Source organism: Dactylosporangium sp. CS-033363 (assembly GCF_050942475.1).
Lineage (GTDB): Bacteria > Actinomycetota > Actinomycetes > Mycobacteriales > Micromonosporaceae > Dactylosporangium.
In genome coordinates, this window is record NZ_CP192032.1 from 9,729,388 (window position 1) to 9,786,134 (window position 56,747).

Here is a 56,747-nt window from a genome sequence, read left to right on the forward strand (position 1 = left end):
TGATGGCCAGGCCGAGCCCGGCGCCCTGGACCGCCTCGCGCACCGCGAACGCGCCCCGGAAGAAGCGCGTGAACAGCTGCGGCTGCTCCTCGGGGGCGATGCCGACGCCGTTGTCGCGGACCTTGATCTCCACGTGCTCGCCCTCGACCCGCGCGGTCAGCTCGACCAGCCCGCCGTCGGGGGTGAAGTTGACGCCGTTGACGAGCAGGTTGGACAGCGCGCGCTGCAGCTGCTCGGGGTCGGCCTCGACCGCGCCCAGCTGCCCCTCGACGGCCAGCACGAGCCGGTGGCCGCGGCGCTTGGCCCGGGGCTCCACGGCGGCGCACGCGGCCGCGAGCACCTCGTGCAGGTCGGTCTCGCGCAGTTCCAGGTCGAAGACGCCGGCCTCCACCTTGGAGATGGTGAGCAGGTCCTCGACGAGCGCGCGCAGCCGGTCGGAGTTGCGGCCGATGACGCCGAGCATGCGCGTCTGCGCGGAAGTGAGCGGTCCGGCGTCGCCCGACGTGAGCACCTCGAGATGGCCGATCACGTTCGTCAGCGGCGTGCGGAACTCGTGCGACACGGTGGCCACGAAGTCGCTCTTGGCCACGTCGAGCTCGCGCAGGCGGGAGACGGCCTCGCGCTCGTGCTCGTACGCGTGGCGCAGCGCGTCCTCGGTGCGCTTGCGGTCGGTGATGTCGTGCACGAACGCGTTGAACGTCCAGCCCATCATCGGGTCCTGCACCGCCCACACGGCGAGCTCGACGGGGAACTCGTAGCCGTTGGCGTGCCACGCGGTGATCTCGATGCGGTTGTCGAGGACCCGCTTCTCCCCCGTGGTCAGGAAGCGCCCGACGCCCATGTGGTGCGCCTCGCGGTACTGCGGCGGCACGATCGTGTCGGCCAGCCGCCGGCCGATCGCCTCCTCGCGGGACAGCCCGAACACCTTCTCGGCGGTCGTGTTCCAGGAGGTGATCATGCCGCCCTCGTCCATGGCGACGAACGCCTCGACGCAGCTGTCGAGGATGCGCTCCAGCCGCTGCGCGCCGAACAGCAGCGCCTGGCGCGCGGCCATGCGGTCGGCGACCCGACCGAGCTGGATGCCGACGTCGGACATGATCTCCAGCAGGCCGTGGTCGGGCGCAACCGGCTCGCGGGTGAAGAACTCGAGCACCGCGGCGACGATCCCGCGCCCGGTGATCGGGAAGGCGATGGCCGAGCCGACGCAGTCGACGGCCGGTCGCACCAGCGCGGGCTCGGTGGTCACGTCCGCGATCCACTGCGGGCGGCCGGTCTTGGCGGCCCGCCCGACGATCCCGGCACCCAGCGGGAAGCGCACGTCCTCGCTGGCCTTGCGCAGCTCGGCGAACTCCCCCGGCACGTCCTCGTGCCACACGTCGGTGGAGACGAAGACCCGGCGGTCGCGCTCGTCCGGCAGGCACAGGTGGCCCACGGGCCAGCCGGTCGCCGCGCAGACCGCGTTGATCACCGGGAGCCCGGCGTCACGGATGTCGTCGGCTTCGTTCGCGATCCGCGTCGCCTCCTGCAGGAGTGAGACGAGGACGAGTTCGCGATCCTTCGGCACACCTTGATCCTAAATGCCGGACCCGCCGCCATTAGCCCGTTTCAGGCGAACGACGGCGGGTCGGAAAGCGAACCCCGGCAGCTCAGACGGCCGCGGCGGCCCCCACGACGCCGGCCGCGATCTCCCGGACGTACCGGTACGCGCCGACCTCGCTCGCCCGCACCGCGTCGCTGGCCGCCACGAGCCGCACGCCCGCGTCCGCGCACGCTTGCACCAGGCGCAGCCCGGGCAGCCGGTGCCGCTCGCTGAGCTCGACCACGGTGCCGTTGGCGCGCAGGGACTCGACCAGCTCGGCGAGCGCGGCGTCGGGCACCGCGGCCTCGTCGATGCCGGCCCGGATCAGGAAGTCCAGCGGGCGGGCCAGCCGCGTCGGCGCGTAGCGGGACACCCGCTCGACGGCCAGCCCGGTGACGGTGACGACCTGGTCGATGACGTCCAGCGCGCGCATGGCGCCGGACTCGATCTGCGTCCGTACCGCGTCAGGGCTCAGCAGCCCGGCCGCCAGCGGCAGGCGGTTCAGCCCGACCGAGATGACCTCCAGGCCGCTCAGGTCGGACGGGAACGCGAGCCAGCCGTCGATGCCGATCGCCTCGACCTCGACGCCGCGGCGCAGCACGACGTCGGTGCGCTGCTGGGCGCGCTGGATCGACGACAGGTACGGGGGCAGCCAGCTCGTGTCCGGGCCCACGCGGTCGGCGAAGACGAGCTCCGTCAGCCCGGCCTGCTCGGCCGCGGCGACGAGCACCGAGACGCTGTCGCGCCCGGACGAGAACGCGGTGTGGACGTGTCCGTCGGCGGAGAGGTCGATCATGTGGGCGACTCATTTCGTGGTCGTCGTGGCGGGACCTTCTCAGATTCGCCACCACGGGTCGCGACGACCGTTCCCGCCTGGGTGCGGCTCGGTTGAGCGGCGACATGTCGGGCTCGTCCCTCGCCGCGACATGTCGGATTTATACCCGGTCAGGCGATAAATCCGACATGTACGCTGAGAGGTCGGCTATTCGGCGCGATCCATGACCGGCCGGCGGTACCGGTAGCCGAAGCCTCTGACGGACTCGATCGGCGAGGCGTCGGGGTCCGTCCAGCCCAGCTTGCGCCGCAGCCGCAGCACCGCGAACTTGACGCGCTCCGGCCCGATCCCCGTCGGGTCGTCCCACGCCTGCGCGAGCAGCTGGTTGGGCGACAGCACCGCCCCGGCGTGCCGGACGAGCACGTTCAGCAGGCGGAACTCCGTCGGCGTCAGGCGCACCTCGTCGCCCGCCACGAAGGTGCGGCGAGCGGCGGGGTCGATGCGCAGGACCCCGTCGTCGTACACCTCGTCGGCCCACGACGCCGGCCCGGCGCTGCGCCGCAGCAGCGCCTCGACGCGGGCCACCAGCTCGGCGTTGGTGAACGGCTTGGTCAGGTAGTCGTCGGCCCCGCCGCGCAGGCCGCGGACCTTGTCGGACTCCTGCCCGTGCGCCGTCAGCAGCAGCACCGGTACGTCACTGACGTCCCGCAGCCGCTCCAGCACCTGCCAGCCGTCCATCCCGGGCAGCCCGATGTCGAGGATCACGAGCTCCGGGCGCTCGGTGTAGGCGTCCCTCAGCCCGGTCCGGCCGTCCTTGGCGTGCGCGACCTGATGGCCCGCTCGCGTCAGGAGCAGGCGTAGCGCCATGGCGATATCCGGATCGTCCTCGACGACGAGAAGTCGGCTCACGATCATCCCCCATTTCGTGCCGGTCGCGTGGGCAACGACAGCGTGACCGTCGTGCCGACCCCTTCAGTGCTGGCGACGCTGATGCTGCCGCCGTGTAACTCGACGATGGCCCGGCTGACGACCAGCCCGAGTCCCGTGCCGGGCATGACCTGCCGCCCGACCGCCGCGGTCACGTTGGAACCGCGGAAGAACGCGCTGAACAACCGCGGCAGGTCCGCGGCCGGGATGCCCACCCCGGAGTCGGCGACGGCGACGCTCCAGCCCTCGCCGTCGGGGCCGGGCCAGGCCTTCACCGTGACCCGCCCGCCGCTGGGCGTGAACTTCACCGCGTTGCTCACCAGGTTGTCCACGACCTGGTGCACGCGGGTGTCGTCGCAGACGATGTCCGGGCCCTCGGCGCACTCGAGGACCAGGTCGATGCCGGCCGCACCGGCGGCCGGGATGCGCTCGGTCACCGCGACCGTGAGCAGCTCCGGCAGCCGGGTGGGCGTCGGCTTGAGCTGCAGGGTGCGCGCCTCCAGGCGGGACAGCAGGAGCAGGTCCTCGATGAGGCGCAGGAGGCGGTTGGCGTTGCGGTCGATGACGGAGAGGTACGTCTGCTGATCCTCGGAAAGCTCGCCGCTCGTACTGTCGCCGAGCAGGTGCGAGAACGCGACCACCGACGACAGCGGCCCGCGCAGCTCGTGGGAGACGCTCGCGATGAACTCGTTGTTGAGCGCGGTCGCCTCGACGAGGGCCTGATTGCGCTCTTCGAGGCCCCGGCTGCGCTCCTCCAGGCCGCGGCGCACGGCCACCCGCGCGGTGACGTCACGCAGATGGATGAGCGTGCCGCCGTCCGTGCCGCCCGGGCCGGCCGGACCGGTGACGGGCACCAGGTCCAGCTCCAGCACCCGGCCGTCCTCGAAGGCGAGCTCCTCGCCGATGACGGCCCGGCGGGTCCGGAACCCGATCCGCAGGCGGTCGACGTGCGCGGACGCGTGGCCGAGCCGCGCGATGGTGCGCTCGATGACCTGGGCCCAGTCGAGGGGCTCGGCGTCGTCGGGGTCGTGCTCGGGGCTCACGTCGAGCATGCCGGTGTCCAGCAGCTTGTGCGCGGCGCGGTTGGCCAGGCACACGTGGCCGCCCTCGTCGAGCATCAGCAGCCCGTCGTCCATCGTCTCGACCAGCCGGGCCAGGCGCTGCTGCTCGACCCGCGCGGCCCGCTCGGCGTCGCGCTGGGCGGTGACGTCCAGGCCGAAGAAGACCACGGCGCCGACCTCGTCGTCGTCGACGAAGCTGCGCGCGCCGACCTCGACGATGCGCCAGCGGCCGTTGACCGTGCAGACGCGCAGATCCACCGCGTGGTCGGGCACCCGGCCCGCGCAGCACGCCAGGAACAGCGCCACCGCGGCCGGGCGGTCGTCCGGGTGCACGATGTCGAGCAGCCGGAAGTCGGCCGGGCAGAGCCGGTCGTAGCCGAGCACCTTGGTGAACGAGTCGGACAGCGCGCTCCAGCCCCGGGCCGGGTCGACCAGCACGATCATCGCGCGGGCGCCGGTGGTGATCGCCCAGGCGACCGGCGAGCCGTGCATCGGCGGGGGCGGCACCGCGCGGCACGGCTGCGCGAGGGCGCGGTCGGCCGCGGCGGCGATCTCGGAGGCGGCCGGCAGCAGCTCGGCCCGCGCGGGCGCGGCGCTGAACTCGACCCGCAGCTCCTGGCCCCACTGCGCCGGCCCGACGGGCAGCCGGTCGAGCAGGTCGAGCTCCCCGACGGCCGGCAGCACCGCGGGGACGATGTCGGCCGTGCGCACGCCGGAGAAGCACCGCAGCTCGGCCACGAGCCGCTGCGCGTCCACCACGGTGGCCGCGTTCGCCGCACGGACGACCAGGTCGACCACGGCGCCCTCGATCAGGCCCGTGTCGACCAGGCGGTCGGTCTCTCCTCGCAAAGCACTCCTCGCCGGCAGCGAACGCGGCATTCGTCGCTTACTGTCGGTACACACATATCCTACGCAATGTAATGACATGTCCTGTAACGTTTCCGGAGGACCGAGCGGGTGCTGATGGACGACGAAACGGCTGACAGTCCGGCCGCCACCGACCTGGCCCAGCTGCGCACGGAGTTCATCCGCGTCGCCTCGCACGAGCTGCGCACGCCGCTCACATCGATCATCACGTTCGCGACGATGCTCGAGTCGGTGGACGAGACGCTGCCGCTCACGGCCGCGGACCGGCAGGCGGCGATCGGCGTGATCCGGCGCAACGCCGAGCACATGCAGGTCATCGTGGCCGACCTGCTGCTGCTGTCCAGCCTGGAGACGGCCGAGACGCCGCTGGACGTCGCCCCGCTGCGCGTCTCCGAGCTGCTGGAGTTTCCCGGTGTACCGCTGCGTTGCGGCGACGGACCGGACCTCATGGGCGATCGGGTGCTGCTGCACGAGCTCCTGCACACCGCCGTGCAGATCGTCGCGCTCACGGGAGCGGCCGAGGCCGAGGCGCACTACGCCGACGAGCGCTGGCACGTCACGATTTCCTGCGCCACCGGTACCGCACTGACGGCCGAACGGCTGCTCTCCATGCGCATTCCACACCCCGAGCGGACCGGCGAGCACCGCACCGGAGCGCTCGCCCTGATGCTCGGCCGCGAGATCGCCGCCCGGCACGGCGGCACCATGGTCACGTCGGTCGACCGGCCAGGTGTGACCGTCCGGATCGCCCTTCCCCTGCGTTTCCCGTGACCTGCAACTTTGCGCGCCTATGGTCGGCCGCATGAGCACGTCGTCGTTCATCAAGCCGCGCACGTTCCCGGTCCCGGAGAACGAGCCGGAGCGGCTCAGAACCCTGGCCGAGTACGGCATCGTGGGCGGTCCCCCGCTGCCGGACCTGCCGTCGGTGGTGGAGCTCGCGGCGTACGTGTGCGGCGTGCCCAACGCCGTGGTGAACCTCATCTCGGCGTCGCAGCAGATCCAGATGGCCGCGTTCGGGTTCGAGGGCAACGTGTGCGACCGCGGGGACTCGATGTGCGCGATCAGCATGGTCGAGCCGGAGACCGTCGTCGTGCGCGACGCCACCCAGGACCCGCGCTTCGCCGACAACCCGTTCGTCACCGGCGTGATCCACGACGTGCGCTTCTACGCCTCCTCGCAGCTGCGCAACCGGGACGGCCACGTGCTGGGCACGCTGTGCGTCTTCGACACCGAGCCGCACGACCTGAGCCCGGACCAGCGCGAGGGCCTGGACAAGCTGGCCCGCATGGTCATGGACGTGATGGACCTGCACCGGCACGGCCAGCTGCTGGAGGTGGCGCTGGACAAGGTCCACCGCACCAGCCGCGAGCTGCAGCGCTCCAACTCATCGCTGCAGCACTTCGCCGGCCAGGTCAGCCACGACCTCAAGAACCCGCTGACCGGCGTGCTCGGCTTCGTGGCCATGCTCTCCGAGATCCCGGCGGTCGCGGCCGACCCGGACGGCAAGCGCTGCGTGGATCGCGCGCTGTCCTCGGCCACCCGCATGTGGCGCATGATCGAGGACGTCCTCTCGCACGCCTCCCTCGGCGGCCGGCCCACGTTCACCGAGGTCTCCCTGGATTCGATCGCCCGCCAGGTGGTCGAGGACGTCGGCACCGCGATCGCCGCCTCCCAGGCCGTGGTCGAGATCGGCCGGCTGCCCACCGTCGTCGGCGACGCCACCCAGCTGCGCGTGCTGATCCAGAACATGGTGAGCAACTCGCTCAAGTTCCGCGACCGCGGCCGCGAGTCGCACATCGCGCTCACCGCCGATGAGTCCACGACCGGCTGGACGCTGAACATCGCCGACAACGGCATCGGCATCGCACCCGAGGACCGCCCGCGCGTGCTGGAGATGTTCACCCGGCTGCGCACCGACGTCGAGGGCTCCGGCATCGGCCTGGCGACGTGTCAGCGCATCGTCGAGGCCCACGACGCCACCCTCGTCATAGACGAAACACCAGGCGGCGGTACCACCATGCGCATCACACTGCCGAAGCCCGCCGATCAGGTTCGGCTGGCGCTCGTCTCCTGAGCGCCGCCGATGCGCGCCGCCACGTCCGCCCCGGCGGGCGCGGTCAGGCGCGGCCGGCGCTCGTCTCGTAGGCGGTTTCGATTCGCTCTTCGACGTCGTCCCAGTCCGGGGCGGTCAGCCGCATGCCGATCCAGCCTCGGTGTCCGACGTAGGGCGGCCGGAAGTACACCTGCGGATCTTGCTCGATGAGCAGCTCCTGCACGCCCTCCGGCGCGGCGGCCCACAGGTGCGGGAAGTCGTTCTGGTGGTGCCCGTCCGGCCACAGCTGCACGAACGCCTTCTTCCGGCGCTTGAACAGCGGCGTGCCGTGGCTGACGTGCTCGGTCACCTCCGGCAGCGCGAGGCAGATCGCGCGCACCCGTGTCACCAGGTCCGACATGCGCTTCAGCCTAAATGAGGACGAGTGTCGGCCGGTGTCCGATTGTCCTCCGGTGCAGCACGGGTGCCGACGAGCGCAGGTCCATTGCAGCCTCTAGCTGCCTCCCTTCTCCCGCTGCGACGCTGGTCGGGCAACAGCATTTGCCCAGGCCACACCCCAGTTTAGGGAGACCCAAGATGACGATCCGCCTGGTCGCCGTCGACGAACACGTCCTTCTCCGCCTCGGTCTCAACCGGGTCGTGGCCACGGTTCCCGACATCACCCTCGTCGGCGAGGCCGGCAGCGCGGCCGAGGCCGAGCGCGTCGTCGCCGAGACGCACGCCGAGGTCGTGACGATCGACGCCTCGCTCGCCGACACCGACGGCATCTCGCTGGCCCGCAAGCTGCGCGCCACGAGCCCGGACCTGGGCGTCGTGCTGCTGAGCGCGGTGAGCGACGACAACCTGCTGTACCGGGCGCTGGACGCGGGCCTGTCCGCGTACGTCACGAAGGCCGCCCCGATCTCGTCCGTCCTGGCCGCGATCCGCCACGCCGCGGTCGCCCCGCACTCGTTCACCGCGCCGGGCCTGTCCTCCGCCCTGCAGCGCCGCCGCGGGCAGACCGGCCTGCTGAGCCAGCGGGAGCAGGAGGTGCTGTCGCTCATGCGGGACGGCCTGTCGCTGCCCACGATCGCACAGCGGCTGGCGGTGTCGGAGGCGACGGTCAAGACGTACGTGTCGCGGCTGTACTCCAAGCTGCGCGTCAACAACCGCTCGCAGGCGCTCATGGCCGCGGTCAACCAGGGGCTGCTGGTGTCGGCCGACGCCGCTTGAAGGGAATGAAAAGCTTCGGCCCGGCTCCTTCCCCCCGGAGCCGGGCCGAACTCTTTCCTGCGCGTTTTGTTACGCCGGCATCGTCACCCGTTGCGCGTTCGTGGCGTTGCCGTTTTTGCGCTCACGCCGGCATCGTCACCCGTTGCGCGATTGTGGCGTTGCCGTTTTGCACTCACGCCGGGATCGTGACCCGTTGCGCGTTCGTGGCGTTGCAGTCCCAGATCTGGAACTGGGTGCCGTCGGTGGTGCTGCTGTTCGGGTCGTCCAGGCAGCGCCCGGACGCCGGGTTGCGCAGCGCCTGCGTGCCGGACGCGTACGTCCACTGCTGCGCGCCCGTGCCGTTGCAGTCCCACAGCTGCAGCTTCGTGCCGTTGGCGGTGCCGGCCGACGTGACGTCGAGACACTTGCCGAGCGCCCGCACCGTGCCGTCACCCGGGAACGTCCAGTTCTGCGCACCGGTGCCGTTGCACGTCCACACCTGGATCTTCGTGCCGTTGGCCGTACCGGAGGCGTTCACATCGACGCACTTGTTCAGTTGCGCGAGTTTCACGGGCCCGGTCTTCGAGCCGCCGCTTGACCCGCCGCTGGTGAGCAGGAACCGGTTGTTGGCCGTGTTCCAGTGCGTCGCGAGGTACGACCCCGCGGGCGGGTTGGTGTTGAAGTAGTCGTCCTTGTTGCAGTCCAGCCGGTTGTCCTGGGCCTGGTCGCCGCAGACGATGCGCATGACGGTGCCGGGCCCGTCGTTGTAGCACATGATGTCGTAGTCGTCGGTGCAGTGGCCGTACGCCGTGTGGTTCGGCGAACTGCTCATCACCGCACCCATCGCATGCGTCAGCTCGTGCGCCGCCGGCCCGGAGCTCCAGCAGCCCGAGTCCACGCGGCTGAAACTGGCCCCCGAGTTGTTGTAGTTCTCCTGCCCCGGCCGGTCGTCAAGCGTCACGTACGCCACGCCGCACAGCGCGGTCGCGTCCACGTACATGAGGTACTTGCGATCGGTCCGGTTGTACCCGGCCGCCTTGATCGCGTTGACCGAGTTGCCGAAGTCGCTCAGCGCGCTGTTGGCGATGGCGACACTGGTGACCGAGATGTTGCACGAGCTGTCGGTCACGAACCGGATGTGCCGCACGCCCCCGGTCTGCGCGGCGCTGGCGTTGTAGATGTCGTCCACACCCTGGGTCCAGGTGCGGATGGAGCTGAGGTACTGCCCGAGCCGGTCGGCATTGCTGGACCCGCGCACGTACAGCACCTGCACCCGGTTGCCGGACTGCCCGTCCCCGTCACAGACGATGTTCGCGGCGGCCGCGGCCTGGGTGACACTCTTCGCCTCCGCGAGCGGCGCGACGGACTTGCTCACATCCATGCCGGCGAACGCCGCGTCGGGCCCGTGCGTACAGGCGCCGGGCACGTTCTTGACCTCGAACAGGCCCTTGCAGCGCCCGGTGCCGACCTTGAACCCGTCGTAGTTGAGCCCCCGCGCGTGATCGTTGGCCGGGATCGTGGGATCCGGCGGCCCCTGCTGCTGTTGCTGCGCCCACGCGGGCGCCGTACCGATACCGACGACGAGCAAGGCCCCCGCCACAATGGCAAGAACCTTGCGCCGCGGCCTGAACTGAAATCGAAACATGGGCATCTCCCGCTGGCGGACGGGTCAGGAGCGCCCAGTCTGTCCCACTTCGTTGCCATCGAACAATCTCCGACGGCGAATTGTTTAACTTTGTTCACTACTCGCAGCCGGAGGTTATCCACAGGCAGAAACCGACTCTGGACCGGCCGCTCTTGGAGGCCCAGGCTGGATGGCGAACACATCGGCGAGATCGGGGGCTGCGGATGGGTTCCGCAAAGCATGCCGCTCCGACCAGGCCACGCATGGCCACCGGAACCGGCCCACCACGACAACGCCTACGCTTCGGCTTGGGCGCACTACTGACAGTCCCACTAGGCCCGCTGCTCGCGATCGCCGTGATGAGTGTCCACAACGGACTCTCGCCGGCGACCCCTCGACTACCGGTGCTCATTGCCGGCGTCGTCCTGAGCGCGGCGGCACTGCTCCTACGCCACGGCCCGGCAAGGCGCTGGCTCACCGTCGCGGCGGTGGCGGTGCTGGCAGCCGCCGCGGCGCTGTACGAGTCCTGGCCTTGACACCCTTTCGCGGCGCCCGCCAGCTTCGTAGGCTGCGGCCCATGACCAGGGAGACCGAGCGCATTGCCGCGCTGCGCGAGCGGTTCAACCGCCACGTGCTCGACGGCATCCCAAAACTGCGCAAGCTCGGCTACAACCCGTTCCAGTTCCTGGAAATGGTGCAACGCCACAACGGCGTGGTCGGCGCGGCGAAACACCTGCTGGCCGACCCCCGCCACACGTCGTACGGCTTCCAGCGGCTGTACGAGCTCGACAAACTCGAGGACAGCGTCGAGTTCGCGGCCTGCCTGCCGTGGTTCGCCGAACTGTTCGAACCCCACGAGCTCGAGGAGGCACGGACCCGCCTGATCACGCACAGGTTCCCGCTGCAGCAACGACTCGCCGCCAAGGCCGCCCAGCCGCCATCCTGGCTCGGCGAGCACTAGGCACGTCGGCCGGCCGGTCAGCTCAACAGGTCGAGGAGCCGCTCGGCTTGCCGGTCGAGCGAGCCGGGCGGGTTGCGGCGTTCGGCTGGGCCACCGGGCCGGAGCAGGTGCAGCCAGAACGTCGCGAAGAGCCGGCGCGCGTCGAGCAGCCGGTCGCCGTCGAGGTCGAACCGGGCGAGAAAACCGGCCCAGTCCGCACCCCGGGCGCCGACGTGTTCGACCAGGTCGGCCATTTCGAACTCGGGGTCGGACCGGCCGGCGTCCTCGAAGTCGACGATGCGGATCCGCTGTCCGTCCCACAGGTAGTTGGCGAGGTTCGGATCGCCGTGGCCCAGCACGGTGGTGCGGGCGGGACCGAGGCGGAGCCCGGCCAGGAAGGACCGGGCGGCGTGAGCGGCCTCCCCCGCCCGGCCCGGCAGCTCCAGTCCGGCCATGCGCTCGGCCATCACCGCCGGGAGTTCCGCGGGGTGATCCCGGCGCGGGGGCAGGTCGCCGCACGGCGTTGACCACAACCGGCGCAGCGCATCGGACAGCGCGGCCTGCTGATGGACGCCGGGCCCGCTGTTCAGCGCGGCCCGCCGAGCGGCGTCCAGCCCGCCGGGCAGCGCGGCCTGCCGATCGACGCCCAGTCCGCCGTTCAAAGCCTCGTCCCGCCGACCGGCGTCCAGCCCATCGTTCAGCGCGGCCCGCCGATCGAGATCCAGCCCACCGTCCAGCGCGGCCCGCCGATCGGCGTCCGGCCCACCGTCCAGCGCGGCCCGTCGATCGACGTCCAGCCCACCGTGCAGCGCGGCCCGCCGATTGGCGTCCAGCGCAGTGGCCGGCGCGGTCTGCGGATCGGTGTCCGACCCGCCGGGCAGCGGCGTGCCGGGCAGCAGGCTCATGGCGATGGTGGGCGGGTCGGCGTCCAGGTCTGCGTCGAGCGGCTCGGGCACCAGGTCCGGATGCCGGTCGTGCACCCGGCGGAGCACGGCCCACTCGCGGCGGTGTTCTCCGCGTGACCACGACACGTACCGCTTGGTCAGCCGGCCGCCGTCGACCTGCAGCTGATGTGTCTGCGCCACCCGCCGAATCTAAGCCGCATCGTCCACGAGGAGTTGCTCGGTGCCCTGACGACGAAGGCGGCCGCAGAGCGACGAAGCCTGACGAACGAAAACGACGGCGGCCGCCTCCGGTGAAGGGAGACGGCCGCCGTGGGTGGAGAAGAGGTCAGACGTTCAGGTCGTACTGGTACAGGTTGTACTTCGCCATCAGGTTGACGACCTTCGTCGTGTACTGGGGGTCCGTGGCGTACCCGGCCTTGTGAACCTCGGCGATGAACTGGTTCGGGTTGTTCGTGTAGTTGAAGGCGGCCGCGTACCGCGACAGCGACTTCAAGTTTGCGCCATGGTCGCGGAAGGAGTCGACCGAGCCGCGGTACGTGCGGAACGTGGCGACCGTCGTGGTGCAGGCGCCCTGGGCGGTGCACTCCTGGGTCGAGTAGGACTTGCAGCCGGCGGCGTACGAGCCGGGGGCGTTGTTGAAGCATTTCATGCCGAAGAAGTTGTTGTCGTTCGCCGACAGGGAGCTGCGGCCCCAGCCGGACTCGAGGATGGCCTGGGCCAGGGTCACCGAGGCGGGGACCTTGGTGTCGCGCTGGCTCTGCTGGGCCGGGGCGATCGCGGCGGCCAGGAACTGCTCGTTCGTCATCGTGCCGGTCGGGCCCATCGGGACGGCGGCGACCGGGGCGGCGACAACCGGGGCGGGGGCCGGCGGGGCGCAGACCGGGAGCTTCGGGTTGCCCGAGACGTACGCGTGCGAGATGTAGTCGCCGACCAATGTGCGGTCCCACTGCGCGGTTCTGCGCACGTTGCCGCGGAGGTACTGGCCGCTCACGCGGCAGGTGACGGTGACCTTCTGCTTGTTCTTGATGGTGCGGGTCTTGCCGAACCAGTTGGCGGCGCCGGTACGAGCGGCGAGTGAGCCCTTGACGCGAACGCTGACAACGGCGGCGTCGGCCGGTGCAGCGGCCACGACGAGGGTCGTGGCGGTCGCGGCAAGGGCCAGCACCGGAGCGAAGACGTACTTCTTGAAACTGCGCAACATCGGTTGATCTCCCAAGAGGGGTGGGCAGGTCCCCTCAAAGGTCGTCAACCGGCGTTGCTGGCCTCGTTCCGCGCCGGGTGCCAGGTCGTTGCCAGGCCCACGCCGACGCCCTCCGCGCGGAGGCGGTCGAGCGCTCCGGTGCCCTGCGGCACGAGCGTGAGCGACGCCGGCGGCAGGGCGTGCCGGCGCAGGGTGGCGAGGACGGTGCCGAACAGTTGCGGGTCGCGCTGCTGCAGGACGGAGACCGGCACGGCGACGGTGAAGCCGCCGGCGGCCGCGTCCGCGCAGGCGCGGTCGAGCAGCCAGGCGCCGATCGGGACGACCAGGCCGGCGCTCTCGGCCGCGGCGAGCAACGCGAGCGAGTCGTGCGGGGGCCAGCTGATGCGCGCCGCGAACAAGCCGGGTTCGATCGGCTCGTACCGCACGAGCAACTCGCCGGCCGCGAACGCCAGGCGCAGCGCGTCGGAGTTGCGGTTCGCGTCGCGCATGCCCGGTTCGAACTGCACGACCTGGTTGCGGCCGGCCGCCTTGGCCGCATAGAGCGCGAGGTCGGCGTCGCGCAACGGGTCGGCCGAAGCGCGCAGCGGCAGCCGGCCGATGCTGGTCGTGACGGACAACTCGCGGCCGTCCTGCACATAGGGTTCGCGCAAGGACGCCAGAATCCGCGCCGGTACCGCCTGATCCTCCGTGATCACCGCGAACTCGTCGCCGCCCAGGCGGACCAGCACGTCGCCCGGGGGCACGACGGCGCGCAGCCGCTCGGCGACGGTCACGAGCAGGCGGTCGCCGGCCGGGTGTCCATAGGTGTCGTTGACCTGTTTGAAGCCGTCCAGGTCGAGCAGCAGCAGCTCCCCGTCCGGCGTATCGCGCAGCCGGTCGGCGAGCAGTGCGCGGTTGCCCAGGCCGGTGAGCGGATCGTGGGTCGCGCGGTACGCCAGCTCGTCCGCGCGGCGCTGCGCGAGGCGGTTGCTCAGTTGCATGCGCACGACGAGCAGCACGGCCAGCGCGGCGGCGAACCCGGGGACCACGACGTGCCGGCCGATCGCGCTCGCGCCGGACTCGAGCGCGAGCACCGCCGGGCCGACGAGGGAGAGCAGCAGGAGCAGGACGAAGCGTCCGGCGGTACCGCTGCGGCGCCTGGCTTTTTCGGCATCGCCGCCGATCCCGCGCATCGCGGGGTGCAGGGTGGCCGCCGCGCACAGGGCGAACCAGGCGAGCCACGCGGCCGCGGCGGGCCGGTCGAAGCCCGCGTCGGCCATGTCGCGCGTCTGCGACCAGAACCGGATGTCCGCCGCGAGCAGACAGAACTGCGCGAGGGTGAGCATCGCGGCGGCCGGTGAGCGCGTGCCGGCGGTGAACCAGACGCGGGTCGTCATGGCCACGATGACCAGGTCGCAGACCGGGAAGACGAGGCGGGTGGCGAGCTCGCCGGGGCCGAGCCCGTATTCGGCGACGCGCGGTTCGACCAGGAAGCTCCACACCGGAATGGCCACGCCGATGGTGACGATGCCGGCGTCGATGAGCGACTCCCACGGCGTGCGGCCGTTGCCGTGGCGGGCCAGGAGGAACAGCCCGGCGGTACCGCTGAGAAAGGCGAGATAGAAGGTCCAGTCGAGCAGCACCGGACTCGCGGGCGCGGGCAGGTGCAGCATGGACTGCGCGCCCCAGGCGATGTTGCCGGTGAACACCAGCGCGAGCGCGCCGAACAGCAGCAGCCAGGCGCGGCGGGCCTCGGGACGGTTGCGCCGGATGCCGGCGGCGGTGGCGGCGACCGCGCTCGCCTGCAGCGCGAGATTGGCCAGGCGCGCCGGCGGCCCCGCGTTCAGCAGGGCCACCGGGGACACGACGACCGCCGCCGCCAGGTATACGCGCCACACGTGCGCTCAGTTGGTCCCGTACTGCTGCTTGAGCGCCAGGTAGTCGCCGAGGCCGAGCCCGCGGTAGGCGGTGGAGCAGTCGGGCAGCCCGTCGGTCATGGTGAGCGCGGAGTGCTGCGCGAACGAGACGTGCCCGAGCCCGAAGGCGTGCCCGAACTCGTGCGTGACCGTGCCCTCCAGGTCCCAGCGGTTGCTGCACGACGGCGGGGTGCTGGTGAAGAACAGGCCCTCGGTGTCGTCGATGAGGATGTCCGTCTCGACGCTGCGGCCGTTGTCCTTGCCGCCGTACCACCAGATGCACGTCACGGCGAGCAGCCCCTGGTTGAGCGGGCCGAACGAGACCGCGTTGTGCCCGTCGCGCTCGCCGCAGCCGCCCGAGGGGGTGACGCCGGCGACGTGGTCGGTCTTGCCCTCGTACGACTCGGAGATGCCGAGGTTCTCGGGCAGGCCGCAGAAGTTGCGCCCGGTGTCCACGGTGTAGGCCGCGCTGCGCAGGGAGTTGACGACGGTGGCGCGGTCGCCGAGGTACGCGGGGATCGTCTTCTCGTTGACCCGCCACTTGAGCTCGTTGCGCCAGCGCATGCCCAGCCAGGTGCCGGCCGGGTCGGCGCAGCGCCCGCCGTCCATCGCCGCCTCGGCGGGCTGTCCGTGCGGGGGACCCGGGATCACGATGGCGAACTTCGCGGTCTGCAGGGTCATCGGCGGCTCGCCCACCAGCCAGGCCGCGCAGAGCACCAGCACGAGTGCCCGCAGTACCGCCGCCAGACCAGTGTCGATCTTCGGCACGTTTCCATTCTGATCCGCGCAAGCCCTCGCAGGGGTGACTTTCGGCAAATGCGCCCGTGACGCCATGGCCCGCTAGCTGCCCATCCGCGCCTGCTCGACACCCACCCCGCACCGCCGCGTCGGGTGATCGTCGGACAGACGAGCCGCTCACCTTCGGTCATGCTTTGACTACACCGAGTTGAGGGGGACGAACCATGAAGGTGCTCGTGAAGCTGCTCGACCGCTCCGCCCGCCATGGTCGCGACCGGGGCGCGGCCACGCTCGACATCGGCCTGGGCGCCATCCTGCTGGGCGTCACCCTGGTCGCGGTGATCACCCTGTTCGGCAACTCGCTGTAGCATCGACGCCGATGCCGCGGTGGGTCTGCCCGCAGTGCGAGCGGGAATTCGACAAGGCGGGCCAGGGCCACGTCTGCGTGCCCGGCTGCACCGTCGACGACACCTTCGCGGGCCGCCCCGAGTACCAGCGCGAAGCCTACGACGCGATCATCGCGTTCCTCGACGACCTGGGCCCGATCCACGAGGACGCGGTGCAGGTCGGGGTGTTCCTCAAGCGCGACCGCAAGCTCGCCGAGATCCGCCCCATGGCCCGCGCCCTCTCCGTCGAGCTCTACCTGCCCCGGAAGGTCGACGACGCGCGCGTGGTGCGGCACTACCCGATCGGCCGCGGCCGGTTCGTGAACGTGGTGCGCATCAAGGACGGCGACGCCGTCGACGAGCGCATGCTGGGCTGGATAGCAGAGGCCTACGCGGACGCACAGAACTAAGCCGACGCCACCAGCTGGGCGCGCGGCAGCAGGCACGTCACGACCGTGCCCTGCCCCGTGGCCGGCGTGGCCCAGATCCGCCCCCCGTGCCGCTCCACGATGGTCTTGGTGATTGCCAGCCCCAGCCCCGTCCCCTGGCTCTGCCGCTCGTGCGAGCGGCTGGACCGGAAGAACTGCTCGAAGATCTGGTCGATCTCGTCCTCCGGAATGCCCATCCCGGTGTCGGAGACGGTCAGCCGCACCTGCTCCCCGTCCAGGTCCGCGCTCAGCCGCGCGCTCCCGCCCGGCGGGGTGAACTTCAGGGCGTTGTCGAGCAGATTGATGATCACGCGCTCGAGCTGGTCGCGGTCGCCGTCGACGAGGATCGGCTCTTCGGGCAGGTCGATCTCCAGGTGTACGTCCCGTTGCCCGCGCACCGCCGCCAGCGCCTCGAGCGCGCCGGCGACCACCGCGGCGATCCGCACCGGGCTGGCGTTGATCTTCACCGCGCCGGCCTCGATGCGAGACAGCATCAGCAGGTCCTCGATCAGCGCGAGGAGGCGGCGCGCGTTGCGCTCGACGGCGGCCAGCAGCCGGGCCTGGGCCTGCGCGACCGGGCCGGCGTCGCCGTCGACGATCACCTCGACGTTGCCCAGGATGCTCGTCAGCGGCGTGCGCAGCTCGTGCGAGACGGTCGCCACCAGGTCGGCCCGCACCTTGTCCAGCTCGCGCAGGCGCGCGGTCGCGTCGCGCTCGCGGTCCAGGGCGTGCCGCATCGCCTCCACGGTGCGCCGCTCGCGGGTGATGTCGCGGGCCACGCTGAGGTACCCGCCGACGTCGCCCGACTCGTCCCGGATGACGCTCACCGTGCGCGCGACCGGCAGGTGGGTGCCGTCCCGGCGGCGGTAGACGCACTCGCGGGCCTCGGTGTCGCCGGCCCGCGCGGGCGCGAAGAGCGCCTCCAGGGAGTCGAGCTCGCCGGGGGCGTGGAAGACCGCGAGGTCAGCGGAGCCGACGACGTCCTGCGCGCGGTACCCCAGCATCCGCTCGGCCCCCGCGTTGAACACGGTCACCGTCCCGGCCCGGTCCACGCCGACGACGGCGAGCTCGGTCGCGGCCGCGAGCACGTCGGCGAAGAGCCGCTCGGTGCGCCGCTGGTCGGTGACGTCGATGCCGGTGCAGATCATGTGCGTGAGGCGGCCCTCGTCGTCGTGCAGGGCGGCGCTGCTCCACACGATGCGCCGCCGGCCGCCGGGGACGATCCAGTCGCGCTCGGCCGTGCCCGGGAACTGCTCCGCGGGCACCCCGGCGAGCTCCGCGGCCAGGCGCGCGTCGTCCAGAGCGGACAGACCCAGGCTGCGGTACGGCCGCCCGACCACCTCCGCCGCCGCCCGCCCGGTCAGCTCCTCGCAGCGCCGGTTGAACGCGGTCACGGTGCCGGTCGCGTCGACGGCGACCACGAGGAAGCCGGTCGAGTCGAGGATCGCCTGGTTGAAGTCGCGGTCCCGGCGGGCGGCGCGGGTGGCCCGCACGAGCTGGCGCGCGGACGCGCGGGCGCGGCGGGTCCAGCCCTGCGCGGCGGTGGCCACGATGACGCCGATGGCGACGATGAGCACGCCGCGGCGCCACTCCCCCGCCAGCACGTCCGGGTCGAGCGCGGCCGGCACCACGAACACGAGGGCCATGACGGTCACGCCGATCGCGGTGGCGAGCCGGCCCTGGTGCAGCCCCAGCCACAGCACGGGCAGCAGGGCGAGCGGCGCGTACCCGGCCGGCCCGCCGTCGCCGCCGACGTTGAGCAGGACCACGACGCCGAAGTACCCGAGCGGCGGGACGGCCTCCAGCAGCACCGGCAGCCGCCGCCACGGCACCAGCACGACCGTGGCCAGCAGGACCAGCACCACGCCCGCGGCGGCGGCCAGCGCGACGGGATGCACGCGCGGCGGGAACCCGGCGATGGCGAACGCGAGCGCCGTGACCGCCACGAACGGCAGGATCCGCGACCAGCGATCGGGGGCGGTCAGCGTCCGCAGCTCCGCCTCGCCGTTGGGCATTGCACCGTCCTCCGGGCCGATGGAAGCAAGCTAGAACTTGAACCGCGTGACCAGGCCGTTCATCTGCTCGGCCATGCCGGCGAGGGCGCGCGCGGCGGTGAGCGAGGTGCCGGCCTCCTCGCTGTTCTGCGCGGCCGCGCCCGCGACGTCGCCGATGGTCGCCGCGATCATGTTGGTCCGGCCGGCGACGTCGCTGATCGTGCGGGTGGTCTCCTGGGTCGTGGCGGTCTGCTCCTCCACGGCGCTGGCGATGGTGACCTGGAAGTCGTTGATCCGCTCGATGATCGAGCCGATCTCGGCGATGGCCGCGATCGCCTGCTGGGCGTCGGCCTGGATCGCCTCGACCCGCCCGCCGATGTCCTCGGTGGCCCGCGCCGTCTCCTGGGCCAGCTCCTTGACCTCGCCGGCCACCACCGCGAAGCCCTTGCCGGCGTCGCCCGCCCGCGCGGCCTCGATGGTGGCGTTGAGCGCGAGCAGGTTCGTCTGCTCGGCGATGGTGGTGATGAGCTTGACGACGTTGCCGATCTCGACGGACGACGCGCCGAGCCGCGACATGGTGGTGTTCGTCTGCGCGGCCATGCCGACGGCGTCGGACGCCACGCGCAGCGCCTCGTTGGCGTTGCGGGAGATCTCGGCGATCGAGCCGCTCATCTGCTCGCTGGCCGCGGCGAGGGTGTCGACGTTGAGCGAGACCTGTCCGGCCGCCTCGTTGGCCGACCCGACCCGGGCGCTGGCCTGCCCGGCCGAGGCGGCGATGCGCTGCGAGGACCCGGACAGCTCCTCGGCCGAGCCCGCGACGGTGCGGGCGGATTCGGCGAGCGACTGGACGGTACCGTGGACGCTTGCTATGGCTTGGTTGAGATCGCGGGCCATCCGGCCGACCTCGTCGGTGGAGTCGATGCCGGAGGTGCGCGACAGGTCGCCGCCGGCCATCCCGCGCAGGACGCCGGAGACCTCCCGCAGCGGCGCGATGATGCCGCGGGCGACGAGCCCGCTCACGGCCACGATGAGCAGCACGCCGATGCCCCCGGCGAGCGACAGCGCGGTGATCGCCTTGACCCGCTCGCTGTCCACGGCGGCGGCGGCGGCCCTGGCGTGCCCGGCGAGCGCGTCCCCGACCGCCGGGAGCTGCTGCTCGACCGTGGCGAACGCGGCCTGGAAGTCGGCGTAGGACTGGGTCGTGGGCTGCCCCGCGGCCGCGGCGCCGACGGTCTGCGTGGCCAGCTGGAGGTACTGCTCGACGGCCGGCTTGACCCGCTGCGCGGCCGCGCGCACGTCGGCCTCCATGTCCGCCCCGGTGAACAGCGCCATGGCGGCGGTGAGGATCTTCGCGTGCGCGGCCAGGTCGCCGTCGGCGGTGGCCGTGCCCTGGGTCGCGGCGAGCAGGACGCGCAGCACGTCGCCGCGCACGGCGTCGTGGGCCATGTCGGCCTCGAGGGTGCTGCGGGTCAGGCCGTTGATGCGCTGCAGCTGGTGCGCGCGGTCGCCGTCGGCGCTCAGCGCGCGGACGCCCACGACCAGCAGGGCCCCGACGGTGAGCACGGCGAGCACGATGACCGCGCCGAGTTTCGCGGCGATCGGGAGGTTGCGCGCGAACCGGCGTAGCCCAGCCATTGACATGCCCTTCTCGAAGCGTCCCCATCCGGCCTATCGGCCGCGTTTCGAGGCGCTTGAGAAGTCGGGATCGATCGTGTTGCTACTTGGGTTCGGTGCGCAGCATCCGGCTGAGGGCGCGCACGGCCACGTCGCTGGGCGATGCGGCTTCGCGGTTGGCCTTCTGCAGCTCGCGGTACACCTCTTCGCGGTGGACCTGGATGCTGCGGGGCGCCTTGATGCCCAGGCGCACCACGTCACCGCGCACGTCGAGCACGGTGACGACGACGTCGTCACCGACCATCACGCTTTCACCGGGCCGTCGGGTCAGGACGAGCACAAGCCGCTCCCTCCATGGGCGATAGGCGAACAGTACCCGATTTGCCGGGTCCGCCGGGCCGGAAAGCGCCGCGCAGCCCCGTTCAGGCGACCATCAGCTTCTGCCGGACCGGGAGCCCGGTGTGGCTGAGGATCAGCTGTACCGCGCGGCGCGTGCGCTGGTCGAGCACGATCGGCGCCATGAGGTTGGCCGTGGCGTCCTCGGCCCCCGCCTCCCCCGCGGTCACCACGAGCAGCACGACCAGGTCGGTCGGGTCGCTGACGCCGAGCGTGGCCAGCGTCTCGTCGTCGATCTCGGCCTCGTAGTCCGGGAAGAACTGCGTCGGCGGGACGACGAGGAAGCGCAGGCCGTCGGAGTCGACGGACTTGAGCGAGTACAGCACGCCGGCGTCGTCGAGGCGCACCAGCACGAAGCGGCGGTCCTCGGGGAAACCGGGAATCGGCGCGACAAAGTCGATCACCGGAAGCGTGGTCGTCTCCCCGGGGCTGTCAACGGTCGCGACGCTCATAGATTCCTCACGATGAACTGGAGCCGCCGTACGGGCTACCGCAGGAAATCCACCAGCGACGGCTGGATGACCTTCGCGGTCGCGGCCAGCGCCGCCTGGTATGCGGTCTGCTGCAGGGACAGCTCGGTGATGGTCTTCGGCAGGTCGATGTCCTCGACGTCGGACAGCTGGGTCCTCAGGTCGAGCACCCGGTTGTCCGCGGCCTGCTGCATTTGTGAAACCTGATTGTATCGGGATCCAACGCCCGAAAGCCCCGTCTGCACCCGTTTCTGCGCCGTGTCGATATCGGCGAGGTCGTCCTGCAGCGCGGCCGGGTTGTTGCGCAGATCGTCGGCGATCTTCTGCAGCGTGTTGAACACGTTGCCGGTGCCGGAGCCGAACACCGAGGAGGCGTCGGTGTCCACGCGCACACTGGCGTTCGCGCCGATCGTGCGGTTCACCGAGCCCGTGTCGCCGACGTAGTTGCCGTTGGTGTCGAAGGCGATGTCGCCGGAGGTGGTGCCCCCGAAGATCGGCCGGTCCAGGTACTGCGTGTTGGCCAGGTCGAGCATCGAGCCACGCAGGTTGTCGACCTCCAGCGCGATCGCCTCGCGGGCCTGCGAGCTGCCGGCGGAGCCGCTGGACAGGCCGGTCAGCACGAGCTCGCGGGCCCGGTTGAGCTGCGTCGAGGCGCTGGTGAGCGCCGTGTCGGCCTGGTTCAACCAGCCCATCCCGTCATCGCCGTTGCGTGAGTACTGGTTGAGCGTCGCCATGTCGCTGCGGGTCTGCATGGCGATGACCGCGCCGCCGGGCGAGTCCGACGCCTTGGTGATCTGCTTGCCGCTGGACAGCTGGTTCTGCAGGTCCTGGTTCTTCTGCAGGTTGAGCTGCAGGTTGGCCAGGGTGTTCGTGGCCACCGACCGCTCGGTGACGCGGAAGCCGGGCATCCGTTCCCTCCTCCTGTTACCTCTTCATGTTGATCAGCGTGTCGAGGGTGGTGTCGACGACGCTGATCACCTTGGCGGCGGCCTCGTACGCCCGCTGGAACTGCAGCATGTTGGTCATCTCCTCGTCGAGGCTGACGCCGGACTCCGCCTGCTCGGCGGACGTGACGTCGTCGGAGATGACCTGCTGGGCCTGGGCGCGGCGGTTGACCGTCTGCGCCTGGATCCCGATGTCGACCACGAAGTTGCGGTACTGCGTGTCCGCGCCCTGCGGGTCCTTGGCCAGCGCCGCCATGGCGTTGGCGTTGTCGCCCTGGTACGGCGTGGTCGCGGTGCTGGAGGCGGCGATCTTCGTCGGGTCGGTGATCGCGACCTGGATGTCCTTGGCGCTGCTGCCGGTGAAGAACGCGCCGCCGGCCTGCGGGCTCAGCGCGCCCGTGCCCGGGTCGGTGCTGATGTCGAAGCCCTGCGCGTGCTGCGCGTTCACCGTGGTGATGAGCGTGCTGGCCACGCTGTCCAGGCCGGCCACGGTGCCGGGGATGGTCGTGGTCAGCGCCTCCAGGCCCGAGGCGACCTTGCCCGAGGTGATCCCGGCCGCGCTGCCGTTGTCGGCGAACTGCACCTGCACCGGGGCGACCGCGATCCCGTCGACGGTCGTGCTGCCGACGGCCTGCAGGTTCCGCGCGGTGTCGCCCTGCACCAGCATGTTGCCGCCGAGCGAGACGTCCATGGTGCCGTTCTCGTTGAGCCGGCCCGTCGCCCCGGTCATCTCCGAGAGCTTCAGCACGAGCTGGTCGCGCTGGTCGGACAGCTCGTTGGTCGGCATGTTGGCGTTGCGGGCCAGCGCGATGCGGGCGTTGAGGTCGGCGATGCCGCCGGAGGTCTGATTCACCACGGCGATGTCGGCGTCCAGGGCCTCGCGGGTCTCGCCGAAGAGGTTGTCCAGGTTCTGCCGGGTGGTGCCCATCGTGTCGGCGACGGTGTTGGCCCGCGACAGCAGCTGGGTGCGGGCCGAGAGGTCGCCGGGCCGGTTGGCCACGTCGGACCACGCGTTCCAGTAGTCGGCCAGCTGCGACTGCAGGCCGGTGTCGCTGGGCTCGCCCAGGGTCTGCTCGACGTTGGCGAACACGGTGCCCTGCGCCTGCAGGTACTCGTTCAGCCCGCGCTCCGTGCGCGTGCGGTTCGACATGAACTCGTCGTGCAGCCGGGTGACGTCGGTGATGCGCACCCCGTCGCCGACGCCGTCGCTCTTGGACCAGAAGGCCGGCTTGGTGACCGCCTCGACGGGCGAGAGCTCCACGCGCTGGCGGGAGTACCCGTCGGTGTTGGCGTTGGCGATGTTCTGCCCGGTCAGGTCGAGGGCGCGGCGCTGGGCGTAGAGGGCGGACAGGGCCGTGTTCAGGCCGGAGAAGGTGCTCATCTACATCGCCTCGTCAATCAGCCGGGTACGGGCGGCGGCCGCGACGGTCTGGCCCTTGCGCCCGTACGTCTCCACGGATCCCACGACCGCGAGCATCGTCTCGCGCGCGGCCCGGGCCCCGGTGGTGAGCAGGTCGCGGTTGGCCTCGGCGAGCGCGTGCACCTCGGCGGTGACCGTCAGGAACGCCTTGCGGTGCTGGTTGAGCAGGTCGTTCCACGGGGGCGGGGCGGCCTCGGCCAGCGCGCTCAGGCTCGGGTTGGGGCCCAGCCCGAACTCCTGCCCGATCGCCTCGACCTCGGCGGCCCGCACGACCTCGGTGCGCCGGATCTCCTCCAGCACCACCTCGACCTCGCGGGTGGCATGGGCGAGCCAGCGCGTCCGGCCGGAGGCCAGCACGAGCTGCTCCTCCTCCAGCTTGAACAGCAGCAGCTCCAGCATCTCGCGCTCCCGCCACAGGATGCTCGCGAGATCCGCCAGCCCCATCCGCTCCGCCTCTCCTCATGCACACCGGTGCCGTGTTCGCCCCGTAGTTCGGCATTTCCATGTCCGGCTTGAGCACAACCGGTTCGCAACTTTGCGTCACCCGGGCGCGCACCCGTGGCTGGCGAATCTGGTTCTCGACCAACCAACTCCTGCCACGAAGAGGTTGCCGTGACCACCACCGCCGAAGCCCCCGCCGCCACCGCCCTGAGCCCCTCGGAGCTGGACGCCCAGGTGCGCGCCCATCTCCCGCTCGTGGGTCACCTGGTCCGCGAGATGCTCGGCCGGCTCCCGGCCCACGTGTCGCGCGAGGACCTCATCTCCGCGGGCATGGCGGCGCTCGCCGGCGCCGGGCGCTCCTTCGACCCGAGCCGCGGCATCCCCTTCGGCAGCTTCGCCACCAGCCGCATCCGCGGCGCCCTGCTCGACGAGCTGCGCGGCCTGGACTGGGCCAGCCGCTCGGTGCGGGCCCGGGCGCGCAAGGTCGAGACGGTGCAGCAGGAGCTGACCGGCCGGCTGGGCCGCACCCCGACCCAGCAGGAGCTGGCCGAGGCGATGGGCGTCGCGGTCGACGAGCTCAAGACCATCGACGAGGACGTGCAGCGCGCGGTCGTACTGTCGCTGCAGGGCTTCACCGCCGGCTCGGCCGAGGAACTGGTCCCCGAGCGGGCCGCCGGCCCCGAGGACCTCATCCTGCACCGGGAGCGCATCGGGTACCTCCACCAGGCCATCAACGCGCTCCCCGAGCGGCTGCGCACGGTCGTCACGGCGTACTTCTTCGAGGAGCGCCCGATGAACGACATCGCCGACGAGCTGGGCGTCACCGAGTCGCGGATCAGCCAGCTGCGCGCGGAGGCGCTGGTGCTGCTGCGCGACGGGCTGAACAACCACCTCGACCCGGAGATGCTGCACGGCCCGGCCGCCGGCGGCTGCGTCGCGCGCCGCCGCGAGGCGTACTACGCGAACATCGCCGCCCAGGGCGACCTCACCGCCCGCCTGTCGGTCACGACGCCGCTGGGGCTTCCGCGCGCGGCTTGATCGCGAAATGTCGGGCGCTGGCGCGCCGCGACATTTCGGACTTATACCCCGACAGGTGATCTATCCGGTATGCGGGCATTTTGCGGCCGGATTTTCATGAGCCCGCAGCGAGTCGCCACGGAAAGCCCGGAGGCGACGGACGAACTCGCTGCAAAGCCGCGACCCGAACGGACTCGGGGGCGGTAGGAGCACCACGGACCAGGCATGGACGCCCAGGCACGGACGCGCAGCACCACCGGTGACGGCACGGAGGCCGACGTACGGGCACGGACGCCGCAGTTGCAAGCACCAGGGCACGGATGCCAGCACACAGGCACGGACGCCGCAGTTGCAAGCACCAGGGCACGGACGCCCGCACACAGGCACGGACGCCGCAGTTGCGAGCACCAGGGCACGGATGCCGGCACACGGGCACGGACGCCCGAACGCGTGGCAGGGATGCCGGAACGACGCGGGACACGGAGGTCCAGGGACAAACCCGGAGGCGGGGCGCGCAGGGATGCCGCCCCGCCCTCGGGCGTCCCGGCAACGACAACCACTTCGCAACCGAGAGAGACCGGTTGTGTACCCAAAGTGACAGAGGCTGAGAGAGACCGGACTTCCTGCCACGAAGAAGGTTGCCGTGACCTCCACTGCCATCAAGACGACCAGCGCCGAGCGAGAGGAGCTCGTGCGCAGTCACCTTCCGCTCGTCGGCCACCTCGTACGCGAGATGCTCGGCCGCCTCCCCTCGCACGTCTCGCGGGAGGACCTCGTCTCGGCCGGCATGGCCGCCCTCGCCGGCGCGGCGCGCTCGTTCGACCCCGCACGCCTGATCCCGTTCGGCAGCTTCGCGACCACGCGGATCCGCGGCGCGCTGCTGGACGAGCTGCGCGGGCTGGACTGGGCGAGCCGATCCGTGCGTACCAGGGCCAGAAAGGTCGAGACCGCCCAGCAGGAGCTGACCGCGGCGCTCGGCCGCGCCCCGAGCCAGGCCGAGCTGGCCCAGTCGCTCGGGGTCGCCGTCGGCGAGCTCAAGAGCATCGACGAGGACGTGCAACGCGCGGTCGTACTGTCCCTGCAGGGCTTCACCGCCGGCACCGCCGAGGACCTCGTCCCCGAGCGCGCCGCCGGCCCCGAGGAGCTGATCCTGCACCGGGAGCGCATCGGGTACCTCCACCAGGCCGTCACCGCGCTGCCCGACCGGCTGCGCAAGGTGGTCCAGGCGTACTTCTTCGACGAGCGCCCGATGAGCGACATCGCCGCGGAGATCGGCGTCACCGAGTCCCGCGTCAGCCAGCTGCGCGCGGAGGCGCTGGTGCTGCTGCGCGACGGGCTCAACAACCACCTCGACCCGCACCTCGTGGCGGCCGCGCGCGACAAGGGGTGCGTGGCGCGCCGGCGCGAGGCGTTCTACGCGAACATCGCCGCGCAGGGCGACCTGAGCGCGCGCCTGGCCCTGACCAACCATCTCGGAGTACCGAAAAAGTTCTAGCAAACCCTTGAGTGACCGGCGGAAACGCCGATGTTCCAAGCGAGCGAGCCAAGGACGGCCCGCGGAGTTCGACCCAATTCATGGAGGAGTCATCATGGGTCTTCGCATCAACAACAACATCGCCGCCCAGAACGCCTACCGGAACCTGTCGATCACCGACAGCCAGCAGAGCAAGTCGCTGGAGAAGCTGTCGTCCGGCTACCGGATCAACCGCGCCGCCGATGACGCGGCCGGCCTGTCCATCTCCGAGGGCCTGCGTTCCCAGATCGGCGGCCTGAAGGTCGCGGTGCGCAACGCGCAGGACGGCATCTCGGTCGTGCAGACCGCTGAAGGCGCGCTGACCGAGACCCACTCGATCCTGCAGCGCATGCGCGACCTGTCCGTGCAGGCCGCCTCCACCGGTTCGCAGGACTCCGACGCGCGCGCCGCCGCGCAGACCGAGTTCTCCCAGCTGGGCCAGGAGCTCGACCGGATCGCCTCGACCACCGCGTTCGGCGGGCAGAAGCTGCTGCAGAGCGGCGCCTCGGCGTACACGGGCACCTTCCAGGTCGGCGCGAACGGGTCCTCGTCGGACCAGATCGCCGTTAACCTCGGTTCCGCGTTCGGCACCTCGAGCCTGTCCGGCTTCGACTCGACCGGCCTGGGCGTCGGCTCGCTCGACCTGACCACCTCCGGCACCGCCGCGATCGACGCGATCGACCAGGCCATCAAGGGCGTGTCGACCGCTCGGGCGACGCTCGGTGCGTACCAGAACCGCTTCGAGCACACCATCAACAACCTCAACGTCGCGGTGGAGAACCTGTCCGCGTCGGAGTCGCGCATCCGCGACACCGACATGGCCCAGGAGATGGTGTCCTTCACCCGCTCGCAGATCCTGACCCAGGCCGGCACCAGCATGCTGGCCCAGGCCAACCAGGCGCCGCAGAACGTCCTGTCCCTGCTGCGCTAGTCCCTGACCACCCGGGCCGGCCCCCGCCAACGGGGCCGGCCCTGATTTTTCGGCAAAACCCTTTAGTGGCACGGGATCGTGCCGATGTGATGAGCGACCGGACCACGGATGGACCGGCCTGACCCGACTCAAGGAGGAAGATCGTGGGTCTTCGCATTAACAACAACATCGCTGCTCAGAACGCCTACCGGAACCTGTCGGTGACGGACAGCCAGATGAGCAAGTCGCTGGAGAAGCTGTCGTCGGGTTACCGGATCAACCGTGCGGCCGACGACGCCGCGGGCCTCTCCATCAGCGAGGGTCTCCGGTCCCAGATCGGCGGCCTGAAGGTCGCGGTGCGCAACGCGCAGGACGGCATCTCGGTCGTGCAGACCGCTGAAGGTGCTCTCACCGAGACGCACTCCATCCTGCAGCGTATGCGTGACCTGTCCGTTCAGGCTGCCTCCACGGGTTCCCAGGACTCCGATGCGCGGTCGGCCGCCCAGACCGAGTTCTCGCAGCTCGGCCAGGAGCTCGACCGTATCGCCAACACCACCGCCTTCGGCGGCCAGAAGCTGCTCGACGTCGGTGGCAGTGCCTACACGGGCACGTTCCAGGTCGGCGCGAACGGTTCGTCGTCCGACCAGATCGCGGTCAACCTGAGCACCGCCGCGTTCGGCAGTGGCTCTTCGCTGACCGGGTTTGACTCGGCCGGCCTCGGGGTCGGTTCCCTCGACCTGACGAGCGCCGGAACCGCGGCGATCGACGCGATCGACACGGCCATCAAGGGTGTTTCGACCGCTCGTGCCACCCTGGGTGCGTACCAGAACCGGTTCGAGCACACCATCAACAACCTCAACGTCGCCGTGGAGAACCTCTCCGCGTCGGAGTCGCGGATCCGTGACACCGACATGGCGCAGGAGATGGTGTCGTTCACCCGCTCGCAGATCCTGACCCAGGCCGGCACCAGCATGCTGGCCCAGGCCAACCAGGCGCCGCAGAACGTCCTCTCGCTGCTGCGCTAGGACCTACGGGTTTGACCTGAACCAGGAGGACACCGGCAGGGCACGGCATCCAGCCAGGGCGCCGTGCCCTGCTACATCTCCCGGTGCCATCTCCCGGTGCCATCTCCCGGTGTGTTTCCTCTCAAGCGATGACCGCGCGATCCGATGGGACCGGAGGAAGCAGACACCAAGGCCGCGGACGGCCGGTTTCAGGACTCAGGGAGGAGCGCCATGGGTCTCAGGATCAACAACAACATCGCAGCGCAGAACGCCTATCGAAACCTGTCGGTCACCGACAGCCAGATGGGCAAGTCACTGGAGAAACTCTCTTCGGGGTACCGGATCAACCGAGCCGCGGACGACGCGGCCGGCCTGTCCATCTCCGAGGGACTCCGCTCGCAGATCGGCGGCCTGAAGGTCGCCGTGCGCAACGCGCAGGACGGCATCTCCGTCGTCCAGACCGCTGAAGGTGCACTGACCGAGACCCACTCGATCCTCCAGCGCATGCGTGACCTGTCCGTGCAGGCCGCCTCCACCGGTTCGCAGGACTCGGATGCCCGCTACGCGGCGCAGACCGAGTTCTCGCAGCTCGGCCAGGAGCTCGACCGCATCGCCAACACCACCGCCTTCGGCGGGCAGAAGCTGCTGGACACGTCGACCAGCCCGTTCGTCGGGACGTTCCAGGTCGGCGCGAACGGCTCGGCCTCCGACCAGATCACGGTCAGCCTGGGTACCGCCGCCTTCGGCAGCATCACCTCGGTGACCGGGTTCGACTCGGCCGGCCTCGGCGTCGGCTCGCTGGACCTGACCACGGCCGGTACGACGGCGATCGACGCCATCGACACCGCCATCAAGGGCGTCTCGACCGCCCGTGCCCAGCTCGGTGCGTACCAGAACCGCTTCGAGCACACCATCAACAACCTCAACGTCGCCGTCGAGAACCTGTCCGCGTCCGAGTCCCGCATCCGGGACACGGACATGGCCCAGGAAATGGTGTCGTTCACCCGCTCGCAGATCCTGACCCAGGCCGGCACCAGCATGCTGGCCCAGGCCAACCAGGCACCACAGAACGTGCTGTCGCTGCTGCGGTAAACCACCAAACCGTCCGGGGAGGAGCACGGTCTCCTCCCCGCTCGCCTCTCCTCAGGAGGTACCGCATGGTCACTGGCGCTAGCGTCGACGGCCTGGTCTCGGGCATGCAGACCTCGTCCGTCATCGCCGGGCTGATGCAGGTCGAAGCGGCCCCGCAGACCGCCCTCAAGACCAAGGTCAGCACGCAGCAGAAGGTCGTCAGCTCGTACCAGACGATCAACACGAAGATGGGCGGCCTGCTGACCGCGGCCAAGGCGCTCAACGACCCGATGGCGTGGAAGGGCGCGACGGCGACGTCGAGCTCCGACTCCGTCCTGGCCACGACGAGCGCGACCGGCAGCAACCAGACCGGCTCGGTGACCTTCAAGGTCAAGTCGCTGGCGGCGTCGGAGTCGCGGATCTTCTCCTCGGGCTCGGTCGCCGCGACCAGTGACAGCATCACCTCCGCGTCGAGCATCTCGATCACGAACACGGCGAGCGGCGAGGTGAAGAGCCTGGCGCTCACCGACACGTCGCTCAAGGGCGTGGTCGACGCCATCAACGGCTCCAGCGACCTCGGCGTGAAGGCCACCGCGATCCAGCTCGCCCCCGGGAAGTACACCCTGCAGCTCACGGCCAACGACACCGGCGCGGCCTCCGCCTTCAGCGTCGCCGGCATCGACGGCCTGGGCGCCGACGTGGCCGCGACCGAGGGCTCCGACGCGGTCCTGACCGTCGGCACCACGAACACGTTCGAGATCTCCTCCTCCTCGAACACCTTCAAGGGCCTCATGGACGGCCTCACGATCACCGCGAAGGCCAAGAGCGGCGACACCGACCCGCCGATCACGGTCGGCGTCACCAAGGACACCGACGGCATCGCGGCCAAGGTCCAGGCGATGGTCGACGCGGCCAACGGGGCGCTGAGCGAGATCGGCGCGCAGACCAAGAACGCCAGCGGCGACGTGCCCGGCGGCGTGCTGGCCGGCAACTCGTCCATGCAGCAGCTGTCGAGCACCATCCTGCAGACCGTCTCCGGCGGTGCGGGCGCGCTGGGCAGCCTCAAGGACGTCGGCATCGAGCTGACCCGCGACGGGCAGCTGACGTTCGACAAGACCAAGTTCGTGTCCGCGCTCAACGCCGACCCCGCCAAGACGCAGTCGTACTTCAACAGCACGACGGACACCGACGGCGACGGCATCAAGGACGGGTTCGCCGACAAGATGGTCGGCATGGCCGACAAGGCCACGCAGGTCAACACCGGCACCCTGGCCCAGCTGATCACCAGCGGCAACGGCACGATCAAGGACCTCACCGACCGCATCAGCGACTGGGACGTCCGGCTGCAGCAGCGCCAGGAGACGCTGCAGCGGCAGTTCACCGCGATGGAGACGGCGCTGGGCTCGATGAAGAACCAGTCGTCGTGGCTGTCCGGCCAGCTGGCGGCGCTCTGATCCGCGGACGCCACCGGCCGATCTGGGAGATCGCATGACGACACAAGCCCTGCGCAACCGGTACGTCGCCGACAGCGTCGCCACCGCGCCCCCCGCGCAGCTGCTGGTGATGCTGTACGACCGGCTCGTGCTCGACCTGATGATCGCCGGCCAGGCCCTGGAGGCCGGCGACACGCCGACGAGCTCGAGCCGGGTGTACCACGCCCAGGAGATCCTCATGGAGCTGCGCGCGACGCTCGACACCTCGGTGTGGAGCGGCGGCCCCGGGCTCGCCTCGCTGTACAGCTTCATGATCAACGAGTTGGTCCAGGCCAACGTGGCCGGCGACCGCGCGCGGGTCGAGACCGTGCAGGGCTTCGCCGAGCAGCTGCGCGACGCGTGGCGGGAGGCGGCCGCGCAGGTGACCGCCCAGGGGCAATGACCAATCCGGACTGGACGGCGGCCTGGACCGCGGCCCTGGCGGACATGGAGCTCGAGGCGGACGCGGTGGAGCAGATGCTGCGCCACCGCGATCTGCTCGAGCAGGCGGGCGAGCGGGCCGCGTTCGTGCCGCCGAGCGACATCGGGCCGCTGCCGCTCGAGCTGACCGACCGGGCCCGCCTGCTGGTGGCCCGGCAGCTCGACCTGTCCCGCGAGCTGTCGGTGGCGATCGCCGGCAACCGGCAGCAGGCGCGGCTGGTCAACCGCACCCGGCGCGAGGGCGGCGGGGGCGGGGCGCCGCCGGTGTACTTCGACAACCGCACCTGAAAAACTCTTCAAAAGCCCCCGTTCGCACCGATATGGGGAGCATGAGCCACATCCCGGTCTCCGTCATCGTCGCCGCCGGGGGCAGCCCCGACGACTTCCACGCCTGCCTCGAGTCGCTGCGACCCACGCTGGGCATGCGGGACGAGGTCGTGTGCGTGATGCCCGCCGACCGCCCGGAACTGCGCGCCGAGCTGCGCGGGCAGAGCTGGCTGCGGGTCGTCGACTCGACCGGCGCGCTGCCCTGGACCGACGGGCTCGCGGCGACGCGGCACCCGATCGTCGTCTTCCTCTGCGGCGACATCGTGCTCTCGGCCCACTGGCTCGACCCGGTGCTGGAGGCCTTCGGCGACCCCTCGGTGGTCGCGGCCGGGCCCCGCGTGCAGCACAGCTACGGCCCGCAGCAGGCCGACCCGCCCGAGGCGGCGATGGAGAGCGCGGCCGCCTTCAAGGCCTACGCCCGCGAGTGGCGCCAGGAGCACCGCGACGAGTTCATGGACGTCGACCGGCTCGGCCCCGTGTGCGTGGCCGTGCGCCGCGACGCGCTGCAGATCGCCGGCGGGCCGAGCATCGACCAGCCGTACGACGAGCTCTCCGCCCAGGGCCGCATCGTCGTCGCGCACGCCGCGCTCGTGGCCCACGTCGGCTCCCCCGCGTGCGGCATGCGCCAGCCGGACCCGCCGGAGGACGCCCCGCTGCTCACCGCGAGCCTCATCGTCAAGGACGAGGAGGACGTGCTGCCCCGCTGCCTGTCGGCGCTGCGGGAGCTGGCTGACGAGATCGTGGTGTACGACACCGGCTCCTCCGACCGCAGCATGGAGATCGCGCGCGAATATGGCGCGACGGTCATCGAGGGCTTCTGGAACGACCACTTCGGCGACGCCCGTAGCCGCTGCCTGACCCACTGCTCGGGCCGCTGGGCGCTGTGGGTGGACGCGGACGAGGTGTTCGTGGGGGACGCGCGGATCGTGCGGGACGCGTTGCGGTACAGCGAAAACAGCGCCTTCTTCGCGACCATCGACAACCGCGAGGGCCACGAGGGCGGGGCCGGCTCGAGCACCATCTACTTCCCGCGCATGTTCCGCCGGGCCCACGGCCGCATCTACGGCCGGCTGCACGAGCAGGTCATGGACCGCATCACCGGCCGCTCGCTGAACGGCTCGCTGCTGCCGGACCTGGTGCTGGACCACTCCGGGTACACCCGCCTGCGGGGCACCCTCAAGAACAAGGCCGAGCGCAACCTGCGCCTGGCCACCCTGGCCGCCGAGGACGTCAGCGGGCTGACCGCGGTGGGCAACCTCGCCCGCTCCCAGCTCGGCTCGGGCCACTTCGACGAGTGCATCGAAACGGCGCGGCGCGGGCTGGAGGAGGCCCAGGAGCACACCCACAAGGTGCTGTTCCTCAAGATCCTGGCCGACGCGTACGTCACGGTGGGCCGCCTGGCCGACGCCAACCAGACGATCGAGGACCTGCGCAAGGTGGCCAACACCGCGTTCACGGTCAACGAGCACGAGGTCAAGCTGCGCTTCGCCGAGGGCGACTACGAGCGCACCCTGGAGATCCTCGGCGAACTGCCCGAGTCGGGCGCGAACGACCTCCTCTACGGCGTGGGCCGCGGCCGCTTCGCCGGCCTGCAGATCGACGCGCTGAGCCGGCTGGACCGGCATCAGGAGGCGGCGTACCACCTGCGCCAGGCCCTCCAGGACGGCCAGGTCCCGATCCCGGTGGCGCGGATGGCCCAGGTGCTGGGCGCGGCCGACGGCAGCCTGGCCGAGGTGGCCGAGCTGGTCCCGCCCGAGAACGTGCGCGGCCTGCTGTTCAGCGTGGCCGAGGCGCCCCCGGAGGCGGCGGACGAGCTGCTGGAGGCTTTGTGGCGGCGGTACCCGGGTGAGCCGACCCTGCTGACACTGGCCGCCCGGGTCGGGCGCCGGGTCCCGTTGATCCGGGCGATGGAGTGGTCGGCCCGCCTGCGGCAGCACGGGTTTCCGGACCAGTGCACGCTTCTGGCCCTGTCGGCGGACGAGCGGCGGACGCCGCGGGAGCGTACTTTGGCGGCGGCGATCGCCCTGGAGATGTTCCACGACGAGGCGGCGCTGCCATTGTTGAACGAGGCCTTGACAGCGGTGCCGGACGAACTTTCCGCAGGTGTACTGGAGGAAATCCGAATCTTGGCGCCGCGCGTATCGTCAAGCATCGAACTGGCGGACGCGTAGGGTGACGGCGGGTTGACGGCGGGCTGATGTGGGGGGACGAGTTCCACGACCACGACAAGCCCACCAAGGCCGCCGACGGGCGAGTCTGCTGGCTTTCCGCGGAAGGTGGGTCCCTCAGAAGCGCCCGCGGATGAGGCTCGCCGGGTCCTCGAACCATTCGGCGTAGTGGGTGGCCGGCCCGAGCATCCCGATCGCGGCCGCGTAGGCGTCCCGGTCGACCCGGCGCCCGGTGAGCCGGCCGACCATCGCCTGCAGGTAGTGGTAGTCGCTGTGGTCCGGGTACTCGCGGACGGCGCCGGAGACGAGCTCGGCCGCCTCCACGTCGCGGCCCAGTTCGAGCAGGCACAGCACCACCCAGCGGCCGGCCTCCGCGCGGGAACCCGGGCGCTGGAACACGGTCATGAAGCCGTCCAGCGCGGGCTCGATCCGGCCGGCCGCGAAGTCGCGCATCGCGGCGGCGTACGGCACGTCGGCCGGCGGCGCACCGACCGCCGCGGTGAGATCGGCGGCGGGCAGGTAGGCGCGGACCGCGTCGGCGTCGATCACGCCGTTCGAGGCGATCGGCGCGGCCCGGCCGGCGGCGCTCGTGCCGCCCGAGGAAATCGACACGCCACGGCGGGCTGCGCTCGCGCTGCCCGAGGAGATCGACACGCCACGGCCGGCGGTGAGCGCGTCGCCCGAGGACATCGACACGCCCGAGCCCGAGCCCGCGCCCGCGCCCGCGCCCGCGCCATCGTCCGCGCCCGCGCCCGCGGCGGCCAGGTCGGCGCGAAACGCGTCGCCCGCGCCGCCCGAAGAGACCGAAGAGACCGAAGAGACCGACGCGCCTCGGCGGGCTACCACGCGCCAGCGCACGGCGCGGTGGCCCTCGAACGCCGGGTACGACACCGGCACCGCGATCGCGCGCGCCGCCGTTGCCGCGGCGACGTGCCGTAGCGCCTCCGGCGCCGCCGGGTCCGCGAACGCCAGGCCGTCCAAAGTGAACGTCCACCCAGGCGGCAGCTCCGGCGGCGTCCACGCGCCCGCCGCCGCGCGGTATGCGGCCTCGAGGCGGCCGACGATCACGTCCCAGGAGTACGCGTCCGCCGTGGTCAGGCCGCCCTCGCGCAGGCGCGCGGCAAGCGGAGCGTCGTCCAGCACGCGCGCGGCCTGCGCGGCCAGCGCGGGCACGTCGCCGACGTCGGCGAGCAAAGCGTTTTCGCCGTCCCGCGCGTACTCCAGCACGCCCGTGTTGCGCGTCGCCACCACCGGGGTGCCCGAGGCCATCGCCTCCAGGCAGGGCAGCGAGAACGACTCGTAGCGGGAGCAGCACACGTACGCCGCGGCGCCGCGGAACAGGGCGGCCAGCGTCGACTGGTCCGGGGAGACCACGACGCGGCCGAGCGGGTCCAGGGGCGGGCGCGGGGTCACCCAGACCAGGTCGAGCGGGCGGCCCGAAGCGGTCAACGTCGAGTACACGCGGCGCATTTCGTCCATGCCCTTGAAGCCGTTGCCGTCCCAGCCCACGAACAGCAGATAGGGGCGGTCGGCCGTTGCCGGTGGGCCCGACGGGGTGAAGACCGTGCGGTCCACCGCGTTGCCGACCACGGCCGCCGGGACGCCGAAGCGGGACTCCAGGACCGACGCTACCGTGCCGCCCACCGTGATCGTGGCGTCGGCCGCCACGAGGTTGCGGGACGCGACGGCGAACGTGTCGCGGTCGATCTCCTCGAACAGGTGGAAGTCGCCCTGTTCGAAGTGGACCACCGCGGCCCGGCCCAGGGCGCGGGCGGCCAGGATCTGGTCCCAGTACCCGCACACGATCACGTCGCACGCCGGCACCGACGACGTCAGCTCCACGCCGAACGGGACCTGGACGAACCGCGCCCGCACGTCGATCCAGTCCGGGCGCGGGAAGTGGCTCAGGACCGCCACCTCGTGGCCCTGGGCGGTGAGGCGGTTGCCGTGCTCGAACAGGATGCGCGCCCCGCCCCCGACGTCGGTGCGCGGGGCCAGGTAGCACAGGCGCAGCGGGCCCGGCGGCAGGTCGCGCGCGCCGGGCAGCCGGGCCGCGACCGACAGCGAGTGCCGGGCGGCGAACTCGTGCCGGCGGGCCACCGTCACCGCCGTGGGCAGGTCGGGTCGCAGCGGGCCGGCGATCGCCGGGTCGGTGTTCTTGAGGCGCAACCCCATCAGAGATCGATGATGGCGAACGGGTAGAACGCCACGCGTTCCAGGTCGGACACCGCGACCGGCGTCGGGCGGGCCTGGGCGTCCAGAACCGACAGCCGGCCGTCGATGCCGCGCAGGAAGTCGGCGAAGCGGTCGCGTTCCTCGCCGAGCATCACCGCGTTCCACTCGAACACGATGCGGCGGATGCGCCGCCGGCGGATGAGGTTCTGCATGCCGAGGAACGCGTGGTACTCGCCGCCCTCGATGTCGATCTTCAGGATGTCGATGGTGCCGGCGTCGGCCAGTGCGTCGTCCAGCCGCACGGCCGGGATGTTCAGCCGGGTGATCTCGTCGAGCCGGTGCGCGTTCTCGGGGCGGTGCCGGATCGAGGAGTCGCCGACCCACCTGGCCGAGGCGTTGAACGCGATGGTGCCGTTCTCGGAGTACGCGGCCTGGTTGCGCACCTCGACGTTGTGCTCGGTGAGCCAGTTGACGGCCAGGTTGTCGCGCAGGATGCCGGCCGTCGTCGGGTTGGCCTCGAACGCGATGACCCGCCCGGCCGCGCCCACGCGCTGGGTGGCGAGGACGGTGAAGTACCCGATGTTGGCGCCCACGTCCACGAAGGTCTGCCCGGCCTTGATCTCGCCGGCCAGGAACTTGGTCAGCGGCGGCTCGATCGCGCCCCAGGTCACCAGCGAGGGCATGAGGCTGTAGTCGTCGGAGGGCACGACGAGCATCGCGCCGTACACCACGTCGACGAGCATCCTGTTGTTGCCGATGTACGTGCCGCGCATGCCCCCGTGTGGAGCGGGCTTTTCAACCGGAGCAGCGGGAGGGGCAGCCGCGACCGAACGCGACAGCAGAGCCCTGGCGTTCGTGGCCGGGTCGTCGCTCATCGCCAGCCGCACGCTCGCGGACAGCGATGAGCCCTCCGGCTCGCTGTACACCACGACCTCGGGCATGTCCCGCCCGCCGGCCAGCTGCTGCATGAGCCCCGCCATCGCGTCGCCGACGGCCTCGGTGACCTCGGGGACGCCCTTCACGACCAGGCCCAGCTCCATGCCCGGCGTGGCCATCGCGAGCTCCATCGCCCCCGCGAGCACGACGGCGGCCGACTCCACGAGGTCGGGGTCGACGGTGACGAGAATCCGGTCGACCGCCGCCTCAGCAGCGACCACCGAAGGAGGAGGAACGGAGGCCGCCGGCGCGATGTCGGAAGGAAAAGCGGAGAGCCAGTGGCACACGGCGTACGCCGAGGGGAACGTCGCGCCCGCGCGGGGCGGCTCCGTCCAGTGGTACGGGTAGAACAGCTCCGGCCCGAACACCGCCGGCGTCACGCGGCCGAGCGCGTCCTGCTCGGCCACGATCCGGGTGAGCAGCTCGGCCCCGGTCTGCTCGTCGCGCGGCCGGCCCGGGCGCCACCCGACCGAGTTCGGCAGCGCCGCGACCACGGCCTCGATGAGCGGGCTACCCGCGGCCGCGCCGAGGACGCCGTCGGCCAGCCGGAAGCCGTCCTCGCGGGCGCAGAACACCTCGACGCCGTCCAGCAGCGGCTCGATGCTGCGCAGGCACTCCATGTCGGTGCCGATGAACACGCCGCCGTGGGCCAGCAGCAGCTCGTACTTCGCGATGTCGTCCCGCTGCCCCGCCGGCGCGGCGTCGAACAGGGCCTGGTTGGCAAGCGGCGGCAGGTCGGCCTCGGTCCACAGCCGCAGCTCCCAGCCGGGGTGGTGCTGCCGCCAGGTCTCGCCCAGGGCCCGCTCCCGCTCGGACAGCGGCCCGCCGAGCGCGAGGCGGTGGAACACCCGCGGGATGAGGAGCCGTTCCAGCACAGCGGTCATCGAAAGCTCCCCACGAGGTCGCGGATGTTCAGCAGGCGCCGCAGGGTCTCGGCGATCGGGCCGCGCGGGAGCGGCAGGCCGTGCCGGGCCGGGTCGTGGCCGTCCACGGGCGCGAAGGAGGCGACGAGGTCGCACGCCCGCCACAGGTCGTCGGCGCCCTGGCCGTCGAGCATCTCGTACTCGCAGGGCACGTCGACGTCGGCCGCCGTGATCGCGAGCCCGGGCGGGACCCCGACCACGAGCACGGCCGCGCCCGGCGGGGCCTGGGCCAGCTCGCCGGCGACCTCGTCGAGCAGCGGCGAGAGCGCGCTGATGCCGATCCGCAGCGGCCGGCCCTCCTCGCGGGCGGCGGTGCGCCGGGTGACCAGCAGCCAGCCGAGGCTCGCCTCGATCGAGCTGACCGTCACCAGGTCCTGGTGCATGCGGTCGAGCAGGGTGCCCTTGCCGTGCGGGTCGTGCGCCCGGCGCAGGTCCTCGACGGTCGAGGGCAGGTTGGTGGTCATGAGGCGCAGGCGCGCGTCCGTGCGCCGGCCGACCTTGCGCGTCGTCGCCTCATAGGTGGTTCCGCGGTACGCCGGGTGCGTCCGCAGATCCGGATGGCGCTCGGCCAGGTGCGCGCGGGCCTGCCCGACGCGACCCGCGCGGCGCATCAGCGACACCGGGTCGAGGCCGATCCGCACCCGCTGCACCGCGTGCCGGTTGTGCACCACGCGCAGGCCGCGGGGCTTGCGGGAGAGCCGGTACGCGAGGTCGGCGTCCTCGGCGAACGGCACCTCGAAGCGCGCGTCGCCGAGCACCGAGCGGCGGATGCTGGAGCGGCCGCCCCAGAACTGGTGCCAGTCGCCGATGCCGAAGTGCCGCAGGCCCTCGTGGCTGCGGTACACGGTGCCCCGGAACGCGAGCCAGGCCTCGACGCTGCAGGCCCGGTCGGCGGTCGGCCCGGTCCAGCCGAGCACGGCGTCGACGTCGTTGCCGTGCTCGACGTACGTGCGCAGGTGCTCGGCCAGGCAGCGCGGCGCGGGCTCGTCGTCGTCGTCGAGGAAGAACAGGATGTCGGCGTGGCTCGCCTCGATGCCGACGTTGCGCGCCTCGCCCGGCCCGGCGTTCTGGTCGAGCCGGACGAAGGTCAGGTCGAGCCGGTCGAGGAACGGCAGCACGACGAGCTCGGCCGACTCGGGCGAGCCGTCGTCGACGACCACGACGTGGAACCGCTCGCGCGGGAGCGTCTGCTCGCAGAGGGCGGCGAGGCAGTCGTGCAGCGCGGCCGGGCGCTGATACGTGGTGATGACCACGCCGAGCGACAGGTCGGTCTTGGGCGGCTCGAGGTCGCCGGCGAGTTCGCGGTACACGTCGGCCCAGCCCTTGCCCGCTCCTGGACTGGAATGGTCGAGGACCGGGCTGCCGGGGTCGAGCCAGTCGGCCAGCAGGCCGCGGTGGTCGGCGACGCAGACGAGGTCGGCCCGGGTGAACTGGTCGGTGAGGAACACCTGCGCGGCCTCGCTGGGCGGCGGCGCCCATCCGGCGTGGACGCTCGCGACCAGGGGCAGGCCCAGCAGCCAGGTGCGCTCCAGCAGGGCGGCGTCGGCGAGCTCGCCGGCGAGGTGGACGTGCACGACGTCGACGTCGCGGCCGACCAGCAGCTCGGCCAGGAGACGCTCGGACGGGGTGTCGCCGAAGAACGGTTCAGGACCCGGAACTTCCATCGTGTACTGCCTGACGCCCTGTTCCAGGCCCGTCTCGCGCAGTGCCGCCGGCCCTTGGGCGCGGGTCGGCTCGATCGCCAGCACGTCCCAGCCGCGGGCCGCCACCTGGCGGGCCAGCGTGGCGCAGCGCCGATACGCGATCGAGTCGCGCGAGGGGAGGATGACGGCCGCACAGGGCCGGCGTGTGTTGTTCCGCACACCGGCCCCATCGGCACCCAGGTCACACCTTTAGGAAAACCTTCTCGCTGTCAAGTTCCGCCACACTGTGCCGCGGCGCCGGGCGCGGGCGCATCCAGCGCGGCGCCCACCAGTTGGCGTTGCCCAGCAGCGTCATCAGCGAGGGCAGCACGACCGCGCGGATGATGGTCGCGTCGAGCAGGATCGCCGCGGCCAGGCCGACGCCGAGCTGCTTCATGTCGATGGTGCTGAGCGTGGCGAAGATGGCGAACACCGCCACCATGACCACGGCCGCGCTGGTGACCACCCCGGCCGAGCCGGAGATGCCGCGGGCGACCGCCTCGCGGGTGGTCAGGCCCGAGCGGACCGCCTCGCGAATCCGGCTGACCACGAAGACGTGGTAGTCCATCGAGAGGCCGAAGAGGACCACGAAGAGGAACAGCGGCAGCCAGGAGACGACCGCGTCCATGGACTTGAAGCCCAGGATGCCCTCGGCCCACGTGCCCTGGAAGATCAGCACGACCAGGCCGTACGACGCGGCGGCCGACAGCATGTTCAGCGCGATCGAGGTCAGCGCGATCACGACCGAGCGGAACGTGAAGGCCATCACGATGAACGTCAGCACCAGCACGAACCCGACGACCAGCGGCAGCTTGTGCTTCACGTGGGCGGCGTAGTCGACGTCGGCCGCGACGAACCCGCCGACCGCGCTCTCGGCGCCCGGCACCGCGCCCAGGGCCTGCGGCACGAGCTGGGTGCGCAGCCGGGTCAGCGACTCCTTGGCCTGGTCGGAGCGGCCCTCGAACGGGGTGGCGACGTCGAGCACGGCGACCCGGCCGTCCTTGGAGACCTGGATCTGCGGCTCCTGGTCCAGCGGCGCGAACAGCGGGTCGGCGGCGGCCTTCTGCGCGAGCTGGGTCAGCGCCGCCTTCGTGTTGTCCAGCTGCCCGGCGGGCACCCGCACGGCCACCGTGTGGACGGTGCCGTTGCTCGGAAAGGCCTTCACGAGCCGGTCGTACGCCTGCATCGCCGGGGTCGTGCGCGGAAGGTCCTCCATGCCGGGGAACGTCAGGCGCATGCTCAGCGCGGGCGCGGCGAGGGCGAGCAGGGCGAGTACCGAAATGGCGAGGGTCGCGGCCGGACGGCGCAGCGCGGGGCGCAGGATGGCCGACCAGACCCGGCTGCCCCGCTCGTCGGTGCGGGGGCGGGTGAGGCGCCACAGCAGCGGGACGCGGGGCCGGTCGATCCAGCGGCCGAGCTTGGACAGCAGCGCCGGCAGCACGGTCAGCGAGCCGAGCACGGCGACGAGCACGACGAGGATCGAGCCGAGGGCCAGCGAGGAGAACACGACGTCGCCGGCGAGGAACAGCCCGGCCATCGCGATCGTCACGGCGATGCCGGAGACGACCACGGCGTGCCCGGAGGTCTCGGCGGCGAGCTCGACGGCGTCGAGGTGCTTGCGGCCGCGGGCCCGCTCCTCGCGCTCGCGGCGCAGGTAGAACAGGGAGTAGTCGACGCCAACGGCCATGCCGATAAGCAGGATGACGCTGGAGGTGGTGTCGGTCGAGGGAACCAGGTGCGAGGCCAGGGTGGAGAGGCCGAGCGCGGCCGCCACCGAGGACAGCGCCAGCAGCACCGGGATGCCGGCCGCGATGAGCGCGCCGAAGGCCACGATGAGGATGGCGAAGGTGACCGGCAGGCTCAGGTACTCGGCCCGCTGGAAGTCCTTGCCGAGGGTGTCGTCCATCGCCTTGGAGATGGAGGGCCCGCCGGTCTCCTCGACCCGCAGGTCGGGGTGGCGGTCCTGGACGGCGGCGGTGGCCGCGGTGAGCGGGGCGAGGCGGTCCTGGGCGGTGTCGGGGTCGCCCTTCAGGGTCACCCGGACCACCATGGCGCTCTTGTCGTGCGACGGCAGCGGGTCGCTGACCTCCGCGACGTCCGGCAGGGCCTGCATGGCCGTCCTGACGTCGGCCGCGGCCTGCTGCGCGGCGCCGGGGTCCAGCGCGCCGGTGCGGGCGGTGATGAGGACGCTCTCGACGGCGGGGTTGTCGAAGTTGCCGTCGTCGACGATGACGTCGGCCCGGCCGGACTCGCCGATGGCCGCGTCGCGGTTGGTCGCCTCGACGGTTCCCGCCATGTTCCCGCCGATGAAGCACACGGCGACGAACACGACCCAGAGTGCGATGGCGCGCCACGGGTGCTCCGCACTCCAGCGGGCGACGCGAACGGTGACTGGTCTCTTCTCCACGCCGATGACGCTATGAATTCGGCGGTCCGCCGGCATCCGGGCTGCACCCGCCTCGCACCCGGATTCACGAACCGGGGGTTCCCCTGAGTATCAGGGGTCACCGGTGGCCACCGGTTTGCAACCGAAGAAAGCACCGTTCTGCCTCAACATGGCCGCTACCGGGCCGATGCCTCCAGTGAGCCAGGATGGCTCACCCCTGAGCCAATGGACTGGCGACACACCGACGGGGGGCTCGGTTTCATGCTCGAGGACACCACCCAGGTCGCGCTGCACGCTTCCCTGACGGGCCTGTCGAAGCGGCAACGGGTGATCGCCGACAACATCGCCAACATCAACACGCCCGGCTTCCTGGCCGGCCGCGTCGACTTCGAGGACGCGCTGCGCCTGGCGGTGCAGGCGGGCGATCCGAAGGACACGGAGCTCACCACGGCGCGGTCCCTCGAACCCACCCGCGAGGACGGCAACAACGTGAACCTCGACCACGAGGTGCTCTCGAACATCGACACCGGGCTGCGGTACCAGACGATGCTGCGCGCCACCGACGACAAGTTCGGGCTGCTCCGCTCGGTCATCCGGGGCTGATCGCGATGACCATCTTCGGAGCGATCGGGATCGCCGGGACGGGCGTCACCGTGTACCGCAAGTGGCTGGACGCCGTCGCCGACAACCTCGCGAACATCAACGACGCCGTGCCGACCAGCGGGCAGGCCTTCCGGGCCCGCTACATCCAGGCGCAGGCGGTGCACTACGGCGACGGTGAGGGCGGCGTGGTCGTGGCCGGCACCGCGCTGGGCGATCCGAAGGGGCGGCTGGTGTACGAGCCGGAGAACCCCCTGGCGGATCGCGAGGGCTACGTGAAGTACCCCGACATCGACCTCGGCAGCCAGATGACCCAGCTGATCATGGCGCAGCGGGCCTACCAGGCGAACCTGACCGTCGTCGACCGGGCCAAGGACCAGTACCAGGCCGCGATCCAGGTCGGTAAGGGCTGAACATGAGCATTGACGCGATCCAGCCGCTCGGCGCGATCTCCCCCGTCTCCTCGATGATGAACGCGACCGGCACCTCGGGCTCGTCGGCCGATCCGGCCGCCGGGATGAACTTCGGCAACATGGTCGCCCAGGGGCTGCAGAAGCTCCAGGACGCCCAGAACACCGCCGACAACCTGGCCGTCGAGGCCGCCACCGGCCGGCTGACCGACGTGCACGACTACATCATCGCCGCGACCGAGGCCAACCTCGCCACCAGCCTCACCGTGGCGGTGCGCAACAAGGCCCTCGACGCCTTCAACGAGATCATGAGGATGCAGGCCTGATGCGTGACCGGCTCACCGCGCTCGGCCGGCGGGGCATCGACGGCTGGAAGTCGTTCTCCCCAGGCCAGAAGGCCGTCACGATCTTCGCCATCCTGGCCCTGGCGATCGGCGGCTGGTTCTTCGCGAGCTGGTCCGGCAAGCCGACCATGGCCCCGCTGTTCTCGAACCTGGCCGCCGCCGACGCGAGCGCCATCGTGGACAAGCTCAACGCCGACGGGGTCACCTACACGCTCTCCGACGGCGGCGGCACCGTCAACGTGCCCGCCGACCAGGTGTACGCGCTGCGCATCGAGATGAGCGGGGCCGGCCTTCCCGCACAGGGCGACGCCGGGTACGCGCTGCTGGACAAGCAGGGCATCATGACCAGCGAGTTCATGCAGCAGGTGACGTACCGGCGGGCCCTGGAAGGCGAGCTGGCCAAGACCATCGGCTCGATCAAGAACGTGAACTCGGCCACGGTGCATCTGGCCATTCCCGAGAAGGACGTGTTCACCGACGAGCAGCAGGCCCCGACCGCCTCCGTGCTCGTGAACACCGGCACCAAGACGCTGAGCGGCGACCAGGTGACCTCGGTCGTGAACCTGGTCTCCTCCAGCGTGGAGGGGCTGGAACCGAGCGCGGTCACGGTCGTCAGCGCCAGCGGCAAGGTACTGTCCACATCGGACTCCGGCGGTGGCGGCGGGGACAGCGGCAGCTCGGCGGCGACCTCCGCCTACGAGCAGCGCCTCCGCTCCGCCGTGCAGACGATGCTCGACACAGTCGTCGGGCCGGGGCACTCGGCGGTGAACGTGACCGCCGCGCTGAACTACGACAACACCGAGACGAAGACCCAGAAGTACGTCGCCGACCCGGCCGTCCCGCCGCTGTCGGAGCAGAAGAAGTCGGAGCAGTACACCGGCGGCAACGGGGTTCCGGTCGGCGGCGTGCTCGGCCCGGACAACATCCAGGTGCCCAACGGTACGGGCGCCGGGGGCGACGGGCAGTACCAGCAGACGACCGAGACCCGCAACAACGCGGTCGGCATGGTCACCGAGACCACCAAGTCGGCGCCGGGTCAGGTGAACAAGCTCGGCATCGCGGTCATCGTCGACAGCGCCGTGGCCAAGGTCGACCTCGCGCAGCTGCAGCAGCTGGTCTCCTCCGCGGTCGGGCTGGACGCGACGCGCGGCGACCAGATCGCGGTCTCCTCGATGGCCTTCGACACCTCGGCGGCGACGGCGGAGCAGAACGCGGCCAAGGAGGCGGCGAAGGGGCAGCAGGCGGAGGTGATGCAGCAGTACATCCAGATGGGCGCGATCGTGCTGGCCCTGCTGATCCTGCTGATCATCGCGGCGCTCGCCCAGCGCAAGCGCAAGAAGGCGGAGAAACAGAAGCTCTCCGAGGAGCAGAACGCCGCGCTCGAGGAGATGCAGTCGGCGATCGAGGCGGCGCGGGCGAAGCTGCAGCTGGAGGGCGGCGGCGGGCCGGCGGGCGCGGCGGCGCTGGAGGGCGGGGGCGCGCCGGGCGACGAGTTCGATCGCGACGGGCGGTTCCGCGACCTCACGACGATGGTCGAGAAACAGCCGGACGAGGTCGCGCAGCTGCTGCGCGGGTGGCTGGCCGACCGGCGCGGGTGATCTCAGCGCGAAATGTCGGGCGCTGGCGCGCCGCGACATTTCGGACATATCACGATATTCAGGTCTTTCGGTGGGCGAAGGGTACTAGATGGTCGCGGGTGAGATGACGGGGCTGCGCAAGGCCGCCATCCTGCTCGTACAGATGGGCAAGGAGGAGGCCGCCAAGATCATGGCGCACCTCCGGGAGGCGGAGGTCGAGGAGCTCACCGCCGAGATCGTGCGCCTCGGCCAGGTCGAGTCGGACGTCGCCAACGTGGTGCTCGAGGAGTTCCACGACATGGCGACCGGGCACAAGTACGTGGGCCAGGGCGGCATGGACTTCGCCCGCGACCTGCTGGAGGCCTCGCTCGGGCGGGAGCGGGCCGGCGAGATCGTGGGCCGGCTCAACACCGTCTTCATGGACGTGCCCTTCGGCTTCCTGGGCCAGGCCGACCCGCGCCAGCTGCTGTCGTTCCTGCAGGACGAGCACCCGCAGACGATCGCGTTGGTCCTCGCGCACATGACCGCCACCCAGGCCTCGCAGATCCTCTCCGGCCTCGCCCCGGAGCTGCAGGCCGACGTCGCGCACCGCATCGCGGTCATGGACCGCACCTCGCCCGACATCATCCGGCAGGTCGAGGCGACCCTCGAACGCAAGATGTCCTCGGTACTGCAACCCAGCGACCTGTCCGCCGTCGGTGGCCTGGAGCCGCTGGTCGAGATCATCAACCGCACCGACCGCGCGACCGAGCGGCTCATCCTGGAGGGGCTGGCCGGGCGCAACCCGGAGCTGGCCGAGGAGATCCGCTCGAAGATGTTCATGTTCGAGGACATCGTGAGCCTCGACGACCGCTCCATCCAGCTCGTACTGCGGCAGGTGGAGACCAACGACCTCGCGACCGCGCTCAAGGGCGTGCGCGAGGAGGTGCGCCAGAAGGTGATGAAGAACCTCTCCGAGCGCGCGGCCGAGAACCTGGCCGACGAGATCGAGATGCTCGGCCCGGTGCGGCTGCGGCAGGTCGAGGAGTCCCAGGCCAAGATCGTCCAGGCCATCCGCACGCTCGAGGAGTCCGGCCAGATCGTGATCAGCAGGGGCGAGGACGATGAGTTCGTCGGCTGAGTTCTCCCCGGCCGAGTTCCCGGCCGCGGCGGGGCCGCAGGAGGACGAGGAGTACCCGCTCGCCTTCCCGCCGCCGCCGAAGAAGGCCGCCGGCGCCCCGCGACCGGCGTTCCCGCCGCCCCCTCCCCCGCCGACGACGCCGTCGACCCGCGCCTTCCCGCCGCCCGAGCGGCCGCCGACGGTGCGCTTCGGCGAGAGCGTGCTGCGCGACCGCCGGGCGGGCACCGCGCCGTCCGCCCGCTTCGACGTCGACCTGCGCGAGCGCGAGCCGATCCCGCCCGAGCTGCTGGAGCGGTGGCGGGGCGAGGCGGAGGCGACCGGGTACTCGGCCGGCTGGGCCCAGGGCGTGCGCGAGGCCCGCGCGGCCGCCGCCGCCGAGGCGGACCGGGTCGCGCGGGAGGCCGAGCAGTTCGCCGGGGCGCAGCGGCAGCGGGCCGAGCGGGCCCTGCTGGCCATCGGGCAGGCCGCGGCGGCCCTCGAGGGGCGCGCGGTCGCGTCCGCGCACGACATCGAGGACCAGATCGTCGCCACCGCCTTCGCGATCGCCGAGGCGGTGCTGACCCGGGAGCTGCGCACCGCGGCCGAGCCGGGGCGGGAGGCGCTCACCCGGGCGCTCAAGCTGGCGCCGGGGGGAAGTCCGGTGACCGTACGGCTCAACCCGGCCGATCGGCTGACGATTGGCCAGACGGAACTGGTCATGGACGGCCGCACGGTGACGCTCGTGGACGATCCGGGCCTGCAGCCCGGCGACGCGGTGGCGCTGTGCGACGCCACGACCGTCGACGCCCGGCTGGGCCCCGCGCTCGACCGGGTCCGGGAGGTCTTGCAGCAGTGACATCCGCGCTATCGGCCCGCCTCGCCGCGGCCGCGCACGCCGCGCACCCGCGCGTCACCGGCCGGGTCGTGTCGATCGTCGGCCTGTCCGTCACCGTGGCCGGCGTCGAGGGCAGCGTCGGCGACCTGGTCGAGATCGGCGACCCGGCGCGCGGCGCGGTCGTGCCCGCCGAGGTCGTCTCGCTCAACGGCGACCGCCTCGCCTGCCTCCCCCTGGGCCCGCTGGCCGGGATCGGGACCGGGAGCCCGGTGAGCAGTACCGGCGCGCCGTTGCAGATTCCGGTCGGGCCGCAGCTGCGCGGGCGCATCCTCGACGGGCTCGGCCGCCCGATGGACAACGGCCCGGCGCTGATCGGCCTGCAGCAGGTGTCCGTCGAGAACGAGGCGCCGATCGCGCTGGAGCGCGGCCGCGTGCTGGAGCCCCTGTCGCTGGGCGTCCGCGCGCTGGACACCCTGGTGCCGTGCGGGCGCGGGCAGCGGATGGGCATCTTCGCGGGCTCCGGCGTCGGCAAGAGCTCGCTCATGTCGATGATCACCCGCGGTACCGACGCGGAAATCTCCGTCATCGGGCTGGTCGGCGAGCGCGGGCGCGAGGTCCGCGAGTTCATCGAGAACGATCTGGGCCCCGAGGGACTCGCCCGCTCGGTCGTGGTCATCGCCACCTCCGACCAGCCGCCGCTCGTGCGCCTCCGCGCGGGGTTCGTGGCCACCCGCATCGCCGAGTACTTCCGCGACGGCGGCCAGGACGTCCTGCTGCTCATGGACAGCCTCACCCGCACCGCCATGGCCCAGCGCGAGGTCGGCCTGTCCGCGGGCGAGCCGCCGGCCACCCGCGGCTACCCGCCGAGCGTCTTCGCGCTGCTCCCGCGCCTGCTGGAGCGGGCCGGCCCGGCGCCGGTGGGCAGCATCACCGGCCTCTACACGGTGCTCGTCGAGGGCGACGACCACAACGAGCCGATCGCCGACTCCGCGCGCTCGATCCTCGACGGCCACATCACCCTCGACCGCCGCCTCGCGACGTCCGGCCATTTCCCCAGCATCGACGTGCTGGAGTCGATCTCCCGCGTCGCGGGCGCCGTGACCACCCGCGAGCAGAAGGCGAACGCGACCGCGCTGCGCCGGATGCTCGCCGCGCAGCGGGACGTGCGGGAGCTGGTGGAGATCGGGGCGTACCAGGCGGGCACCAACCCCGACGCCGACCGCGCGCAGGAGCTGTGGCCGCGCATCAACGACTTCCTCCGGCAGGACATGGACGACACCACCCCGGCATCCCGGGCGTGGCAGATGCTCGAAGCACTTCTGGCAGGTGGCTGATGGCCAAGAGCGGATTCCGGCTGGGCGCCGTGCTGCGGGCCCGCAAGGCGCAGGAAGACATCGCAAAAGCAGCGGTCGTACGGGCAAGAGCCGACGCCACCGCCGCCGTCCAACGCGTCCGCGCGCGCGAGCGCGACCTGGACGGCCGGGCGGTCCCCAACAGCGCCACGGCCGCGGCGTACGCGGCGACGCTCACCTCCCGCCAGGCTCTGGCCGGCGAGGTGGCCGCCGCGATCGCCCTGAGCGAGGTGGCCGACGAGACGGTCGAGGAGCGCATGCGCGAGCTGACCGACGCCGCGATCCAGCGCCGCACCATCGAGAAGCTCCAGGAGCGCCACGACCTGACCCGCAAGCGCACGGAGGCGGCCGCGGAGGAGAAGGCGGTCGACGACATCACCACGTCGGGCTCGTTCCGGGGGGACGACACGTGACCGTGCTGGATGCCCAGTCCCGCATCGCCGAGATCCGCTCGATGCTGGGCCTGCACCGCCCCACCGCCACCGACGCCGCGTCGGGCTTCGCGAACGCCCTGCGCTCCGAGGTCGACGGCGCCGCCACGGCCGCGCCCGCCCTCGGACGCACCACCCCCGTCTCCGGCACCGCCGTGGTGGAGGCGGCGCAGAAGTATGCCGGGACGCCGTACAAGTTCGGCAGCAACACCCCGGAGAGCGGCCTGGACTGCTCGGGCCTGGTGCAGCGCGCCTACGCGGACGTGGGCATCAAGCTCCCCCGCACCGCCCGCGACCAGGCCAGCTTCGGCACCGCGGTCCCGTCGCTGGCCCAGGCCCGCCCGGGCGACCTGCTCGCGTTCGGCCGCCCCGTGAACCACATCGCCATCTACGCGGGCAACAACACCATGGTCGTGGCCCCGCACACCGGCGAGGTGGTGAAGACGGAGCGCGTCACGGGCCACCCGACGGCGATCCGCCGCGTCATCCCGGTGAGCACCACGCCCGCCCTGCGCCCGGCTGCCTTGTCGACGACCCAACTGCCGGAGTCGGTACCGTACGCCGACCTCTTCCAGGCCGCCGGCACCCGCTACGGCGTCCCCCCGGCCCTGCTCGCCGCCGTGGCAAAAGTCGAATCGGGCTACAACCCGAACGCCGTGAGCCGCGCGGGCGCGCAGGGCCTGATGCAGATCATGCCGTCGACCGCCCGAGGCCTGGGCGTCGACGCCTTGAACCCCGCCCAGGCCGTGGACGGCGCGGCGCGGCTGTTGTCGTCCCATTTGAAGCAGTTCGGCAACGTGGACCTGGCGCTGGCGGCATACAACGCGGGGGGCAGCGCGGTGAGCCGGTACGGCGGGATTCCCCCCTTCGCCGAGACCCAGGCCTACGTCCCGAAGGTGAAGGCCGCGCTGGCCGCCCTGACCGCCACCGGCCACGCCACGGAGTCCACGACCTTGACCCCGTCCGCCCTGGCCGCCCTGTCCCTGGGCGCCGCGTCACCGCTGGGCACGTCGCCACTGGACGCTTCCCCGTCGCTGGGCGCCTCGCCGCTGGGCTCTTTGTCGCTGGGTTCGCCTTCGCTGGGTTCTCCGTCGCTGGGCGCGGACGCCGCGTCGTTGCTGGGCGCCTCACCTTCTTCGGACGCCTCGTCCCTGCTGGGCGCCGGCTCCTCACTGCTGGGCGGCGCGACGTCCCCCCCGCTGGCTTCCCTGTTGTCCGCTGAGTCCACACAGGACGGAGGCCTCCTGGCATGATCCCCGCCACTTCCGCAGCCAACCGCACCGCGTCGTCCCCGGGTTCGCCGACCACACCGTCCACTCTGGACGACACCTTCGCCGACACCCTGGCCGCCGCCCAGCGCGCGGAGGCGCTGATGGTACGGCCCCGCTTCACCCAGGACGAACTCCGCTCCCGCGTCCAGCGCGAGCCCTACTCCCTGGCCCGCGACACCGCCCCCTTGGCCGACGCCCTCCGCAACGCCGCCGCGGCCCGCGAGGCCCAGGCCACCCGCAACGCAACGGCCACCCGAGACGCCGCGACCGCGCGCGATGCCTTGGCCGCCCGAGACGCCGCGTCCGCGCGGGACGCCATGGCCGCACGAAACGCGCGGGACGCCGCGGCCGCACGGGACGCTGTAGCTGCACGGGACGCCTCGGCCGCACGAAACGCCGCGTCCGCGCGCGATGCTGCGGCCACGCGGGACGCCTTGGCCGCACGGGACGCTCTAGCCGCACGAAACGCCGCGTCCGCGCGGGATGCTGTGGCTGCCCGTGACGCCGCGGCCGCACGACGCGCCGCGTCCGCGCGTGACGCCGCGGCAGCGCGGGACGCCTTGACTGCGCGGGATGCCGCAGCTGCACGGGATGCCACGGCCGCACGAAACGCCGCGTCCGCGCGGGATGCGGTAGCTGCGCGTGACGCCGCGGCCGCGCGGGATGCTGCGGCTCACGCTGCCCGATCGGACGCCCTCGCTGGGCGGGATCGCGCGGACGCGCGCGATGGCGGAACCACCCGGGACACCGTCCTGAACCGCGGCGGCTCGAAGCGTGGAGCGGCCCATCGGTACCCCGCCACCGTCGACCCGGCCCAGGTCACCGCGCCCGACACCGCGGCGCAGGTTCCCGTCGTCGTGGCGATCGCCACGGTCTCGCCGGCCACCGCCGGCGGCGCCTCCGCGCGTCAATCCGGGACAGCCAACCCGGCCGCCACTGCCGCGCAGGCGATGGCCCAGGACCTGGCCGGCCGCATGTCCCTGACGCCGGGCGGCACCGCGAACCCGGTCGCCGCCACCCTCCCCCGCTCCGGTACCGGCGTCGCCTCACCCATCGCTGCCACGCCCGACACCATGCTCCGCAACGCCCTGGCCGCCGACCTGGAGGCCAAGCTCGCCGTGGCCGCCATGGCCGCGGAGCCCTCGACCATCAGCCCCGACACCGGCGTACTGGTCGAAGCCGCCCTCCTCAACCCCGACGGCACCATCACCACCGAAACCGTCGCCACCGGTGCCTTCGCCCGCGAGCTCCTCGGCCAGGCCACACCCGGCTCAGCCACGCAGACCACTCCGGGCATGGCCGACCCGGCCGCGACCAACCCGGGCGGGACCATTCCCGGCGCGACCGTTCCTGACCGGACCATTCCAGGCGGCACCATCCCAGGCGGGACCGTTCCGGTGGGCACCAACCCGAGCGCGGCCAACCCCGGCGCGATCAATCCGAGCGGTACGACCTCGACCGCGGCCAACCCGAGCGGGGCGTCCCCCGGCCTGACCACATCCGTAGCGGCCAATCCCGGCAAATCCACGTCCGTCCCGGGCGATCCGGGCGCCCTGGTCCATCCCGGCGGCCCGACCCTTCCCGACGCGACCACCCCCGGCGCAACCATCCCCGGCGCGACCGTCCCAGGCGCAACCGTCCCTGGCGCCGCCAACTCCGGCCCAGCCACTCCCGGTGCAGCCATCCCCGGCGGGGGCAGCCAGGGCGCGGCGAACTCCGGCGCAACCATCGCTGGCCTGGGCGACCAGGGCGCGACCCATCCCGGTGGCCCGGCGTATCCCGGTGCGGCCAACTCCGGCGCAACCATCGCTGGCCTGGGCGAACAGGGCGCGACCCATCCCGGTGGCCCGGCGTATCCCGGTGCGGCCAACTCCGGCGCAACCATCCCTGGCCTGGCCGACGAGGGCGCGACCCATCCCGGTGGCCCGGCGTATCCCGGTGCGATCAGCCCCGGCGGCACCAACCCCGGCGCGGCCAATTCCGGTCCCTCGGCTCTCGGCGCAGTCATCTCCGACACGGGCGGCCAAGGCTCGGCCAACTCCGGCCCAGCCACGCCCGGCGCGACCACCCTGGGCGCGGCCATCACCGGCACGGGCAGCCTGGGCACGGCCGACTCTGGCGCAGCCGCTCCCGGCTCGACCAACCTGGGCGCCACCTATCCGGTTGCCGATCCTGGCGCGGCGGACCCTAGCGCGTCGTACCCTGGCGCGGCCAACCCTGGCGCGGCCAACCCTGGCGCGGCCAACCCCGGCGCGGCCAACCCTGGCGCGGCGTACCCTGGCGCGACCGGCCCGGGCGCAGCCAACTCCGGCCCAGCCTCTCCTGGCGCCATGAGTCCGGGCACAGACAACTCCGGCTCAGCCATGTCCGGCGCGACCATCCTCGGCGCAGGCGGTCAGGGCAGCGCCTACTCCGGTGGCCTGACCGATCCCGGCGCAACCTATCCCGGTGGTCCGGCCTCCCCCGGCGCGGGCATCCCTGGCGCGGTCAATGCCGGCTTGGTCAATGCCGGTCCGGCCGTTCCAGCACCGATCGCCCCGCCGGGGACCGACCAGTCGGCCATCGCAGGCACCCCGGGCGCACAAACTGCCTTCCCCGCGAACCTTTCCGCTGACGGTTCGGGCGCCGCGCCGGGCCAGGGCCTCAACGCCGGGCTGTCTGGCGGCAACGGGCAGGTTCCGGCCGCCGTGCTTGCCGCGCCCGCGGACAGGCCCGCTGTGGCCGTTCCGGCGGCTGGAACCGGCGGCCCCTCGAACGTCGCCGGCTCGGTCGGGTCCGGGGTCGATGCGAGCACCGTCGCGGCGAGCAGTCTTGCGGCCGGGATCGTGCCCGCCGGGGTCGCGCGGGGCGATGGCGCGTCAGGCAGTACGAGCGGGGATGTCGCGGTTTCGACCGACGGATTGGGCGGCGTGGCCGCCGGCGGGATCCCCTCCGGGCTTTTCCCGGGTCTCGGGGCTGTCGGCAACGGTGGGGCCGGGGGTGACGCGACCGGCAGCGGGCGGTCCGGGGGCTCGTCGGGCGGCGGTGGGAGCGGTGGAAGTAGCGGCGCCGGGAACAGCTTTGCCGCCGTGATCGGTGGGGTCGGGGGCGTGGACGCGTCGCCGCTCAGCCGGCCCGGGGCCTGGGCCAGTGTCGCGCCGCAGTTGGTGAGTGTGTTGTCGCCGTTGCGGAAGGGGCCGGACGGGGTGCATCGGATGACGTTGCGGCTCAAGCCCGAGTCGCTCGGGCCGGTCAGCATCGTGGCCGAGGTGCGGGACGGGTCCATCGCCGTGCAGCTGCGGGCCGATCTCGAGGCCGGGCAGGAGGCGCTGCAGGCCGCGCTGCCCGAGTTGCGGCAGGACCTGAGTGCGGCGGGCTTCGATCAGTGTGTGCTCGAACTGCACCAGCAGGGTTCCTTCTCCGGCAACGAATCGCAACAGTTCTCAGGTTGGCAGCCGGAGGGACGATCACAACAACGAGCGCCCGAACGCGTCGAAACGGGCGCGGCGGACTCGTCGTCCGGTTCGGTTGAGCCGGGGGACGACGGACTGCTCGACGTGCGGCTCTAACCGGGGCCCGGGGTTCACGGACGACACCCTTCGCAGCACGCGGCGAGAGCTGTCAGCGGCACGCAGCCGCGAAGCAGCCCAAGCCGCACCGGCCGTCATGGATACGGCCGACAGGACCGAAAGCGCGAACAAGGGAGTCTGCCATCACCGCGCCGACGCCGGTCAGTGGCAACGTCGCCGACTATGTGCCGAAGACGAATGCGCCGACCAAGAAGCAGGACGACTCGGACGGGCCCGCGAAGCCGGGTGGCGAGCTGGGCAAGGACGCGTTCATGAAGCTGCTCGTGACGCAGCTCAAGTATCAGGATCCCAGTAACCCCATGGACAACCGGGAGTTCCTGGCCCAGACCGCGCAGTTCTCGACGCTCGAGAAGCTGACCGACGTCGCCGCGGCGGAGCAGAGTCTGCTCAACGCGCAGCTGCAGCTCGGGGCGAGCAACCTGATCGGCAAGACGGTCACGTACGCCGGCGCCGACGGCAAGGCCCTCACCGGCGTGGTGACGTCGGCCAAGTTCTTCACCGCCGGGCCGCCGACGCTGCACGTGGGCAACACCGACGTACCGCTGGCCAGCGTGAGCGAAGTGACCGACAAGGCGCTGGCTCCACAGACCGGCCAAACCGGCCAGACCGCGCCGGCGGGCCAGACCGCCCCCACGCAGACGACGCAGCAACCCGGCCAGCAGCAGCCGCACCCACAGCAGCAGCCGCAGCCGGGAAGCCAGCAAACCGCGCCCCCGCAAGGCACGCAGCCGGCAAGCCAGCCGCCCGCGCCCACGCAAAGCGCGCAGCCGCAGCCGGCTCAGCCTCAGCCGCAGCAACAACAGCAGCCGACGCAGCCGCAGCAACAAGCGGGAAGCCAGCCGCCGTCGCCCAGCAAGCCGTCCTGAAAGGAAACCACCCCACATGCTCCGCTCACTCTTCTCCGGCATCAGCGGCCTGCGCGCGCACCAGCAGATGCTGGACGTCACCAGCAACAACATCGCCAACGTGAACACCGTGGGGTACAAGGCTTCACAGACGGTCTTCGCCGACACCCTGAGCCAGATGATGCGCGCCGCCGGTGCGCCGCAGCCCGAGATCGGCGGCACCAACCCGGCCCAGGTCGGCCTGGGCGTGCGGATGGCCGCCATCAACACCGTGTTCACCCAGGGCTCGGCCCAGACCACCGGCCGCCCTACCGACGTCATGATCTCCGGTGACGGGTTCTTCGTGGTGAACTCGGTGAACGAGCAGCTGTACACCCGGGCCGGCGCGTTCAACTTCGACGCCGAGGGCAAGCTGGTCACCCCGACCGGCGCCGCGGTGCAGGGCTGGCCCGCGGTCAACGGCGTGATCAACAGCAACGCCCCGATCGGCGACATCCGGCTGCCGATGGGCACGCTGATCGCGCCGACGGCGACCGACACCGTGGTCGTGGCGGGCAACCTGCCGGCCAACGCGACCGATCCGTCGTCGATCACGCGGTCGATCAAGACGTACGACGTCACGGGCAACACGGTCACGCTGACCGAGAACTTCAACTTCACCGGCGGCGCCTGGTCGCTGACGCTGTCCGACGGGACCAACACGGTCGGGCCGACGGCGCTGACGTTCGGGGCCAACGGGCAGATCACCGGCCCCACGTTCACCGACAAGAACGGCGCCACCAAGGTCGGCATCATGTACGACCCGATGGGCACCGGCGCCGGCATCGGCGTGGACCTCGCGGGGCTCACCGAGTACACCGGCAACACCACGGTCCAGCCGCTGAGCCAGAACGGCGCCCCCGCGGCCACGCTGCAGTCGTTCAGCATCAACCCGGACGGTCAGCTGGTCGGCGTGTTCTCCAACGGCAACAAGCAGACCATCGCCCAGCTGGGGCTGGCCAACTTCAACAACCCGCCCGGCCTGGAGAAGGTCGGCGACTCGCTGTACCGGTTCACCGTCAACTCGGGTCTGGCCCAGGTCGGCGCGCCCGGCACCGGCGGGCTCGGCACGCTGCAGGCCGGTGCGGTCGAGATGTCCAACGTCGACCTGGCCCAGGAGTTCACCAACCTGATCGTCGCCCAGCGCGGCTTCCAGGCCAACTCCAAGGTCATCAGCACCTCCGACGACGTGCTCCAGGAACTGGTGAACCTGAAGCGGTAGGAGCAACCGGCAATAGGCGGCCCGCCTGAACGTTCGCCTCTGCGGCGCCCTCAGTCGGTCGTGATCTACGCCTGTTGCCGGTCGCCCAGAGCCCTAGGAGGCCACCGTGATACTGCTGACCCGCCTCAACGGCCCGGTGTTCGCGCTCAACCCAGACCTGGTCGAGCGGGCCGACTGCACCCCGGACACGGTGATCACCCTCGTGGACGGCACCAAGTACCTCGTCGCCGAGTCGCTGCCCGAGCTGATGGCCCTCGTGCGGCAGTACCGTGCGTCCGTCGTCGTCGAGGCGCAGAACATGGTCGGGCAGACACCGGACGAGCGGGCCGAGGCCGCCGCTCAAACGGTCAAAGAGACCAACGTCGTCCGTCTGCACCGTCGGGAGCGCTAAGCACCATGGATCCGGCAACTATCGCTGGCATCGTCCTCGCCTTCGTCGCGATCTTCGCCGCGATGATCCTGGAGGGCGGTAGTCCCGGCTCCATCTTCCTGGTCGCGCCGCTGGTGCTGGTGTTCGTCGGCACCCTCGGCGCGGCCATGGCCGGCGGCATGCTCAAGGACACGATCGCGCTCATCGACTCGCTCAAGCGGGTGCTGCTGAGCAAGTCCGCCGTGTACGACGCGCTGGTCGACGACATCGTGAAGCTGGCCGAGAAGGCCCGCCGCGAGGGGCTGCTGGCCCTGGAGGACGCGATGAAGGAGGTGCAGGACCCCTTCCTGAAGAAGGGCCTGCAGCTCGCGATCGACGGCACGGACTCCGAGGAGCTGGCCGGCATCCTCGAGGCCGAGGTGGACGCCAAGAAGAAGGCCGACAAGCAGGCCGCGGCGATCTTCACGGCCATGGGTGGCTACGCGCCCACCATCGGCATCATCGGCACCGTCATCGGCCTCATCCACGTGCTGGAGAACCTCAGCGAACCGGCGAAGCTGGGCGAGCTGATCGCGAGCGCGTTCGTGGCCACCCTCTGGGGCGTGCTGTCCGCCAACGTCATCTGGCTGCCGATGGGCGCCAAGATGAAGCGCCTCTCCGACATCGAGTGCGGGCAGATGGAGCTCGTCATCGCCGGCATCATCAACATCCAGGCGGGCGCCAACCCCCGCCTCGTCGCGCAGAAGCTGCGCAGCCTCCTGCCGCCGGGCGCCGCCAAGGACGAGAAGGCCGCATAACCTGCGTGCACCCGTACGACACCACCACGGAACTCTTGTGTCCTCCGGTCGGTCCGATGTAACCCCTGACGGCGTTACAACGACCTGGAGGGGGGCCGCCGATGAGTGGTGG

The 56,747-nt window shown here is 71.5% G+C and carries 52 protein-coding genes (2 of these 52 only partly in view); 31 read left to right on the top strand and 21 right to left on the bottom strand.

From position 1 onward, the window contains the following. The 4 genes from ACQPZ4_RS44860 to ACQPZ4_RS44875 form a co-directional block, all read right to left on the bottom strand. A protein-coding gene (locus ACQPZ4_RS44860) for an ATP-binding protein (RefSeq protein WP_433050824.1) crosses the window boundary here: on the bottom strand, nt 1-1,564 show its 5' portion. 110 nt of this gene lie to the left of the window's left edge; only the first 1,564 of its 1,674 coding nucleotides appear in the window; it begins with the start codon at nt 1,562-1,564; its stop codon lies off the left edge, out of view. An 82-nt stretch (nt 1,565-1,646) separates the two neighbouring features. Next, complete coding sequence (locus ACQPZ4_RS44865; protein WP_433050827.1) at nt 1,647-2,375, bottom strand: hydrolase; 729 nt, start codon at nt 2,373-2,375, stop codon at nt 1,647-1,649. Between the two features lie 186 nt (nt 2,376-2,561). Further along, nucleotides 2,562-3,269: a response regulator transcription factor gene (locus ACQPZ4_RS44870; RefSeq protein WP_246655778.1), complete on the bottom strand. Its 708-nt coding sequence runs from the start codon at nt 3,267-3,269 to the stop codon at nt 2,562-2,564. Continuing rightward, on the bottom strand, nt 3,266-5,191 hold the full coding sequence (locus tag ACQPZ4_RS44875; RefSeq protein WP_433050830.1) for a PAS domain-containing sensor histidine kinase: 1,926 nt from the start codon (nt 5,189-5,191) through the stop codon (nt 3,266-3,268). The genes ACQPZ4_RS44870 and ACQPZ4_RS44875 overlap by 4 nt, the downstream gene beginning before the upstream one ends. Nucleotides 5,192-5,305: 114 nt before the next feature. Here ACQPZ4_RS44875 and ACQPZ4_RS44880 point away from each other — a divergent pair, with 114 nt between their 5' ends. Both ACQPZ4_RS44880 and ACQPZ4_RS44885 read left to right on the top strand, forming a co-directional pair. Next, a complete protein-coding gene (locus ACQPZ4_RS44880) occupies nt 5,306-5,980 on the top strand; it encodes a sensor histidine kinase (RefSeq protein WP_433050833.1) in 675 nt (224 codons plus the stop codon). Nucleotides 5,981-6,011: 31 nt separating this feature from the next. Then, nucleotides 6,012-7,283, top strand: a complete 1,272-nt coding sequence (locus ACQPZ4_RS44885; protein WP_433050836.1) for a sensor histidine kinase — start codon at nt 6,012-6,014, stop codon at nt 7,281-7,283. 43 nt (nt 7,284-7,326) lie between these two features. Here the strand turns inward: ACQPZ4_RS44885 and ACQPZ4_RS44890 are convergent, their stop codons facing one another. Then, nucleotides 7,327-7,662, bottom strand: a complete 336-nt coding sequence (locus tag ACQPZ4_RS44890) for an MmcQ/YjbR family DNA-binding protein (protein WP_433050839.1) — start codon at nt 7,660-7,662, stop codon at nt 7,327-7,329. A gap of 176 nt (nt 7,663-7,838) precedes the next feature. Here ACQPZ4_RS44890 and ACQPZ4_RS44895 point away from each other — a divergent pair, with 176 nt between their 5' ends. Further along, on the top strand, nt 7,839-8,474 hold the full coding sequence (locus ACQPZ4_RS44895; RefSeq protein ID WP_433050842.1) for a response regulator transcription factor: 636 nt from the start codon (nt 7,839-7,841) through the stop codon (nt 8,472-8,474). Between the two features lie 172 nt (nt 8,475-8,646). Here the strand turns inward: ACQPZ4_RS44895 and ACQPZ4_RS44900 are convergent, their stop codons facing one another. Further along, nucleotides 8,647-10,053 carry an RICIN domain-containing protein gene (locus tag ACQPZ4_RS44900; protein WP_433050845.1) on the bottom strand — a complete coding sequence of 469 codons (1,407 nt, stop codon included), beginning with the start codon at nt 10,051-10,053 and terminating at the stop codon, nt 8,647-8,649. Between the two features lie 383 nt (nt 10,054-10,436). Between ACQPZ4_RS44900 and ACQPZ4_RS44905 the strand changes: the two genes are divergently transcribed. Together ACQPZ4_RS44905 and ACQPZ4_RS44910 are read left to right on the top strand one after the other, a co-directional pair. Continuing rightward, a complete protein-coding gene (locus ACQPZ4_RS44905; RefSeq protein ID WP_433050848.1) occupies nt 10,437-10,613 on the top strand; it encodes a hypothetical protein in 177 nt (58 codons plus the stop codon). 41 nt (nt 10,614-10,654) lie between these two features. Then, complete coding sequence (locus ACQPZ4_RS44910; protein ID WP_433050851.1) at nt 10,655-11,038, top strand: hypothetical protein; 384 nt, start codon at nt 10,655-10,657, stop codon at nt 11,036-11,038. A gap of 17 nt (nt 11,039-11,055) precedes the next feature. Here the strand turns inward: ACQPZ4_RS44910 and ACQPZ4_RS44915 are convergent, their stop codons facing one another. The 4 genes from ACQPZ4_RS44915 to ACQPZ4_RS44930 all read right to left on the bottom strand — a co-directional run bounded on the left by ACQPZ4_RS44915 (nt 11,056) and on the right by ACQPZ4_RS44930 (nt 15,786). Then, nucleotides 11,056-12,102 (bottom strand): hypothetical protein, encoded by a 1,047-nt coding sequence (locus ACQPZ4_RS44915; RefSeq protein ID WP_433050853.1) that lies wholly within the window; start codon nt 12,100-12,102, stop codon nt 11,056-11,058. A gap of 145 nt (nt 12,103-12,247) precedes the next feature. Then, nucleotides 12,248-13,123, bottom strand: a complete 876-nt coding sequence (gsmA, locus tag ACQPZ4_RS44920; RefSeq protein ID WP_433050856.1) for a sporangiospore maturation cell wall hydrolase GsmA — start codon at nt 13,121-13,123, stop codon at nt 12,248-12,250. Between the two features lie 44 nt (nt 13,124-13,167). Next, nucleotides 13,168-15,000, bottom strand: coding sequence for a diguanylate cyclase domain-containing protein (locus ACQPZ4_RS44925; protein WP_433050859.1), 1,833 nt, complete (start codon nt 14,998-15,000; stop codon nt 13,168-13,170). Between the two features lie 6 nt (nt 15,001-15,006). Beyond that, on the bottom strand, nt 15,007-15,786 hold the full coding sequence (locus tag ACQPZ4_RS44930; RefSeq protein WP_433050862.1) for a hypothetical protein: 780 nt from the start codon (nt 15,784-15,786) through the stop codon (nt 15,007-15,009). A 194-nt stretch (nt 15,787-15,980) separates the two neighbouring features. Here ACQPZ4_RS44930 and ACQPZ4_RS44935 point away from each other — a divergent pair, with 194 nt between their 5' ends. Together ACQPZ4_RS44935 and ACQPZ4_RS44940 are read left to right on the top strand one after the other, a co-directional pair. Further along, complete coding sequence (locus tag ACQPZ4_RS44935; protein WP_433050865.1) at nt 15,981-16,124, top strand: hypothetical protein; 144 nt, start codon at nt 15,981-15,983, stop codon at nt 16,122-16,124. 11 nt (nt 16,125-16,135) lie between these two features. Beyond that, nucleotides 16,136-16,552, top strand: a complete 417-nt coding sequence (locus ACQPZ4_RS44940) for a DUF5655 domain-containing protein (RefSeq protein WP_433050868.1) — start codon at nt 16,136-16,138, stop codon at nt 16,550-16,552. Here ACQPZ4_RS44940 and ACQPZ4_RS44945 read toward each other — a convergent pair. The 7 genes from ACQPZ4_RS44945 to ACQPZ4_RS44975 all read right to left on the bottom strand — a co-directional run bounded on the left by ACQPZ4_RS44945 (nt 16,549) and on the right by ACQPZ4_RS44975 (nt 23,852). Beyond that, nucleotides 16,549-18,585, bottom strand: coding sequence for an ATP-binding protein (locus ACQPZ4_RS44945; RefSeq protein WP_433050871.1), 2,037 nt, complete (start codon nt 18,583-18,585; stop codon nt 16,549-16,551). The two genes, ACQPZ4_RS44940 and ACQPZ4_RS44945, sit on opposite strands and share 4 nt — an antisense overlap. Nucleotides 18,586-18,615: 30 nt before the next feature. After that, the gene (locus ACQPZ4_RS44950) at nt 18,616-20,199 is read right to left on the bottom strand and encodes a methyl-accepting chemotaxis protein (RefSeq protein ID WP_433050874.1); all 1,584 of its coding nucleotides are present in this window, start codon (nt 20,197-20,199) and stop codon (nt 18,616-18,618) included. Nucleotides 20,200-20,281: 82 nt separating this feature from the next. After that, nucleotides 20,282-20,518 (bottom strand): carbon storage regulator CsrA, encoded by a 237-nt coding sequence (gene csrA, locus ACQPZ4_RS44955; protein WP_223098070.1) that lies wholly within the window; start codon nt 20,516-20,518, stop codon nt 20,282-20,284. Between the two features lie 82 nt (nt 20,519-20,600). Continuing rightward, nucleotides 20,601-21,026: a flagellar assembly protein FliW gene (gene fliW, locus ACQPZ4_RS44960; protein WP_433050877.1), complete on the bottom strand. Its 426-nt coding sequence runs from the start codon at nt 21,024-21,026 to the stop codon at nt 20,601-20,603. A gap of 35 nt (nt 21,027-21,061) precedes the next feature. Continuing rightward, nucleotides 21,062-21,952: a flagellar hook-associated protein FlgL gene (gene flgL, locus ACQPZ4_RS44965; protein WP_433050879.1), complete on the bottom strand. Its 891-nt coding sequence runs from the start codon at nt 21,950-21,952 to the stop codon at nt 21,062-21,064. A gap of 16 nt (nt 21,953-21,968) precedes the next feature. Then, nucleotides 21,969-23,369 carry a flagellar hook-associated protein FlgK gene (gene flgK / locus ACQPZ4_RS44970; RefSeq protein ID WP_433050882.1) on the bottom strand — a complete coding sequence of 467 codons (1,401 nt, stop codon included), beginning with the start codon at nt 23,367-23,369 and terminating at the stop codon, nt 21,969-21,971. Then, nucleotides 23,370-23,852 (bottom strand): flagellar protein FlgN, encoded by a 483-nt coding sequence (locus tag ACQPZ4_RS44975; RefSeq protein ID WP_433050885.1) that lies wholly within the window; start codon nt 23,850-23,852, stop codon nt 23,370-23,372. Between the two features lie 168 nt (nt 23,853-24,020). Between ACQPZ4_RS44975 and ACQPZ4_RS44980 the strand changes: the two genes are divergently transcribed. From ACQPZ4_RS44980 to ACQPZ4_RS45020, 9 genes are all read left to right on the top strand, one after another. Further along, complete coding sequence (locus ACQPZ4_RS44980; protein WP_433050888.1) at nt 24,021-24,887, top strand: sigma-70 family RNA polymerase sigma factor; 867 nt, start codon at nt 24,021-24,023, stop codon at nt 24,885-24,887. A 622-nt stretch (nt 24,888-25,509) separates the two neighbouring features. Continuing rightward, complete coding sequence (locus ACQPZ4_RS44985) at nt 25,510-26,361, top strand: sigma-70 family RNA polymerase sigma factor (RefSeq protein ID WP_433050891.1); 852 nt, start codon at nt 25,510-25,512, stop codon at nt 26,359-26,361. 94 nt (nt 26,362-26,455) lie between these two features. Further along, a complete protein-coding gene (locus ACQPZ4_RS44990) occupies nt 26,456-27,310 on the top strand; it encodes a flagellin (protein ID WP_433050894.1) in 855 nt (284 codons plus the stop codon). 143 nt (nt 27,311-27,453) lie between these two features. Next, nucleotides 27,454-28,314, top strand: coding sequence for a flagellin (locus ACQPZ4_RS44995; protein ID WP_433050897.1), 861 nt, complete (start codon nt 27,454-27,456; stop codon nt 28,312-28,314). Between the two features lie 210 nt (nt 28,315-28,524). Further along, the gene (locus ACQPZ4_RS45000) at nt 28,525-29,385 is read left to right on the top strand and encodes a flagellin (RefSeq protein WP_433050901.1); all 861 of its coding nucleotides are present in this window, start codon (nt 28,525-28,527) and stop codon (nt 29,383-29,385) included. 65 nt (nt 29,386-29,450) lie between these two features. Further along, a complete protein-coding gene (gene fliD, locus ACQPZ4_RS45005; protein ID WP_433050904.1) occupies nt 29,451-30,818 on the top strand; it encodes a flagellar filament capping protein FliD in 1,368 nt (455 codons plus the stop codon). A 34-nt stretch (nt 30,819-30,852) separates the two neighbouring features. Beyond that, nucleotides 30,853-31,239, top strand: a complete 387-nt coding sequence (fliS, locus tag ACQPZ4_RS45010) for a flagellar export chaperone FliS (protein ID WP_433050907.1) — start codon at nt 30,853-30,855, stop codon at nt 31,237-31,239. Then, nucleotides 31,236-31,565, top strand: a complete 330-nt coding sequence (locus tag ACQPZ4_RS45015) for a hypothetical protein (protein ID WP_433050910.1) — start codon at nt 31,236-31,238, stop codon at nt 31,563-31,565. The genes fliS and ACQPZ4_RS45015 overlap by 4 nt, the downstream gene beginning before the upstream one ends. A 41-nt stretch (nt 31,566-31,606) precedes the next feature. Further along, entirely contained in the window at nt 31,607-33,775 is a 2,169-nt protein-coding gene (locus ACQPZ4_RS45020) for a glycosyltransferase (RefSeq protein ID WP_433050913.1), read from the top strand. Nucleotides 33,776-33,889: 114 nt separating this feature from the next. Here ACQPZ4_RS45020 and ACQPZ4_RS45025 read toward each other — a convergent pair whose 3' ends face one another. Genes ACQPZ4_RS45025 through ACQPZ4_RS45040 form a run of 4 tightly spaced genes read right to left on the bottom strand, consistent with a single transcriptional unit; the run spans nt 33,890 to nt 41,895 of the window. After that, nucleotides 33,890-35,947, bottom strand: a complete 2,058-nt coding sequence (locus tag ACQPZ4_RS45025; RefSeq protein WP_433050916.1) for a glycosyltransferase family 4 protein — start codon at nt 35,945-35,947, stop codon at nt 33,890-33,892. After that, a complete protein-coding gene (locus tag ACQPZ4_RS45030; RefSeq protein WP_433050919.1) occupies nt 35,947-37,767 on the bottom strand; it encodes an FkbM family methyltransferase in 1,821 nt (606 codons plus the stop codon). Before ACQPZ4_RS45030 ends, ACQPZ4_RS45025 begins: the two co-directional genes overlap by 1 nt. Then, the gene (locus tag ACQPZ4_RS45035; protein WP_433050922.1) at nt 37,764-39,668 is read right to left on the bottom strand and encodes a glycosyltransferase; all 1,905 of its coding nucleotides are present in this window, start codon (nt 39,666-39,668) and stop codon (nt 37,764-37,766) included. Before ACQPZ4_RS45035 ends, ACQPZ4_RS45030 begins: the two co-directional genes overlap by 4 nt. Nucleotides 39,669-39,690: 22 nt before the next feature. Further along, on the bottom strand, nt 39,691-41,895 hold the full coding sequence (locus ACQPZ4_RS45040) for an MMPL family transporter (protein ID WP_433050925.1): 2,205 nt from the start codon (nt 41,893-41,895) through the stop codon (nt 39,691-39,693). Between the two features lie 204 nt (nt 41,896-42,099). Here ACQPZ4_RS45040 and flgB point away from each other — a divergent pair, with 204 nt between their 5' ends. The 15 genes from flgB to ACQPZ4_RS45115 all read left to right on the top strand — a co-directional run. Further along, the gene (gene flgB / locus ACQPZ4_RS45045; RefSeq protein WP_433050928.1) at nt 42,100-42,477 is read left to right on the top strand and encodes a flagellar basal body rod protein FlgB; all 378 of its coding nucleotides are present in this window, start codon (nt 42,100-42,102) and stop codon (nt 42,475-42,477) included. 5 nt (nt 42,478-42,482) lie between these two features. Continuing rightward, entirely contained in the window at nt 42,483-42,887 is a 405-nt protein-coding gene (locus ACQPZ4_RS45050) for a flagellar basal body rod protein FlgC (protein WP_433050931.1), read from the top strand. Between the two features lie 2 nt (nt 42,888-42,889). Further along, entirely contained in the window at nt 42,890-43,210 is a 321-nt protein-coding gene (fliE, locus tag ACQPZ4_RS45055) for a flagellar hook-basal body complex protein FliE (RefSeq protein ID WP_433050934.1), read from the top strand. Next, on the top strand, nt 43,210-44,826 hold the full coding sequence (gene fliF / locus ACQPZ4_RS45060; RefSeq protein WP_433050937.1) for a flagellar basal-body MS-ring/collar protein FliF: 1,617 nt from the start codon (nt 43,210-43,212) through the stop codon (nt 44,824-44,826). The genes fliE and fliF overlap by 1 nt, the downstream gene beginning before the upstream one ends. Nucleotides 44,827-44,914: 88 nt before the next feature. Further along, nucleotides 44,915-45,925, top strand: a complete 1,011-nt coding sequence (gene fliG, locus ACQPZ4_RS45065) for a flagellar motor switch protein FliG (RefSeq protein ID WP_433050940.1) — start codon at nt 44,915-44,917, stop codon at nt 45,923-45,925. After that, a complete protein-coding gene (locus ACQPZ4_RS45070; protein ID WP_433050943.1) occupies nt 45,909-46,760 on the top strand; it encodes a FliH/SctL family protein in 852 nt (283 codons plus the stop codon). The genes fliG and ACQPZ4_RS45070 overlap by 17 nt, the downstream gene beginning before the upstream one ends. Beyond that, on the top strand, nt 46,757-48,073 hold the full coding sequence (locus tag ACQPZ4_RS45075; RefSeq protein ID WP_433050946.1) for a FliI/YscN family ATPase: 1,317 nt from the start codon (nt 46,757-46,759) through the stop codon (nt 48,071-48,073). Before ACQPZ4_RS45070 ends, ACQPZ4_RS45075 begins: the two co-directional genes overlap by 4 nt. Further along, a complete protein-coding gene (locus ACQPZ4_RS45080) occupies nt 48,073-48,504 on the top strand; it encodes a hypothetical protein (RefSeq protein ID WP_433050949.1) in 432 nt (143 codons plus the stop codon). Before ACQPZ4_RS45075 ends, ACQPZ4_RS45080 begins: the two co-directional genes overlap by 1 nt. Then, nucleotides 48,501-49,775 carry a transglycosylase SLT domain-containing protein gene (locus tag ACQPZ4_RS45085; protein ID WP_433050952.1) on the top strand — a complete coding sequence of 425 codons (1,275 nt, stop codon included), beginning with the start codon at nt 48,501-48,503 and terminating at the stop codon, nt 49,773-49,775. The genes ACQPZ4_RS45080 and ACQPZ4_RS45085 overlap by 4 nt, the downstream gene beginning before the upstream one ends. Further along, nucleotides 49,772-53,341, top strand: a complete 3,570-nt coding sequence (locus ACQPZ4_RS45090; protein ID WP_433050955.1) for a flagellar hook-length control protein FliK — start codon at nt 49,772-49,774, stop codon at nt 53,339-53,341. Before ACQPZ4_RS45085 ends, ACQPZ4_RS45090 begins: the two co-directional genes overlap by 4 nt. Nucleotides 53,342-53,526: 185 nt before the next feature. After that, on the top strand, nt 53,527-54,228 hold the full coding sequence (locus ACQPZ4_RS45095; protein WP_433050958.1) for a flagellar hook capping FlgD N-terminal domain-containing protein: 702 nt from the start codon (nt 53,527-53,529) through the stop codon (nt 54,226-54,228). Nucleotides 54,229-54,244: 16 nt separating this feature from the next. Further along, a complete protein-coding gene (locus tag ACQPZ4_RS45100) occupies nt 54,245-55,468 on the top strand; it encodes a flagellar hook protein FlgE (RefSeq protein WP_433050961.1) in 1,224 nt (407 codons plus the stop codon). A gap of 106 nt (nt 55,469-55,574) precedes the next feature. Then, complete coding sequence (locus ACQPZ4_RS45105; RefSeq protein WP_433050964.1) at nt 55,575-55,859, top strand: flagellar FlbD family protein; 285 nt, start codon at nt 55,575-55,577, stop codon at nt 55,857-55,859. 5 nt (nt 55,860-55,864) lie between these two features. Beyond that, nucleotides 55,865-56,635: a flagellar motor protein gene (locus ACQPZ4_RS45110; RefSeq protein ID WP_433050967.1), complete on the top strand. Its 771-nt coding sequence runs from the start codon at nt 55,865-55,867 to the stop codon at nt 56,633-56,635. A gap of 101 nt (nt 56,636-56,736) precedes the next feature. Continuing rightward, a protein-coding gene (locus ACQPZ4_RS45115; protein WP_433050970.1) for a flagellar motor protein MotB crosses the window boundary here: on the top strand, nt 56,737-56,747 show its 5' end (the start). The gene runs 901 nt beyond the window's last position; 11 of the gene's 912 nt are visible here — the first part of the coding sequence; it begins with the start codon at nt 56,737-56,739; its stop codon lies beyond the right edge, outside the window.

Excerpts from the sequence above, each read along its gene's own strand:
- ACQPZ4_RS45080 (WP_433050949.1), top strand. The coding sequence starts at position 48,073 with ATGGCCAAGAGCGGATTCCGGCTGGGCGCCGTGCTGCGGGCCCGCAAG.
- ACQPZ4_RS45015 (WP_433050910.1), top strand. The coding sequence starts at position 31,236 with ATGACCAATCCGGACTGGACGGCGGCCTGGACCGCGGCCCTGGCGGAC.
- ACQPZ4_RS44940 (WP_433050868.1), top strand. The coding sequence starts at position 16,136 with ATGCCGCGGTGGGTCTGCCCGCAGTGCGAGCGGGAATTCGACAAGGCG.
- ACQPZ4_RS44990 (WP_433050894.1), top strand. The coding sequence starts at position 26,456 with ATGGGTCTTCGCATCAACAACAACATCGCCGCCCAGAACGCCTACCGG.
- ACQPZ4_RS44905 (WP_433050848.1), top strand. The coding sequence starts at position 10,437 with ATGAGTGTCCACAACGGACTCTCGCCGGCGACCCCTCGACTACCGGTG.
- ACQPZ4_RS44865 (WP_433050827.1), bottom strand. The coding sequence starts at position 2,375 with ATGATCGACCTCTCCGCCGACGGACACGTCCACACCGCGTTCTCGTCC.
- fliW (WP_433050877.1), bottom strand. The coding sequence starts at position 21,026 with ATGAGCGTCGCGACCGTTGACAGCCCCGGGGAGACGACCACGCTTCCG.
- fliE (WP_433050934.1), top strand. The coding sequence starts at position 42,890 with ATGAGCATTGACGCGATCCAGCCGCTCGGCGCGATCTCCCCCGTCTCC.
- ACQPZ4_RS44910 (WP_433050851.1), top strand. The coding sequence starts at position 10,655 with ATGACCAGGGAGACCGAGCGCATTGCCGCGCTGCGCGAGCGGTTCAAC.
- ACQPZ4_RS44950 (WP_433050874.1), bottom strand. The coding sequence starts at position 20,199 with ATGGCTGGGCTACGCCGGTTCGCGCGCAACCTCCCGATCGCCGCGAAA.
- fliS (WP_433050907.1), top strand. The coding sequence starts at position 30,853 with ATGACGACACAAGCCCTGCGCAACCGGTACGTCGCCGACAGCGTCGCC.
- ACQPZ4_RS44885 (WP_433050836.1), top strand. The coding sequence starts at position 6,012 with ATGAGCACGTCGTCGTTCATCAAGCCGCGCACGTTCCCGGTCCCGGAG.
- ACQPZ4_RS45100 (WP_433050961.1), top strand. The coding sequence starts at position 54,245 with ATGCTCCGCTCACTCTTCTCCGGCATCAGCGGCCTGCGCGCGCACCAG.
- flgB (WP_433050928.1), top strand. The coding sequence starts at position 42,100 with ATGGACTGGCGACACACCGACGGGGGGCTCGGTTTCATGCTCGAGGAC.
- ACQPZ4_RS44975 (WP_433050885.1), bottom strand. The coding sequence starts at position 23,852 with ATGGGGCTGGCGGATCTCGCGAGCATCCTGTGGCGGGAGCGCGAGATG.
- ACQPZ4_RS45110 (WP_433050967.1), top strand. The coding sequence starts at position 55,865 with ATGGATCCGGCAACTATCGCTGGCATCGTCCTCGCCTTCGTCGCGATC.
- ACQPZ4_RS45090 (WP_433050955.1), top strand. The coding sequence starts at position 49,772 with ATGATCCCCGCCACTTCCGCAGCCAACCGCACCGCGTCGTCCCCGGGT.
- flgL (WP_433050879.1), bottom strand. The coding sequence starts at position 21,952 with ATGCCCGGCTTCCGCGTCACCGAGCGGTCGGTGGCCACGAACACCCTG.
- ACQPZ4_RS44870 (WP_246655778.1), bottom strand. The coding sequence starts at position 3,269 with ATGATCGTGAGCCGACTTCTCGTCGTCGAGGACGATCCGGATATCGCC.
- ACQPZ4_RS45020 (WP_433050913.1), top strand. The coding sequence starts at position 31,607 with ATGAGCCACATCCCGGTCTCCGTCATCGTCGCCGCCGGGGGCAGCCCC.
- gsmA (WP_433050856.1), bottom strand. The coding sequence starts at position 13,123 with ATGTTGCGCAGTTTCAAGAAGTACGTCTTCGCTCCGGTGCTGGCCCTT.
- ACQPZ4_RS44880 (WP_433050833.1), top strand. The coding sequence starts at position 5,306 with ATGGACGACGAAACGGCTGACAGTCCGGCCGCCACCGACCTGGCCCAG.
- ACQPZ4_RS45050 (WP_433050931.1), top strand. The coding sequence starts at position 42,483 with ATGACCATCTTCGGAGCGATCGGGATCGCCGGGACGGGCGTCACCGTG.
- ACQPZ4_RS45070 (WP_433050943.1), top strand. The coding sequence starts at position 45,909 with ATGAGTTCGTCGGCTGAGTTCTCCCCGGCCGAGTTCCCGGCCGCGGCG.
- flgK (WP_433050882.1), bottom strand. The coding sequence starts at position 23,369 with ATGAGCACCTTCTCCGGCCTGAACACGGCCCTGTCCGCCCTCTACGCC.
- ACQPZ4_RS45025 (WP_433050916.1), bottom strand. The coding sequence starts at position 35,947 with ATGGGGTTGCGCCTCAAGAACACCGACCCGGCGATCGCCGGCCCGCTG.
- fliD (WP_433050904.1), top strand. The coding sequence starts at position 29,451 with ATGGTCACTGGCGCTAGCGTCGACGGCCTGGTCTCGGGCATGCAGACC.
- fliF (WP_433050937.1), top strand. The coding sequence starts at position 43,210 with ATGCGTGACCGGCTCACCGCGCTCGGCCGGCGGGGCATCGACGGCTGG.
- ACQPZ4_RS45000 (WP_433050901.1), top strand. The coding sequence starts at position 28,525 with ATGGGTCTCAGGATCAACAACAACATCGCAGCGCAGAACGCCTATCGA.
- ACQPZ4_RS44935 (WP_433050865.1), top strand. The coding sequence starts at position 15,981 with ATGAAGGTGCTCGTGAAGCTGCTCGACCGCTCCGCCCGCCATGGTCGC.
- ACQPZ4_RS44945 (WP_433050871.1), bottom strand. The coding sequence starts at position 18,585 with ATGCCCAACGGCGAGGCGGAGCTGCGGACGCTGACCGCCCCCGATCGC.
- ACQPZ4_RS44895 (WP_433050842.1), top strand. The coding sequence starts at position 7,839 with ATGACGATCCGCCTGGTCGCCGTCGACGAACACGTCCTTCTCCGCCTC.
- fliG (WP_433050940.1), top strand. The coding sequence starts at position 44,915 with ATGGTCGCGGGTGAGATGACGGGGCTGCGCAAGGCCGCCATCCTGCTC.
- ACQPZ4_RS44890 (WP_433050839.1), bottom strand. The coding sequence starts at position 7,662 with ATGTCGGACCTGGTGACACGGGTGCGCGCGATCTGCCTCGCGCTGCCG.
- ACQPZ4_RS45030 (WP_433050919.1), bottom strand. The coding sequence starts at position 37,767 with ATGACCGCTGTGCTGGAACGGCTCCTCATCCCGCGGGTGTTCCACCGC.